Genomic DNA, 57671 nt, shown 5'->3' with positions numbered 1-57671 from the left:
ACTGGTGTGTTGCAAAATCCCTTTCTTCATGACACACTGCCACTATAGTATTTATAGCATCGGAAATATATTGCTCATGCTCCATTGTACGCTGAAATAAATCACGTACATTCTTAAAATCTACGGGAGGTGCATCAATTGCAGGAATAACAGCCTTCCCTCCTCTCTCATTAAGATAGCCAACAAACTTTAGCATATGAACGCGCTCTTCATCTGACTGAGCATACATCCATTGTGCTATTCCGGGGTAGCCATTGCATTCGGCCCAGGAAGCCATTGCCAAATACAAATTAGAAGAATACGCTTCTTTTCCTATCTGTTCAACTAAAATTTTTTCAACTTTTTCTTTTAACATATCTGATTATTTTTAGATTACAAGTGGTGTTTTTCAATTCTCAAATATAGTCAAAAAAGCCTGATGAAGCAATATAGCGCCTTTCTTAAGTCTTCAGGTTAAGTATTTTTAATATATTTATCAACTTATAACAAAACCTGAAAAATACTTAAAATCCGCACAAAATATAATAGACTAATAAATTGTCTGTCGTTTTAAAATCCATAATTTGTATCTTGAAACCGCAAATGAAATTGCCAACTTATTACATATTAATCATATTACTGCTGTTTAGTACTTCACTGAGTTCACAAACAGTTATTTCAGGTACCATAGTGGATACTAAACGTGAACCTGTTCCCTTTGCAAATATTGTGTTGAAAGGGTCAATGGAAGGGACAACATCAGATGAATACGGTAATTTCAGGATTACATCTAATAAAAGTCTGGATACTCTTTCAATTTCTGCCGTTGGTTATATAACCAGGACAATTCCGATTCGCCCATATACAGGACAGCACGTAAATATCCCCTTACAGGAAAATATATATTCATTAAATGAAGTCAGTGTATTGCCCGGTGAAAATCCGGCTCACCCCATATTAAGAAATATCATTAAAAACAAACAGAACAATGATCCAAACAATTTTCCGTCGTGGGAAAGCAGGGTGTACAATAAACTTGAGGTTGATCTGAAAAACCTTGGAAAGCCGAAAAAAAACAGAAAATTCTGGGAAGATATGGAATTTGTTTTTGAAAATCTGGATACACTTCCTGAAGACAGTGTGCCATATTTACCGGTATTTATTTCAGAGTCAGTCTCTGAATATTATCATTCACAAAAGGACAATACATCGAAAGAAGTTATTCTGGCGAATCGATTATCCGGAGTACGCACCAAGACGATTACCCAGTTTACCGGAAAATTTTATCAGGATTTTAACATTTATAAGAACTTTATCAATGTAGATAACATTGGGCTTATCTCTCCAATTAATGATCAGTGGAACCTTTTTTATCGCTATTACCTTGTTGACAGCCTAGAATCAGGGGGGCGGAAACTATATAAAATAGATTTCAAACCACGCATGGCACATGAAGCCGCATTTGAAGGGTCCATGTGGGTAATTGATTCAATTTTTGCAGTTTATAAAATTGATATGAGCATTTCACCGAAAGCTAACATCAACTTCTTAAATAAACTTGAGATTCGCAAATTGTATGTTTTAAAAGATACAACCTGCATCCCTGAAAAAGAAGAAATTCTGGCAGACTTTAACGTGGAAGGCAATAATAAAAACCGTACTGTGGGTATTATAGGGAGAAAAACTTCAATTTATCAGGATTTCAAATTTGCAGAACCTCCACCCGATCTAATGGCAAGTCCATTTCAAACCAAAGTTGAAAAGGATGCCCTGCATCACCCACCCGAGTACTGGGCTCAAGCCAGACCCGAACGGTTAAATATCCGCGAACAGGGTATTTACGACATGGTAGATTCTTTACAAAATGTACCTAAATTCAAGTCAATAACAGAAATTGTTGAAACCATCTTGTTTGGCTACAAGGATTTCGGAAAATTCGAGCTGGGACCATATTTTTATATGTACAGCTACAATCCTATTGAAGGAAACAGGATCAGACTTGGAGGTAGAACCACTAAAGATTTTAACGAAAAGCTACGGCTGGACGGATACATTGCTTACGGATTTAAGGATAATCACATGAAATACAGCCTCGGTGGATATTACTACTTTAATAAGCAGCCGATGAATGTTTTAAGCATGCATTTTGAACACGACAACCAACTCCTGGGTAAAAGTCAGAATGCATTTATGGAAGATAACTTTTTATCTTCTTTAATCAGCAGGAATCCCAACAATAAACTAACCCTCACAGATCAGCTTGATGTGCAATATCAGCATGAATGGTTTACAGGACTGACTACCACCGGCATCTTCAAATGGCAATATATCAGACCAGGACAAAATGTTCCATTTTACGAACCGGACAGTACCGAAGCAAAGGCATTATACAATAAAGAATTTGGAATCAATACACACATTGCAATTGGTGAAACATTTATTCCTGGTGATTTTCAGCGGATCAGTCTGGGAAGCAAACGTCCTGTATTTAATGTGTATACCGGAATCGGAAGTGTAAGGCTGAACAAGACTGATTACATTTATGGAAGGATTCATCTTGATATATTTGACAAGCTTCCCATCAATCCTATTGGATATACTCTCTATTATTTGCAGGCCGGGACGGTTTTGGGAAGTGTTCCATTTCCTTTATTAAAACTACATGAGGGCAACGAAACACTCACAAACGACCTTTATGCATTTAATCTGATGAATTATTACGAGTTTGCAAGTGACAAATATGCCAGTTTATTTATTGAGCATCACTTCCAGGGATTCTTTTTAAATAAGATCCCCTTATTCAGAGCATTAAAGTTACGTGAAGTTGGTGGGTTTAAAATATTGTATGGAGAATTAAGCGATACAAAACACAGGCAGATACTGTTTCCCGAAGGCTTATCCGGTATTGGCAAAGCGCCTTACATGGAAGCTTCAGCTGGCATTGAAAATATTTTTCAGCTGATTCGTATCGACTCCATCTGGCGACTGAATTACCTCCATCATGCAGAAAATATTGTGGACTGGGGTATCAGAGTTTCATTGCATATTCGGTTCTGAGCCGGATTTAATACACATCCTTTTGATATCTATTATCTGTAACTAGCTGGTTTAAGTATTGTTTTGCAGTGTTGATATCCATCTTACCTTCATTTCTTACAATATCAAGCAAGGCAAGATGAACATCAGTTGCCATCTTCTTTTTATCACCACACACATAGATGCTGGCTCCTTTTTGTAACCACGTCCAGACTTTGTCTGATTTCTGAAGCAAACGGTGCTGCACATAAATTTTTTCATCCTGGTCGCGACTAAAAGCAAGATCCAGTTTTTGCAGATAGCCTTCAGCCTTTAGGGTGTTCCATTCTTCACCGTATAAAAAATCAGTTTCTTCATGCTGATCCCCGAAAAACAACCACGTTCCCTTCTTTACACCGTCATGCTTTCTCTGCTGAACAAACGCACGGAACGGTGCAATGCCGGTTCCCGGGCCTATCATAATAATTGGGGTAGACTTATCCTCGGGCATTTTGAATTTCTTTTTATTCTGAACAAAAACCGGTATTCTGTCACCCTCTTTTACCCTGTCAACAACAAAGGTTGATATTGCCCCTTCACGAATCCGTTCATTTTTTTCAAACCGCACCGCCGCAACAGTAATATGAGCTTCACCGGGATGAGCATCAAAGCTGGATGCGATGGAATACTTTCTCGGGGGAAGTTTTCTCAAAACAGAAACGAGTTCCTGAGCATTTAGTTTTGCCGGAAAATCAGTCAGCAAATCAAGCACATCACTACCATATAAATAATCGGCCAGCGGTACCGGATCATTGATTAAACCGGTTAATTCTGCAGAACCGGCAAACTTGTTATATCGATCCAGTATCACCGGATTGATAACCGTTATCTCAAGATAATTCCTCAAGGCATGATAAAGCGTAAACATCTGTTTATCCAGCACAACCTCCTCATCCCTGCTGAAACTGAATTTATCCAGAATAGCTTCTACAAGCGAAGGTGGATTGTCCCCGACAATGCTCAATGTATCACCAGGCTGATATGTAAATCCGGAATCACGTATCGAGAGTTCAAAATGATAGACCTCTTTACCTGAACCATCACCATTTAATAGTTTCTTCTTCAGAATCTTTGCATAAAACGGATTATTCCGGTCATAAACGCGTTTAAATGAAGGTACTGTAAAACCAGCACTGGCCACTCCACCTAAAACAAGTCCTCCTTCGGGTGCTTTAACTTTCTCCGGCTTCAGCGCAACAGAATTCCCTGAAAAATGATTGATAATCTGATCCATCCATTTCTTTGCATCCGGCATGAATTCAGCATCGCATTTACGGATTGGCAAAATTGGCTTTGCCTTTAGCTTCTTTAAGGCCTTATGAAAATCGACTCCTGCCTGACTGAAATTGGCATAGGTTGAGTCTCCCAATCCCAGCACAGCATAATTCAGCTCCGGCATTTCAGGCGTATTTTTGTCTCTTAAGTAATCCAGAAATCCCATGGCGTTCGAAGGTGGTTCCCCTTCACCATGTGTACTGACAACAACAATAAGATTTTTTAATAATGGCGTATTTTTATACTCATATTTTTCCATGATGGATATCTGCATATCCAAACCATTGTTCTTTGCAAGCTGTAACAGCTGTTCCGAGATAACTTCACTGTTACCGGAGTGTGTGCCATACAGCACCTGAATATTGGGCATAACGGGTCTTTCTTTTGTTCCTGATTTATTATTGTTTTCACCTTTTCCTGCCAGGTAACCGCTTGTCCATAACAATTGTTCCTTTGTCATTCCTTCCACAAGCTGATTCAGCAGCGTCTGTTCATCTTCACTCAATAATCCAAACGTCTTCTTCATCCCAAAGTATTATTATGTCAACTAAACCGGACAAAGGACGCTTTGTTTAAAATGATTCAAAATAATTTTATAATATTCCGACCACAGCATCCGCTTTCATCCCATTCTTAAACACAATCAGGCATTCCACCACCGCATAACATCAGTCAACAGAGTTGCCCTGGTGCATTTCCTGTTGCTTTTAATAATTTAATTCTCTACTTTTAAAGGAACTAATGACCGAATGAAAAGTCACCTGGATAACAACCATAAAAACGTAATCGGCTCATTCAATTATTTCAAATTGAAATACATAAAAAAACACGTAATATAATTTATATTAAAGAGCCTGAATAATGACACTTAAGAATATAAAGAACAGATTTTCTAAATATACGCTGCTGTTGCTAATTCTACTGTTTACAGCAAACTTATATGGTCAAAAATACTGTATATACGAATTTGGAGATTCTGTTGTTAATTATGAAACAAATTTCAAAAACCTTTTTGAAAACTGGAAACCGAATCATATAACGAATGCCGATGACTATGCTTTACTGAGTTTTTCATATGTAGAGACTATATCAAGCCCCATAGTACTTCATTACTATCGCAATTATTTTTCAGGAGATCAACTCATTACAAGTTCTAAATTTAAGAAAAGTGTTTCAAATCAATTTGAAAATCATCATGAATTTTATATTCAACCCAGTTATCTTTCACAAAGTTTTGTAGATACAACGCGTATGTCGGTTGAATCGAAACGAATTTTCACCAGCGATTTTACTAAACAAATTAATCAACTGATGTCGGCAGAGATTAATATAGATTCCTCCAACATATACAAGTACAATTATGAATATACTAAGGTTGATACAATCATAACTTCTAACTCCCAAAAAAATAAAACTAGTAGTACCTTTTCACACATTATTTCCGAAAACAAATTATCTAATAGTTGTGGAGATTTCATGTCCGGTGAAAAAAGATTTTCAGAAATCAGTGATACAGAACAACAACAGTTGCTCCTAGCAGAGTTAAAAACCCAACGTTTAATTATGCAAAAAGCATTTAATGATATTGTGGAATTGGGTGATGTTGTTTATGTAGTTAATTTCAGGTACTTTGATAAGTTTTATTCGAACTATGTTGTTTGCAGCAAAAAAACAAAAGAAGTTATATTAGACTATTTCTTTATGGGTATAAATATTGAAGAAATTGAATAAAAAAATTATATAAGCTGACATATGGTCATAGTGCATACCGACAAATCAGAGCGACAGTTTATTGTAGAACCTTGCCACATAAAAACAGAATTCATACATACATGACCCCAACAGACTTTTTTCATACTTTACAGGTACTTTTTTCGTCCTTTAGTTACTTAGACATTGAAAAGCGATACTCTAAATTTGTTCTGTAAATTAATTTCGGACTAAAAACTTATCATCATGAAACAGAAGAAAATTTATTTGGTATTATTTTCAATCATAGCCTTTATGCTATTTGGAAAAGTGTCGATGGGACAAGTCGTAGTTGTTGATTCCGTTATTCCGGGTGACTTTCTTAAATCTGAAGGTTTAATAAAAGTCTCTAAAAACACTAAGCCGTACGAAATTGAAATTTTGATAGACGAAAAAACTACTGAATTAAAATTACAAATTAATGCTCAGGTTTCCTCTGGTTTTATCGCTTATGCATTTTATGACCCTGTCGGCAAAAAGCGGGATGACGTTTCCATAATCTGGAGTGAGAAAGGACAAAATATTTATAAAACAGAAGACTTACCCAAAGAAATATCCGGGATTAATAATGAATCGAAAAGGATTAGTGTAAGAGGTAATATTTTTGTTTCATATGAAAATCCTATCCCCGGGAAATGGTTAATTAAGGTATCTCCGCATAATGCGAATGGCACTTATAAGATCTATCAAATACGAACGAAATAATATTACTTCGATGAGATTACCACAAAAGGCAATATTGTTTTTAATCCTTTCTAAAATCTTCGTGTGTGCCAACTCCTATGCTTCCCAAGGCACCATCTCAGGTCAGTTGCAAATTGACAGCACATGGAATCCGGTTATTTATTTGTCTTACATACCAAATTTCCGTGAGATGAATAGCATATCCAACACAATGATAATCTCTGAAGCACTCTTAGACAGTAATGGACATTTTAATATTGAAATCGGCTTTTTACCTAAAGAAGACAATTTATTCCGCATCCATTTAGTAAAAAAAGGATATCCCCCAAACACATTGATAATCGGTGGAAAGGACGAAAATTCAATATTTTTTCTGGCAAACCGGGATGCTAAGATTTATATTAAAAATAATGACAAAAAGGGTTTATTCAAAGATGTTACATTTAGCGGCTATGCTAACAATACTGCGTTCCAGCTGATAACAGAAATTGTAGCTTCATCAGATAATGAAATTGTGTTAACGAATTCGATATCGAAAAAGGAACTCATTGAAAAAGCTACATCTGAGCAATTAAGAATTATAGCTGATACCTGCAAGAAGCCTTTAGTGTCACTTTATGCAATGTATGAAAGCGATTTTGAATCAAACTACTCATACAATTTATCTTTTTATAAATCATATCTGAAAAGGTGGAAAAACAACCATTCTACTTATTTTGAAACATTTAGGAACGATTTACCAATTACAAAAAATCGCACAGGAATAGATGTTCTTTTTGGAATTCTTTTATTGTTAAGTGCTTATATAATTTACACCCTTATAAACAAAAAGAATAATAACCAAATTAAGAAATTAAGCATCCAGGAACGAAAGATTCTTACGTTACTTCAGGCAGGATTAACAAACCAACAAATATCGGATGAGTGTAATATAGGATTAAGCACGGTAAAATCACATGTAAGTAGTATTTTTTCCAAACTGAATGTTAAATCAAGAAAAGATGTAATAGATTTGAAGAAATAAAGTATGTTGACACATTGGTATATTTCACTGAAAACAAGAATGCTGTTCTCATCCTTGAATGTGAAGACAAATATGTCGCGAAGCAACTTTTAGATAAATTACCGGAGGTAAAGAACGGAATAATCAGCTTTGAAATTATGGAACTAAGGCCATATACAGGTTTTTCCAGATTGATGGATTTAAAATAAAACGGCATATTACAGCGTTCTGATAAATGAGGGCAACACCATACAGCCGGAACATTGTGTAGAATTTATACTAACTTAAATAACCGCCAAAATGAAAAATTTTATTCTCGTATTTACCGTGTTAATTCTCTTGAGTTGTCATTCAAAAAATGAGTATACAATCTCAGGATCATTTACAAATGACCAATCCGAAGAGTGGATATACCTGCAAAAAGCTTTTTCTGAAGAACTAATTCTGGATTCAGCTAGAATTATTGAAGGGAATTTTCAATTTTCAGGAAAAATTGACCGTCCGGAAATATATGCACTAAGTTATCACTGGCAAAGATCAAAAGGTATTTGTTTTTTTATATTGGAACCCGGTCAGTTAAAAATTAAAATAGATCCTGCGAATTGGATCAATATGGGGGATGCCGTTTTAGGTGAGATGTATAATGATGAATTAAATGGTTATCTTAAAGAAAGCTATAGGATATCAAGATTAAATGATGATAAAGCCTTTGACAATTTCAAAATTGATTATATAATGGGCCATACAACCTCTCCTGTATCTGCATATATTTTATTGTGGACATACTATTACTTACCACTTGAAAAACAAAATGAATTGTTAGAAGCATTATCTCCTTTAAAAGAAATGGCAGTCTATAAAAAAATTAAAAAAGATTATGATAACCAACTTGCTCTAAAGGATAGAACACCTTTTGTGAATAATAATTCTAATCCAAGGTATAATGAATTAAATTTGAACGATAATTCTATAGTTCAAACTTTGGTAAAAAATAATCCCGGTAAAGTTTTATACATAGATTCCTGGGGCACAAGCTGTGGCCCTTGCATAAAAGAATTCCCAAAATCGAATGAATTACAAAAGAAATATGAAGGTAAAGTTGAATTTATATATCTGTGTGTTACCGCCAGAGATGAAAATGAGTGGAAAGACTATATAAAAAAATACAACCTTTCCGGTCAACATTATTATCTTAATAATACACTAACGGAAGTCTACTATGATGAAGTTGGTAGTGATTTTGCTTTTACACCTATGTATGTAATAATTAACAAGAAAGGAGAAATGGTATATAACAATGCCCCCAGACCCAGCATGAAAGAAACTGAACAGATTCTGGATAAATTAATCGAATAAAAACAACTCTGCTCAACACGCAGTCATAGCATAGTGCATGCGGTTATTATCATAATCATTTAAAGATGATAAGTCATTCCATCAGGAAAATTACCTGACGGAATGACTTTATTTTTACTCGATAACTATTTTATGGTTTGTTACAGAATTTCTGTTTTTCAAGATCAGGAAATAAACACCAGGATTCAGACCCGATATATCAATTCGGCTTAAGCCTAAACCTATACGGCTTGAAATATCAGCAATAACCTGTCCGTTCAAACCCACAATCTGGGCAACTTCCGGTAATTCATACGTATCATACGATATAAACAATTCATCTTTTGCAGGAACAGGATATATTGAAATTTTATTCCTTTCAACTTCTTCAACTGCTACATAGTTTTCAACTTTAACAATACAACTTACAGAAACTGTCGCTCCCCTGCTGTCCATTGCATTTATGGTAAGAATATTCCAACCTGCTCGTTTCGGGTAAACCAAAAGCAAATAGCCGTTCTGGACCGTCTCAAGTGATGTCTCAGAAGATGAAACCACATTAAAACTCAATTCGTCTCCATCCGGGTCCATAAAATACTGCTTCATATTTACTACCCAGGGTTCGCTATGCGTTTTTAATACAGTATCTCTGAGAGATTCAACAACCTCAGGTTTTTGATTATCCTTGACCAATACATCTACCTGGACATCTAAAGGCGATGAAATCTGATCAGAAGCAGTAACCACTAAATTGGTATATCCGATGCTTTGCGGATTAAAGTGAAGCATGGAATTGTTATCAATGGTCGGGAAAATGATGTTGTGGTCATTACTTTTTACACTATACGTTAAAACATCACCATCCGGATCAACAATATACTCATCCAAATCTACCGGGATATCCCCGTCGAGATAAGTTATCATATTGGGAAGTGACTGAGAAAGAACCGGTGACTGATTATTCACTACTTCAAGTGTCACAGGAATGTGTAGTACAGGCCATTTCGGATCATTACTTTTAACACGGATATAAGCGGTATAAGTATCATACGCTAACCCATTGGTATTAAATGCAACATCAGAATTATTGAAAGAACCTGGACTTATAGTCCCTGATGTTTCTGATGAATTAAATGATATCCATTGAGGTGCAGGATTTATGATGCTAATGAAGGTTGTCATTAATTCCGTAATTTGAGCATCTGTATATAATAATCCATTATTTCCGGTAAACAATAAATAATATATTCTGTGACACTGATTAAGGTTTGTGATCGTATGCAAATCACTATAATATGAGTTGGAATACGTTTGACTTACACCCGCAGTATATTCCATAATTATCAAATGATTTACTGAAGGAGTATAACTTTCTCCATACACTTTCTTTACAAATCCCTTATATGTTTTACCATTATAAGTGGTTGTAAGTTCGGAAGCAGATACAGAACCCGAATTCATTCCCAGACTACCGCTAATGCTAAAAGTACTTACATTGTTAAGGTTTGCCGCAAAAATAAATAAACCGTTTTGCTTAGAGGTAAAATACTCTTCTCCGTTAAGATAAGGAGATGTTGTAATAGTATTATTTGAATAATAAATCGAGGACCCACGATTTGTACCCAGGTAGTTACCACCGTCGTAGATATCGCTTCCACCGTCGCTGATATAATATCCCGAGATACCATCAGAGAAGGCATACGCATTTGGAATTTTTGCCGTTAAACGATCTGCCCCTGCCTGAATTCCTTTAAGTACTGATTCCAAGGTATTTTCAGAATCCGGGTTTTCACAATCACTACATTTAACAGCATCAATTGAAAAGTTTAATTCACCCAGACCTTCCTCATTGCTAATTTTCAGAACTTTGTGATGTATTTTATTTGTTTGTGATGTTAAATACAAACTTTCAGGAGTAACTGAAAGTACAGGTGGAGCTTCCGCAACACCATAAAGCCGCACTGAATCAACTGATCCGAGCATGGAATTTCCTTTTAAAATAAGCCAGGTAGAATCGGCCCCAGCGCTTTGAGGAAGATAGGCGAGATGCATCAATTTAACTGATCCGGGCTCAATTTTTAATTTAGACTCCGAGACTTTAAATACTGGATTATTCGTAGAAATATTATCAATAATTAGTGGTTCTGCACCAATGTTCATAAGGGTAATTGTGTCACTTCCACTGAATCCGGCATAAGCAAACATATCAACATGCATTTTATTCATTTCAAGTATTGCCATACCATTAACCTTCATGCTTACCGGAATTTTTACCGGATTCATTAATGGATCATTTGTTGGAATTACTATTTCTGCTTCCAGTATCGTATCTCCAAGTTCCTTTGCATCAAATCTGACACTGAGATGAGTCTTTTCTCCTTTGTTGACCACAGAATCAGGTTCCTCCACAATTTCAAGCCAGCTAACTTTATTACCAAGCCAGGCAACACCATTAAGAAGTAACTGCGTGTGCCCTTCTAAAGAGAGATTGGGGAAACAACCACCACCTGTTACAAGGACGCGTCCTTTCTCAAACTCATCAGCTGCTGCATAAATATGTTGATAGCCGTCATTTATTAATTCTATCCCCGGAAAATTCGCAATAACAGATCCACCGGCAGAATAGATATAAAACTTATCAATAGACTCTGTTACAGGATGATCCATAATGTTTGTTGTTGTAAGAGAAGTGCAGTTGACCGTTGACATCGTTAGATTGGATCCGTTTAACATGATGTTAAAATTGCTTATGTTACTTTCACCATCTATAAAAAGGCCACCTCCGTTTTTGGCCCAGCGATTAAAAAAGGTCGACTCCTGATTATAATAATAGTAATCATCTATAAGTATTACATCATAGTCCTTCATGGCCATAGTATCAGGAGAATTAGCAACAGTTACTTCAGCACCAAGATCCGTTAAAACTGTAGCAATATAGCTGTTATAGTAACTTATTGAGTATACTTTCAAACCTGTCAGATCAGTTTTCAAATCATTATCACCCGATGCTTTTATACGGGCTTTACTCAACAACAATTCACTACCACCATTTGTATTTGAAATATCAACAGTAGAAATTAAAGTATCATTGGTAAACAGTTGAACCTCCAATGAATCCGGATCAATATCTGCTACCGGAGGCAGGACAGCATTTCCAACTACATATATCTCATGTCCTTTAGGTGAACTTTCATTCGTATAGATAAATACCGTGTCATGATACACGTCTGACAAAGATGGTGAAAAAGTAATGGCAAGATTCGCCTTCTCATTCGGAGCCAACACATTATACAACATCCTACCACTAATATCAGTATCAGATGTTGTAATGCTGTCAATTCTCAAATCATCTGATCCTGTATTATTAATCATAACAGACAATGTTGAATCCTGGCCAACAAAAACCTTATTAAACAGCACTCCATCTGCATTTGTATCAAAAACAGGGGTTCCAACAATATCTATTATAACAGGTACCTGCAACGTATTAATTGCTGTATCATTACAGAAAATATTCAACATACTCAAATACTGTCCACCAAAATTATCTTTGGCATTAATTAAAACACCAATGCTATCAGATGTATGTGGAGGAATAATCAGTTGTTCCTTCTTTAAATTCACAATATCCAGCAAGCCTGTTTTAATAAAATTAATATAATTGGTAACCAGTTGTAAATGTCCATCCATGGTTATATTTCCATCATAAAATGACTCATCTGAAGTTGCAAGTACACTTCCTGAATTAATTTTTGCATAAGCAGCATAGCAAAGACCATTACCGGAAATTATCAGTTTTTCTGCTTCATCGGTTATTTCAAGGGATGCCTGACTACCTGAAGCAACATAATATGAACTAATACCAGTTGTTATCTTATGCTCCTGGACTGTTGCATAGCCTGAGGCTGAATAAACAGAGGTATAAGTTATACCACTTTCTGCCAGTATTAAATTATAATATGGCGTATTATTATCTGCATCAATAATTAGATTACCGCCATTGGAAATCCAGTTTCTTATATAATTTATTTGCATTGTTCCCAGACTACAATTGTCATCAATAACTACTACATCTATTGAATCCAGATATGCTTCGTTAATATAATACGCATCTGCAGCGTATACGTGTGCACCTGAAACTAAGAGATTGTTAACCAGGTAAGCATAACTGGAATATGCTGGCATAAATAGCACATTCATTCCTTCTAAATCACTATTTGCAGTTAGCCTGCTACTTATTTGCTTTTTAACGGTATCACCATCAAGCAATTGATCCACAGAAATAGATATGAACCCTGATTCAGATTCGAAAGATGAATTCTCCGGCAAATACATTGATTCAGGAAAATCAGGAACACGGTTTACATCATTTAATTTTATGGTATTTGAAAGCTCGGCATTAAGCATTAATTCACCATCACCTGCATTTTCAATTACAAGATAATCTGTAAGGGTATCACCATAGTTTAGGAAGTTTCTTAATGTATCCTTTTCAGTTTTTATTTCGGGAGCTTCCTGCACCGACACTATTTTAGTAATAGTATCTGCCCCCGAACAATTATCGACAATTAATTTTACATTATGATCTCCCGACTCAAAAAAACTATGTCCAGACTTTTCGTCAAACATATAATGCGCATCATCAATAATCCATTGCCAGTTTGCTATATTGCCGGTTGAGGTACTGAAGAAATTAACCGGTGATGCAAACGGCACATCATTGTCCGGTTCAAATGTAAAGTCTGCTGCAGGAACAGGTTCACCTGAAGTTTGGACCGTGCTCCACGAGGCACTGAATCCATCGTAATAACCTACAGCATCAGAAATAAATACCAATAACATTTTGCCGGATGAAGCAACGACTCCATTACCTGCAGGATAAGACGTGCCTGTTATTGAAGCCAATAAAACATCCTGTTCAGAATCACCATCGTATATGTATAGGTAATCATCGTAATAATCAATATTTAATTGAAAAAATGATAAAATTATCTTTTCAGCACAAGCGGGTGCAATAAGAAAACTGTATTTTTCATTGTTTTCATACATGCCATTCGGGCCACCCGAGTCGTGAATATTACCACTTGAGGCTGACGATCTGGACTGAAGCCCCATAACATTATCATTGGTAACATGTATATAACTGGTTTTAATTATGCTATCTGAACCAAAATTATTGCCCACTTTTAATTTAACCTGAAAATCTCCAGGACTCCTGTAACTGACGATGGGTTCCTTTTCTGTTGAATACTCAGGAATACCACCCTCAAAGGTCCACTCAAAAGATGAAGGTAAATTTTCTGATAAATTTGTAAACTGAACGCTTTGTCCAACTGCGGGCAATGAATCCAAAGTAGTAAACTCTGCAACAGGTATTGATTCATTTTGCTTTAGAACCACCCCATAATCCTCATACTGTCCAGCCATCGAATTGGTTGAACCATTAATAAGCAGATTGGAAGGTAAGTCGCTTGCTACACGTAATCTCAGAGCCTTATCATATACTTTACCATGGGGAATAATAAATTTCTCCCGTACCCTGTTTTTGCTGTTTTTCACATAAACCAGAAGTTCAGTTTTATCATCAAAAGCACCATCGTTATTCAGATCTAACCAAACATATGTAGATTCATCCCCTCGTGTCAGAATTTCTACATCGTAACACTTACCTTCCGTTAATGTAATCTGATGAGAACAACTGAAATCCTGATACCCTTCCATGGCATCTTCGGAACTATTAGCCAACGAATCGAGTTCAAAATAAAGAATCCCTCCTGAACCAGATCTGTAAGATATTGGTCTGAACACAGGATCTTTAACTTCAGGATTCTGATATATAAATAATGCATCTTCCAACATCAATGAATCTGATGTCCTGCAACCAACAGAACCACTAACGACAAGTTTGATGCTATTTTTCCCTGCCAGATTAAATTCAAGTAATGGGTTGGCGTCGGTGCTTTGCATTGTATCGTTAACGTACCATTTATATGATTCTGCAAATGTGCTCTGATCCTGCACCTGCTGAAATGTTGGCAAACTACATGATATCGATTCATCGATCAGAAACCCTGCAGTAACAGCATCACCATAAGGATCACCAACACCAACAGCATACCAGGCATTTGTAACATTGATGACTTCATTGGAACATTCCCCATATAAATCAATAGCAGCCTTTATGGAATAAAAGCGTGCATCAGCATAATCAGAAGTAGGTGTTAAATAAACAGTAAGAGTTCTGTACGCAATTTTAGCTGCATGGTTCATTCCAATAGACTGCACCGAATAAGACTTATCATTATCATTTATCCCTGAACCTCCTTCACAAAGTAAATAGAACCAGTAATTCTGAACGGAGGAATTATAATGAACACCCCCGTTGTCGGTTACACCGGTATACCAAAAATTACCCTTATAGGTATCAGGCATTGATTTGCTGTTTGGATCTTTCATGCTGCGGATAACACTGCCATCCGTTTTCACCTGTTCTCCCATTAAATAATTAGCTGTTTCCGGATTTGCTGCAAAATCTATCGCTGTACCGAAAATATCACTAAAGGATTCATTTAATGCACCTGACTCATTTAAATAGACCAGCGCTGCCGTGTGCTCAGTAAGCCCGTGTGTAATTTCATGAGCTACTATTTCGGTAGCCGTTAAAGGCGAATACAGAACACCATCACCATCACCATAGGTCATAAACTCACCGTTCCAAAATGCATTTGGGAAGTTTGTACTATAATGAACATAACTTATCAATGCACCTCCATTGCCATCGAATGAGTTTCTGTTAAAATTATCTTTAAAGTAATCGTAGGTTGCTTCTGTACTAAAGTGCACATCATATGCCGCGTTATCAAAGTTAGTTGTCGTATTCCAGATGTTGTCGAAATCAATAAATTCAATCGCAGAACTATAATTGGTTCCGCGCTGCATGTTATATGTACGTATTCCATCTCCTCTTCCCGATTCCTGCAATCGGTAATACCCACCATAATAATCCGTTGTAATGCTTTGTTCTCCTGAATACATGGTACTTGCTTTCCCTATGACATCGTTAATGTGTATTCTGTCTTCACGGGCAACAACGTTACCGGTAGCAACATCAACATAAATCCACTCTCTTCGTAACGGATCAACCGAAAAAACATCAAACTTATAGCATAACACAGGTATTTCATTTTTTATATAGTATACCTCTTTGCCTTGCTGATCTAAAGTTTTTGGTGAATAATGCTCTGAAGGTACTTCAGCAAGTGCAAGCTGAAGCGCATCTGACATTTGCATCTTAGTAATGCTCTGTTGCCTGGTGGTAACAGGTGTATAAATACCACTTGCCGATTTCAGAGAATTTAACCGGTGAACCGTATAATACATATGTTCAACAGGATATCCATTCAGATATTGTTGATATTTTATATGTGAATTGCCCATTTGATCACTAAATTCAGAGTAAGTTCTGAATGAATGTGTTTCATCCAAACCTAATGCACTTTTTAGTTTTTCACCATCCGCAGTTGCCTGGACTCCTTTTAAATTCGGATCGGAAAACCCGATATAAGAAATGATACCCTTTTGGTGATCCAGTTTTACGTAATTACTTCCGGGAACAATCCGGTTTGCATCTGCATTAAATAACTCTTGTGAAATTGACAGAATGGTAACGTGTACCAGCATGAAACAGGCTAGAATTTTTTTCATTAGGATCTTTTTTATAATACAATTTCTAAAACTTTCAGAAACAGCTTTATCTGATTCTTTACGTCAATCAGCTAAGCATTCAACTATTGATTCTGAAGTTTAAGATTTAGTTGACTGACAAATATAATATAATCCGAAGAACATTAATGGATGTTAAATATTATATCTGCGTTGTTTTCTGTGATACTATAATTTTAAACCAGGTTTTTAAAAATTTATACGTTCTAAAAGTCCTTTTAAAAAAGGTTACCAGAATTTTATTATTCGTAATTTAGATCAAAATCAAATTATCAATTTCCAGCGGAATTAATACGACTACATTCATTTACATCATAATAATTTGCATACTTTTGAAAATATAACGAACCTGTAAAATCAATTTGTTTGAATCCTTTTAAATCTAGTCCTTATGAAACCTGTTAGTATTTTTACCCTGTTTTTGACATTATGTTTATCAACACTTTCTGCACAGAATTATCAATCTGTTATATCCAACCGTATTGTATATTTTGAAGGGGATTACGGATATATCAGTTGCATAAAAATCGATTCAGTAAAATTTGATACTGATTCTTTTTTATATCCAATTAAAAGTATCCGGCAGCTGGATTACGATTGTTTTACACCATACGGTGACTCATGGATCGGAGAAAAAGTCATCGTTAAAGATAAAGGAATCAATTTATTCTTTAATAAAAATCATGATACCATCCGCATAGAAACCCGGGCCAAACTTAACGATGAATGGACAGCCTTTTATCTTACTGATTCCATAACTATAAAAGCTGCCATAACAAGACATGACACTTTGCGTTTTATGGGACTTGTTGACTCCGTAAAAACAATTGACTTTATCGCTTATGACAAAAACATGAATCCGGTAGAAATAAAAAAGAAGAGTAACCGGCAGATGAAAATCAGTAAAAACTATGGCCTTGTTCAAACATTTGATATGTATTATTTTACATTATCAGACGAGGAGTATAGTTATTTTCAGTCAGTTTCAGATTCATACAAATTAGCTGGACTTTCCAGCCCAAAAATTGGTGTTCAAAACCTATCCCGTTTTGATATCAATGATTTTGCTGTTGGTAATGAACTTCACATTTTGGATGAATCATATAATGATGGTTCGGGCCATAGTTTTAAAATAATATACAACTATCTTGACAAAAAAGTATCACCGGATTCCATTACATATTTAATTGACAGGCAGGAAAAGCTTTATTACAAAAATTACAATGGAGAAAACTACACTTACATTCATGATACAATAACACAAATTATAAAACCAGATTCCATTTTTGACCGGTATCTGCCCAATGAACCAATAATTGATGACTGGAGTGCTAATTCATACCGAATGATTTCTGATAGTGTAAAAATTGACAACTCTTTTGTACCTGAAATATATAAGACAGAGGACAGCTGCTGGTCCAACTGTTGCTGGGATGGGTGTAACCCAATTTATACCTATTACAAGGGACTGGGAGGACCATATTATTATTGTGATAATTTCTTTAGTATGGGATATGCACAGCGAAAACTGGTTTACTACAAAAAGGGAGATAAAGAATGGGGAACGCCATTGGTGATTACGGCAATTGATGAAAAACAAGCTGAAAATACGATTAATATCTATCCCAACCCGGCATCAGACGTCATTACCATTGAAAGGAATAATGCAGCTACTAAAATATTCTTTGAATTATCGGATTTAAACGGAAGACAAATACTTGAAGAAGAACTAAAATTAAAATCTGAAAAAATTGAACTATACGATCTTGAACCGGGTATATATATCTATACCATTCGCTGTTCAAATACCATTTACAAAACCGACAAACTGATTCTTGTAAAATAAAAATCATGACCTCTCCTTTTAACCTGTTAATACTCCTGTTAATTGTGCTATCAATATTGTTATGGGCATGGGCATTTTATGACATAAACAAATCAAAAATTCAACCGCTGCATATAAAAATGCTTTGGATGCTAATAATATTGGTTGCTCCTGTAATCGGATCAATTATTTATTTCCAAATCAGGCATAAAACTTCATCTGCATTTTAATACATCATCAATACCATCCCCAATCCAAACGAGGATGAGGCACTTTCAAAAATGAGTCTTGTATCTTATGTTTTGTGTCTTGGTTCTAATGCCTTACGTCTAATTCCCATCCACCAGGTAATTTCGTAGGTATTTGGATTGCGGTTTTTTGAGAATTTCCGGGCTACCGGTCTCAGTAATTTCACCATGGTACATAAACACCACGTGATCGGCTAAGCGGACTGCCTGACGCAATATGTGTGTTACGAGAATAATGGTATAATGTTTTTTAAGTGTACGGAACATATCTTCAATATTCTTACTGGATGCAGGATCAAGGGCAGACGTAGGTTCATCCGCTAATATAATGTATGGCTTTACCGCAAGTCCACGTGCCAGACATAGCCTCTGTTGCTGTCCAATAGATAGTTCTGAAGCCGGATTATTTAGCCTACCCTTTACCTCTTCCCACAAATTCACCTCCCGAAGCAGCTTTTCAACTACATGATCTACCAGTCTCCGGTCGCGAATTCCTTTCAGTTTCAGACCGTATGCCACATTTTTATAAATAGACATTGGTAACGGATATGGCCGTTGTGACAGCAATCCCATTTTCTGTCTCAATTCCGGAAGATTTTTCTTTGTATTCAGAATATCTTCATTTTCGATAAATATCTGCCCGGTAACATTCAACTCTTTATAGAGGTCTGTTAACCGGTTCATACTTTTTAAAAGGGTGGTTTTGCCGCAGCCCGAAGGCCCCAGCAAAACCGTTATCTTATTTTTAGGGATATTCAGGTTGATATTTTTCAGGATGAGCCTCTCCCCTGTTCCTACATTCAAATTTTTAATGATGAGTGCATCGTGAACAGCCGTTTTCACTAAAAGCTGCTCAACTTTCAAATCCAGTGTTTCTATATTATACATATCATTCATTTTAAATTTGTTTTCGAATATTTTCCGGATAAAATCCTGGCTGAAATACTAATCACTAAAATTATTATTGTCAGAATAGCAGCAGCGGCAAATGCCCTGTCCCTTACTGCCTGTATTGGTGAACTCAACTGAAAAAAAATAGAAAGTGGCAATGTGGCAGCCGGTTCGTTCAGATTTACAGGGATCATATCGGTATAACCTGCTGTAAACAAAACCGATGCAGCATCACCAATTCCCCGGCCAAAGGCCAGTAGTATGGCAGTGATAAAGCCTGGAAAACCTTGTTTAAAAAGTACCTTAAAGGCCGTTTCTGTTTTGGTTGATCCCAACGCATAGCTCGCTTCCTGTAAACCAAGAGGGATTGTACTAAGCACTTCATCAAACGTTCTGACCAGAATCGGTGTTATCAGGAGTGATACCGTAACAATTCCTGCTAACAACGATGCATTCATGCCCATATAAAGCATCAATGTAAAACCAAATGCGCCGTAAACAATGGAAGGAATTCCCCAGAGTGCATCGAGCAAATAGCGGATTGTATTTTGGGTCCGCTTAAACCGGATCAGATGAACATTTAAAAACAAAGCCGAAGGTAAACCAATAATAACGGCAAGCACAAGGGCTCCAAAAGCAAGATAAAAGGAACCGATAATCGCATTTAGTACACCACCCTCTCCACCGTAATAATATCCTCCTTTGGGCAGAGTAAACACCATTTTTAATGACAAAGAGCTGAATCCTTTAGCAAAGATCATGGCAATAATGAACAGCAGAACTACAACCAGCGAATAAGTTGCAGCGCGGCTCAAACCGCAAAAAATCTTTTCCTCTAAATATTTAAATTTATTCATGTCACACGGGTTTTATAGATGAAGTACCTGAAAACAAGATTAATAAGCAGGATGACTACCAGTAGAATCAGTGCAGCCAGCATTAGAGCCGAATCGTATTGTGGAACAGACAACATTTCCCCGTAGTTATTGGCGATCAAAGCCGGCAACGGATATCCCGGATCTAACGGATTCCATGTTAACTTTACCATATTTCCGACTACCATCATCACGGCAAGAGTTTCACCAAAAGCCTTGGCCAAACCAAGGCCGAAAGCAGAAATTATACCGGGCATTCCCTTTTTCAGATTCACATGTTTAATGGACTCCCATTGAGTGGCTCCCATGGAAAGCGATGCTTCCGTTAGCTCAACTGGAATGCCTTTAAAAACCTCTATCAGCATATTCAGCATGTACGGAATGCACATAACAGCCAGCACAACTCCTCCTGCCAGGATAGAATATCCTGAAGATGATGTATTAAATAACGGAGCAACTACCTTGCTGATAAACGGAACAATAATAAGGATTCCCCAAACACCGTAAATTACAGAAGGCAGGCCAGCCAGAATATCTATCACAGGATGCATGAATTTTATTAACCTTTGCGTAGCATATTGGGTCAGGTAAATAGCAGCCAACAACGTTACAGGTGCCGCAAATAAAAATGAAAGTACAGTCACATACAACGAACCGGTAATAAAAGGCCAGAATCCGAATTTTCCGTTAGCCGGAGCCCAGTCATTCGAAAACAGAAGGTCTGCCAATCTGATACTCTCAAGTATAGGCAATGACTTCAGATACAGAGCCACCGCAATGATTACCGGCAACAACAAAATAAGGATCAAAGCAACTATCATCCAGACATTTGTCAACCTGTCCGTTATTACGCGCTTTAAAATCATTCAATTCAGCTTTTCAAGATATTGGTTAATACTGTTTTGATCCAATGGCACATAACCTGATGCTTTTACATAAACCTGTCCCTTCGTCAACGTCCATTTCATAAAGTCGATTACCGATTCTTTCCCGGGCTTGCCATGTGCCACAAAATAGAGTTCCCTTGCCGGAGGCGACGGATAAATGCCCCTTGCAATAGCATTCAGAATGCTGTCAAATGATTCGTAAAAATTTTCATTTGCTTCAATTATTCCGTTTTCGTTAATATCTATCGGTATAATCTCAATACCGTCACGTTTCTTACCTGATTGAATGTCGTACGCAAAAATGGTATTGTTAAAAGCAATGCCGGCAGCATCTTTGCTCACGGCATCTGCCAGTCCCGGATCACCATAAATACCCACACCTTTAAGGTTTTCCTGTCTTCCTCCCAGATATTTTGCCCAGGTGCCCGCTGCTCCGCAGGCATCAGAACGGGTGTAAACCACAATATTCTCCCCATCTGTTGACCCCAACAGCTCTCCCCAGTTGGTGATGGAACCATCAATAAAAATGGCTTTAAATTCTTCACGGGTCAATCCGCGTTGTTTTAGAATTTCAAGATAAGGATGTTCTGCGCTTATGGTTGGAACAACGGCATCAATGGTAAGACCTACCCACCATACACCTTTTTCCTTCTCTTCCTGAGATATTTCCCGCGAGAACATGCCCAGATCAACCGCCCCAGCCAGAGCATCAGCCATTCCTTTTCCGGCACCTCCGCCCGAAATATTAAACCGAACTTCGGGGTTTTCTTTTTTATATTCTTCGGCCCATTGTATGACCAGGGGATAAAGTGCAAAAGCACCGGAAATACTAATGGTCTGATCTTTCTTTTTTTGAGATACACACGCACTTATCAGCAGTGAACCTATTATCAGCATGATTATACTATATGTCTTCATGGTTTTAATTATTTGCGATTATATTAATATTGTTAACTGCATGTATATAAACTGGCTAAATCTTGAATCCGTCACCCCGCGAATTGTATTAATTGTTTGTGTCGGAACATAAAACAGGTATCCGCCTTCTAACGTACCCCATTTCTGAAATTTACATTTCACAACCAAATCGTTCTCAAATCCAAGATTTTTATTATCCGGTGTTAGTTCGTTGGTTTGGGTCAACCTGAAATAGTGGCAGGTATTCAAAACAGTTACTTTCCCTATTGCTTTCAAATTCAGATAAGTATAGTAATCCGACAAACCGCCCTGAGCGGTATGGGATGTCAGATTTTTAAAATAATCCATATTTCCATAGAAGCGATGCCTTGCCCCATATAGAAAGTCAAAAATATGATCGGTAATTTGGCCACTTCCTTTATAGTGATTGCCGGAAATTATCGTTGCACCTATTCCGGGAGTAAAACCCAATAAATCATAACTCAAATCTGCACTGATTAAGTAAGCGCTCACTTTTGTTCCGGATGCATTCCTGCCATATTGGTAATATACATCTCCCTCAAAAATCAGGTTACCGTTTTTATAACTTGAATAAATTCCCGTTGTATGTCTGAAATTCAGAGTATTTGTGGTATCTGTTTCAGTATTGCCTGATGAAACGTGAAGCAACGACAGGTTCATCTCGTTGTCAAATTTACGGTTCACCCATAAAAAGTTTAGTGTTTTAATCCGGTTCGAAGGATAAAGATTATCTTCCAATGATTCATTCAGACTGTTCCAGGTTGACCCGATATGTATAGCGTAGTTTTTAGGGTTAAACTTTAATAGCAGCGCATCGTACGAAATTCCGTTATTGTTCCAGTTACGGGCTGCAAGAATCCGCTGATTATCATACACCAGTTGTTGCCGGCCGGCGGACAACCATCCAAGCTCTCCTAACTTTAGCTCAGCATATCCTTCAAACAGTTCCAGAGATGCTTCATCGCCAAACAAACCGGTTGAGCTACGCATGGTTTCGGATCCCCACAGGCGAACATCCTGAGGTGAAATTTTAATTTTAAGTACTTCGGAATCGTAAATAAATGACAAACGCGTACGCTGAAAGATCATAACTGACGGAACAGCATTCTTTTCTGAAGGAATAGTATAGCCATCTCTGATTTCAAACCGGTTTCTGAATTGGGCCTCAAATGTTATCTGTGCCTTTACATAGAACGAACACGTCATAAGGACCAGAATTATCAAGGATCTTAATCTGAGAAATTGCTTCATCAACTGAACTTTGAAAATGATAAAGCAAAATTAGAGCAGCTGAAAAATTCAGAAAACAGCTAAAAAGCGTAAATTTTAATACGTGTTTATACGTAGAAGCTAAATCTCTACAATTCCGTTTTTTATGGCAAATACCACCAATCCTGCAGTATTATTTGAACCAGATTTGGATAACAGGTTCTCGCGATGCTTGTCAACAGTACGTTTGCTGATTTTCAGTTTATCGGCGATTTCCTGGTTTGACAGTCCGTTGCAAATCAGGTGAAGTATTTCCTCTTCCCTTTCTGTTAGTGACAAAGGAGAAGCTTGTTCTTGTTTGGGTTTCAATTGTTTTAGGAGACAGTCAAGAATTTCCTGTGCAAAATATGTTTTCCCTTCACTTATATAGTCAATAGCCATTTTCACTTCCTGAATTCCTGAGTTCTTGAGTATAAACCCTTTTACACCGGCATCAATCATTTGGGTATAATAATTTTCATCGGAATACATGGAAAGTGCAATAATATTCAGCTCAGACTTAATGCGAAGTGCTTCTTTCGTCGCTTCAATTCCATTGAGCCCGGGCATTTCAATATCCATAAATACAATATCGGGCTGATTTCCGGATCTGAGGTAATCCAAAAATTCTCTGCCGTCCGAAGCCTCTTCCACAATTCCGGTATCAGGCAGGCTTTTCAACAAAAGTTTCAAACCTTCCCTGAATAACTGGTGATCATCAACTATAATAACCGACAAACTTTTCATGATTCCAGTATAATTTTACTTTTAACATGAACACCTTCCCCCGGCTCACTATAAATTCCGAAAGTTCCGTCAAGAGATTTAATCCTCGACCTGATATTTGATAAGCCCTGACCTGTTTTTTCCGTTTCTTCCAATAACGGATCAAACCCTTTTCCGTCGTCAATGTATTCAAGCGAAATTTCTGTTCCCTCTGCAAACAAATCAATATAAATATTTTTGGCATCGGCATGTTTTAAGGTATTGTTTATAAGCTCACAAATCACACGATACAATACCACCTCCACATTAAACGGGAAACGCTGCTCTTTAATATTATTTTTTAGATGGATATTCGGCTCATCAATAATTTTAAGTTTACCAATAAAAGAATTCAACGCTTTTAACAGGCCAAAATTAACCAGAATATGCGGACTAAGGTTATTGGATATATCTTTCAACGTAAAAATCGATTCATCAATCAGTTTTTCTGCGTTCTCAAGTAGTGTTGGATTTTGGTTATTCTGAAACCTGCAGGTTGAAATGGTCATTTTTACCGATGACAGCAGCGGCCCAAGGCCGTCGTGAAGTTCTTTTGATAAATGCTGCCTTTCTTTTTCCTCTGTTCTGACGATAGCTGACAAAACCCTCGATTCATTTTTTTGTCTCAGTTCATCAAACTGCTTCTGAATATTAAAAATACGTTTGATATAAATCAGGCTCAAAAGCATTATTACAGATATAAGCACTCCGGTCCAACTACCAAGAAATCCGGATATAAGTGCACTTTCTGAGTTATAAACCTGCATAATTTCAAAAACTCTTCTGAAAGCCATAAGCAAGAATCCGAGTGATATCAGCCACCAGGCTACATTGTTTCGGGTTCTTCTAATAAGCGTAATAGCAATAAAAGCTGCGGCAAACTGTAAAACCACAGAAATAATAAGGGCTATTTTGATGGGCATTTTTTTTTAAAAGTATAAAAAATTTGCGGAGTGTTTAAGGATCGTCCCATAATTAATAGCACATTATTCATTACGCAATCTTAACTTTTTTCTATTTTTGTGACCCTATTTAAATAAGAGACAAAAACATCAGAAAATGAGTATTGACAGCAAATACAATCCGTTAAACGTTGAAGACAAGTGGTACAGTTACTGGATGGAGCAGGGCTTTTTTAAATCTGAGCCGGATGAAAGAGAACCATACACTATTGTTATTCCACCGCCAAATGTAACCGGAGTGCTCCATATGGGGCATATGCTGAATAATACCATCCAGGATATTCTGATCCGGAGGGCCAGAATGCTGGGCAAAAATGCCTGCTGGGTTCCGGGCACCGACCATGCATCCATTGCCACAGAGGCCAAAGTTGTGGCTAAATTAAAATCGGAAGGGATCAAAAAAAACGATCTTACACGGGATGCATTTCTGGATCATGCATGGGAATGGACACATAAGCACGGCGGGATCATTCTGGAACAATTGAAAAAACTCGGTGCTTCGTGCGACTGGGACAGAACCTGCTTTACCATGGATGAAACACGAAGTAAAGCGGTGATCAAGGTTTTTGTGGATCTTTATAATAAAGGTCTTATTTACCGTGGCGTAAGAATGGTAAACTGGGATCCGGCTGCACAAACCGCTGTTTCTGATGAGGAAGTTATCTATAAGGAAGAAAAATCGAAACTTTATTATGTACGCTATAAAATTGAAGGAACTGTAGATGAATGGGTAACCGTAGCAACCACACGTCCTGAAACGATTCTGGGCGACACCGCTGTTTGTGTGAACCCGAATGACGAACGTTTTACGCATTTAAAAGGAAAACGCGTACTGGTTCCGCTTGTTAACCGTTCGGTCCCTATAATCATGGACGATTACGTGGATATGGAATTTGGTACAGGCTGTCTGAAAATTACACCGGCCCACGACGAAAACGACTACGAAATAGGTATGCGCCATAATCTTGAGATTATTGACACCTTTAACGATGATGGTACTTTAAGCGAAGCGGCACAATTATTTGTTGGCGAGGACCGCTTTGACGTACGCAAAAAGATTGTTCCTGAACTTGAAAAAGCAGGTAACCTGGTTAAAATTGAAGACTATAATAATAAGGTAGGTTTTTCGGAACGCACCAATGTTGCCATTGAACCGAAACTGTCTGCGCAGTGGTTCCTGAAAATGGAAGAACTGGCTAAACCAGCCCTGGAAGCCGTAGAAAATGACGATGTAGAATTTCATCCGAAAAAGTTCAAGAATCTGTATCGTCATTGGATGAGCAATGTAAAGGACTGGTGTATTTCACGGCAGTTGTGGTGGGGACACCGTATACCTGTGTATTATCTGGAAGATGGCCGTTTTGTTGTAGCAGAATCTGATGAATTGGCTCTGAAACTGGCAAAAGAAAAAACCGGAAATGAAGCACTGACTATGGCTGATTTGCGCCAGGAAGAAGATGTACTGGATACCTGGGCATCGAGCTGGTTATGGCCGATTTCCGTTTTCGATGGTTTTGATCCGGAAAATAATGAAATAGACTACTACTACCCGACAAACGATTTGGTAACGGGTCATGATATTATCTTTTTCTGGGTGGCCAGAATGATTATCGCAGGCTATGAATTCCGTGGTACTTTCCCATTTAAGAATGTGTATTTCACCGGGATGGTTCGAGACAAACAGGGCCGAAAGATGTCGAAACAACTTGGCAACTCGCCTGATCCTCTGGAACTGATCAAACAATTTGGTGCCGATGGTGTACGCGTAGGCATGCTGCTGTGCTCTCCTGCGGGTGGAGACCTGCTGTTTGACGAAAGTCTGACAGAACAGGGCCGTAACTTTGCCAATAAAATATGGAATGCGTTCCGTCTTGTTAAAAACTGGGAAGTAAGTGAAAACATAAACCAACCGGAAGCCTCTCGTGCGGCACTGAATTGGTTCAGCCATAAATTAAATGAAGTTTTGGCACAGGTTGACGACCATTTCAGTAAATTCAGAATTTCCGATGCACTGATGTCAACCTATACGTTGTTAAGGGATGACTTTTCAGGGTGGTTACTGGAAGCTGTTAAACCTGAATATCAAAAACCAATTGATGCAGCAACCTATAATGAAGTTATCGAATTATTTGAGAAATTACTGAAGCTATTACACCCTTTTATGCCATTCATCACTGAAGAATTGTACCAGGAGCTTAAGCCAAGAAGAGAAGGTGAAAGTATTATGGTTTCTTTGCTGACTGAAAAAGAAAAATGGAACTCAACTATTCTCGAAAAATTTGAAGAAGCCAAAGAAATTGTGGCTGCCATTCGTAATGTAAGAAAAGAAAAAAATATTGCTTTTAAGGATACTCTTAGTTTACAGATTGTAGCCGGCGAAGCAACTTATTTTTCAGACTTTATTCCGGTTATAAAGAAACTGACAAATATCGATTCAATTTCGTTTCTTGAAGTTGCGGACAGCACCGCGGCTTCATTTATGGTTAAAACAACGGAATATGCTATTCCGCTTGGTGAAATGATAAATGCTGAAGAGGAGATTGCAAAACTTGAAAAAGAACTGGAATATACCGAGGGATTTTTAACCAGCGTTAATAAAAAACTTAGTAATGAAAGGTTTGTAAACAATGCGCCGGAGAAAGTAATTGAAGTGGAACGTAAAAAGCAAACCGATGCTGAAATTAAAATAAAAAGTCTGCGTGAAAGCATTGAAAAATTAAAAAACTGACAACACAAATATTACCTCCAAAAAAAACCGGACTTTGCTCCGGTTTTTTTATCCTTATTTATAATGAATATTTATTATATATAAATTCAATTTCTTCCTTAAATTTAATGTCAAAAATTGCATATTTAATTAGCGTAGAACATACGCTATCCTCTTTTTAGTCCACGTACTGTATATTAGAAATAAAAGTCTAATTAAATGCAACTTATACTCAAAATAAACACAGATTTCTACCGCATTATATTATATATAATTATTTCAACACAGAAATAAGCGTAAAATTTACATTTATTATTTGGTGTCAAAATGTGCAAGCAATGTGCCAATTTATATATTGCGAATAAACCCGGAATAGTTTAATTTTAGTTAATTTTTGAAAACAACATTTAATACCACAACATTAAGATGTAAAAAATCCGCTGATAATCAATAATAGCGGACGATTTGCAACAAAGAACCAATACAGAAAAAAACGTTTTTCTGCACCATAAGGGTTGAATTGGAAAGTTTTTCTTTCGTAAACATATTTAAAATTTTAGATATGTTTAACCTATAACTAAAATTTGAGATCAGAAATACGACCTAACAAAATGTACTATTTTCATGAAATTTTCATTTCTATCTCACTACTGGTACAAGAAAGAGAGTTAATTTTCAACAGACCTGAAATTAATTTAAGGAAGAACATTAACTAAACAGTTAACTAAGTTACTGGAAAACTAATATTTATTATATGAAAACACATCTCAGAACTGAATTATCACACAGACAATTTCGTTGTGTCGAAACATTAATTACAAACGCGAACAGAGCATTCAAAATAATTTAAATTCATTTTTATGTTACTTAGAAGAAAGTTAAATATACTATCATGGTTTGGAATAATCATGGTTCTGGTTTTATCCTCCTGCAAGGACAGAATGGCAGAGCATTACGAAGATCCACCATGGTTAGTGGGAAGTGCAACTGATTATTTACAGAGTCAGGGAAACTACACCATTTTTCTGGATGCACTTGAAAAAACCGAGTATGGCAGCATCGTAAGTGGACGAGGACTGGTCACCGTTATGGCTCCGGATGACGAAGCCTTTACAGCTTATTTAAACAGTAAAGGTTATAGCTCCATCGATGATATGCCACAAGCAGAACTGAACACCCTGGTCGGATACCATTTGGTGGATTATAAATACAATAAGGAATTATTTGCCAATTTTCAGCCAGGTGGACGCGAAAGTTATAATCCGGCGGAGAAAGGATTGTTTTACAAACAACGAACCAAAGCAGCTAATCCCATAACAAAGGAACAGGGTTACGAGCCCAACGGAAGACCACGTGAATACTCGGTATTCCACAGAAACCTTTATTTACCGGTATTTTCAAGCTATATGTTTGATTCCAGGGAAATAGAAGCTAAGTATAACTATGAGTTTTTATATCCTAACAGCACCTGGACCGGAGACAACGGAGGCTTTAATATTTCTGAGGCTAGTGTTGATGAATATGAAATTGCAACAGATAATGGTTTTATCTATTTAGTTGACCGTGTTCTTGATCCAATGAAAACGATTTATGAGAGTCTTAAATCTGAAGGTAACTACTCTAACTTTCTGACACTATATGATCAGTTTTCATATTATGAATACGACGCGGATTTATCAGACGACTATGGCAATGGTGACTCATTATTTATACATATGCATACAGAATTGCCGGCAATTGCCTCAGAATGGCCTGTACAAAATGCTAATTCATGGTCCATATTAACACGTTTCGCTAATAGTGTTTTTGTGCCAAATAACAACGCCCTGGATGCATTTTTCCAGCAAACATGGGAACCATATTACGATTCTTTTGCAGATGTAAATCCACTTGCTGTTTTGTTTCTGCTTTATAACCATACTTTTTCAGGAGACCTTGCCTTTCCTGAAAATATTAAAAAAGACGAAGTAACAACCTTCTTCGGAACTCCGGTTTCATTCGATCCGGATGTTGATGTATCTAAAAGCCAGATTTGTACTAACGGTGTTTATTACGGTCTGAACACAGTACTGACACCCCCCATGTTCACAAGTATTACAGGTCCGGCTTTCAGAGATCCTAAATACAGAATGTTCCTGCATATGATAGCTTATAGCGATGTTGCTCTTCCATTAACAAGTACTGCTATAAATTATACGATGTTCCTTCCTTCTGATGAAAAAATTGTGAATGCAGGAGTTGATGGATTAGATATCAGATATTATGATCCAACACCGGGTAGATTCGGAGATGAAGCGGTTCAGGTAAATGACCAGACCTGGGGCAATATGTCATCTTCATACATGGCCTTTTATATTGACAGCCATGTAGCAACTGATGTTCTGACAAATATAGATGGTATTGATATATATAAAAGCAGAAACAGCTATTCTTACTTATTTGTGAAAGGCGATTCTGTTGCATCCAATAAAATGTACAACGAAGGCAGTAAATTTGCAGCTATACAACCCATAGAAGGTAACTGGACAAACGGATCCTGCTATAATGTAGACTCTGTTTTACTCACAGAAACAGGTGAATTTAAATATCTGATTGGTCTGGCAGATGAAATACCTTACCTATCGGCCTATAAAGAATTTGCCAATCAGCTTACACTGGCTGGGTTGCTACCAATTAATGCACCCTTGCCGGATATAAGAGATAAATACATGTTATTTGTTCCATCGGATGAAGCTATACTGAACGCGCCTGCTGGAACAATTCCATCAGATCCGGATTCCCTGGCTAATTTCCTGATGTACTATTTTATCCCAGTACCATACAATGAAATTTCGGATTATGCTTTTCCCGGAGCAGGTATAGAAGGTGATTTTGTTACTTATCAGGGGCTGATTAAAACAAGTCCGACAGACACCTTACCTGCATCAAGGGTAATTTTATCTGATTCGGGAAGTAGTTTGATGTTGACAACTCCTGATGGTCAGACAGCTAATGTTACAAGTAACATTCCAAAAGTATATGGAGATTGTGCCGTATACACAATCGATGCTTTAATTCAACCGTGATAATCAATTATAAATGGAAAATAAAAAAGCATACCAGGTAATTTTAAATTTGAATCATAGTATAAAGCTGAGAACCAGTCTGATTAACAAGGCAGGTCAAGAATATAAAATATTATTCTAATGAAAATAAAGTACAAAATATTGGCTGTTTTACTTTTCACCGTTACACTTATTCACGCACAGGATAAAGTGCTGACAGGAAAAGTAACTGATGCAAAAGGAGAACCACTTATGGGTTGTAATATCCATGTGGAAAACGAATTACACAGATCTTTATCGGGTACCATTGCAGATATGGATGGTAACTACCGTTTATCGGTTCCGGATAAACCAAACCTGTCAGTCGTTTTTTCTTTTATTGGTTTCGAAAGTAAAGTCATTCCATATACAGGACAGTCCGTTACCAATGTTATTCTGGGAGAATCAAATGTAGAACTGGAGGGTGTAACCATAACCTCTGAAAGGGTTGAACGCAACTCTCTGGGGCTTACTAACAGAGAACTGGTTACCTCAACTCAGACTATAAACATGGAAGAACTGGAATCTACTCCATCCGCCTCCATTGAAGACCAACTTCAGGGACGAATGGCAAATGTGGATATCATTACCAGCGGTGATCCAGGTGCAAGAAGTTCTATCCGAATCAGGGGTACATCTTCCCTGAATGCATCATCAGAACCATTAATCGTTATTGACGGTGTTCCCTACCCAACAACCATTAATGATGATTTTAACTTCGCAACAGCTAACGATGAAGATCTTGGTGCTTTGGTAAATATCTCACCCGCTGACATTGAGTCAATAGAAGTACTAAAAGATGCTGCTGCTACTGCCATCTGGGGCTCCAGAGGAGCAAATGGGGTTTTAATCTTCAAAACAAAGAAAGGGACTCGTGGTAAAACCAGATTTTCATTCAACTCTAAATTTGATATTAAAAAAGAACCCAACACTATTCCGATGTTGCGTTCCAAAAGATTTAACACACTGCTTAATGAAATGAATTGGAATACCTTCCTTGACGAAGGAGAAAGCAGAAGTGATGTTTTAACTAATTTAACTGATCGTAAAGAGATCAATAATGACCCAAACTGGATATATTACGAAGAATATAACCAGGAAACCGATTGGCTTAGTGAAGTAACCCGAACAGGTTACACCACAGATAACAGTTTTTCTATGAGTGGTGGTGGAGATAAGGCAACTTACCGCATCTCACTGGGGTACCTAAACGAAACCGGAACTACAATCGGAACCGGGCTGGAGCGTTTTAACACTCTGGTAGGATTGGACTATCGCTTTTCAGACAAATTCAGATTAACTGCCGATTTTTCATATTCACAGGCTGGCATTGACAGTTACTGGGGAGGTTCAAACCCGCGCTCTGAAGCAATGAAAAAGTTACCTAATATGAGCCCTTATATTATTGGAGATGATGGTCAACGTACGGATGAATATTTTACTCCTGTTGAAAACATTCAGGGCTCATGGACTTCAAATAGAATGTACAATCCGGTAGCTATGGTATACGAAGCAACCAACCATTCAACAAAGCGAAATGGCAGGGTTGTATTTGGAGCAATTTACAACATTACCAAAGGACTGGAATACAGGAGTATTTTGGGGATGGACATGAGAACCACCAAAAACAAACGGTTTCTTCCCAATATCGTAACCGGGGTTAACCTAACTAACTCTAACAGCAATGAAGGAAGCGATAATTTATCAGATAACATGTACATACAGACAGAGAATAAATTGATTTACCGTAAAACATTCTCTGAACAACATAAAATTATACTTACCGGAATTTTTCAGACTTATGAAGGTCGTTCGGCAGGATATTCCAGTGCAACCAGTGGTTCACCATCCATCTTCCTGGCTGATCCGACCTCAGGATCAAATGTTTCTGCAATGGGATCAGGGAATTCAGTGGTCAGAAACCTGGGCTTTATTTCAAATGCCCATTATACATTTAAAGATAAGTACATGATTTCTGCCGGATTCAGAAGAGAAGCCAACTCAAGCATGGGAGCAGAGAATCGATGGGGATCCTTTCCAACAGTCGGTCTGGCATGGCATTTTGGTGATGAGAATTTCATGCGTGCCATTGACTGGTTTAACATGGGTAAACTACGTCTTAGCTGGGGACAAAGTGGTAATGCTCCAAGCGGATCTTCACCATATATTGGAACATTCCGGGGTCTTAATGAACGTTATGTTAATATGACGGCTGTTGAGCCACAAAGACAACAGCTCGATAACCTGAAATGGGAAACAGTATCACAGACCAATATTGGTATGGATATTGAACTTATCCAGAACAGATTACGGATTACTACAGATTTTTACGACAAAATGACAACAGACCTGTTACAGCGAGACGTTAATATACCATCGTCCACAGGCTATTCTCAGGTTAAATGGTACAACTCCGGTGCAATGTCGAACAGAGGTTTCGAGTTAATCGTTGGATATGACATTATCAAAAATAAAAACTGGAGTTTTAATACAGATTTAAACTTTTCCAAAAACATCAACAAGGTAATCGACCTTCCGGATAACAAGGAATTCGAGAGTTTTGAGCTGGCAAACGGAAACTATGCCCATAAAATTATTGAAGGAAACCCGCTCGGATCATTTTACGGATTCCGCTGTCTGGGTGTTTACCAGAATGAAGATGAAACATTAGCGCGAGATCCGGAAGGAAATGTAATTTATGATATCAACGGAGACCCAGTTTATATGCAAAACGGACTAACAGAAAATTACAGAGTATATCCAGGTGATGCCAAATATGAGGATATTAATAGTGATGGTGTTATTGACAAATACGATATAGTATACCTGGGAAACGCCATGCCATTGTTTACTGGCGGTGCTTCATTCAGAGTGCGGTACAAAAACCTGACTTTATCTTCTTTTTTCCATGGACGTTTCAAATATAAAATAGTGAACCGCACGCAGATAAACCTTGAGAGTATGTACGATGCATATGACCAAAGCTCCGCTGTCATGAGCAGATGGAGTTCAGAAGGCAATGATACAAATATTCCAAGAGCATTATGGGGTAAAGGAAATAACTACCTGGGATCAGACAGGTTTGTGGAAGACGGAACCTTTGTACGTTTAAAAACACTCTCTCTGAAATACGCTTTCCCGAAAAAGCTTACCAGGGATATAGGTATTGACAGACTGGATTTATGGGTAACAGGATATGATCTGATTACCTGGACAAACTATACCGGACAGGATCCAGAAGTTGGATTATCAAACAATATCTATATGTTAAGCGAAGATAGATCCAATACACCGAAAGCACGCAGGTTTGCGGTTGGTATAACAATGAACTTTTAATCAATGATGAAAATGAAGACTAACATAAGAATATTACTGTTAACCGCTTTAATTGGTTTTAGCTCTTGTAACCAATGGCTGGATGTTGTTCCGGAGAATGAACAGGTAGCAGACGAATACTGGAAAAACAAAGAGCAGGTAGAAGCAATTATTGCAGCCATTTACATAAAATACAGAACTACGGTCAAGGATCAGATTGTATGGGGTGAAGACCGGGCAAACTCTATCTCCCCCAATATTGTTGGCGGAGATGAACTGGATATTATGAGATGGAATATCCTGCCTGATAATGAATATTGCAAATGGGGCAAATGGTACCAGATTATCAATCTCTGCAATATGGTGATCCGCTATGCACCAGGAGTTGCAGATCCTTCATTCCCTGAAGAAGCTAAAAATGCAACCATCGCTGAAGCAACATACCTCCGTGCTCTGGCTTACTTTTTCCTTGTGCGGAATTTCAGAGACGTGCCTCTCATTCTTGAACCTTACATGAATGATTCCCAGAATTATGAAATTCCAAAATCTCCGGAATCAGAAATATGGGCACAGATCAAAGCAGACTTATTGTTTGCAGAGCAGAACATAAAAGACTCTTATTCAGCCTCTGAACAATGGATGAACAAAGGACGGGCTACAAAGTTGGCGGTTAAAGCGACCCTGGCTGATGTCTATTTATGGACAGAAGAATACGATAAAGCCATCATAGCATGCAACGATGTTATAGGTTCAGGAAAAGTTGGGCTGATACAAGGACTGACTGGTGAAAACGAAAATAACTGGTTTACACTTTTCAATCCGGGAAACTCAAATGAGAGCATCTTTGAGTTGCAGTGGGATAATTTGCAGGGACAATCTAACAGCAACCTGTATAATATGTTTAATGGTACGTCATATGACTATCAGATATCCCTGACCTTATACATGAAATTTTTACAATCATACAATGATATCAGAGGTCTGAATGCAACATATACTATGATGCCGGCACTTAGGGTCTGGAAATATATAGGTTCAAATGCCGGGAATCATTTGCTGGCAACAGAAATTGGTGCGGAACGAACTTCTGGTGAGCAGGACCAGAACTGGATTATGTATCGTTTTGCCGATGTCTTGTTAATGAAGGCTGAAGCATTGATAATGAAAGAACCAGGAAATCAAACCAACTATGCCGAAGCTGTTGATATCGTAAATACTATTAAAGAAAGAGCTCAGGTCACTAATCTGATCACTGATATTCCACAGACTGAACTGGAAATGCTGGAAATGGTGATGGATGAAAGATCTCTGGAACTTGCCATTGAAGGTAAGCGCTGGTACGATTTACTCCGGGTGGGTAAACGCAATAATTATCAGTATCTTAACTATATGATAGATGAGGTATTAAAAAATATTAGCCCCGAAAAGGCGTTAATCGTTCAATCAATACTAAGGAACAAGGACAGTCATTACTTACCAATTCATTTCGATGAACTGACCAATAACAAAGAACTGGTTCAGAATCCTTACTATGAGAGTCTCAAATAAATAATTAAACGATTTGATTGCATCATGAAAATAGCTATAAAAAAAATAAACATGCAAAAATTATTAACCATATTCTTATTAGGCTTTGTTCTTTTCGCATGTAAAGATCCATACGAAGGAACCACATATGTTGCCTATGATGAATTACCCGTTGCCAGTTATTTGAACTCGCGCTCTGAGGATTTCTCATTATGGGTTGAACTACTTCGTTATACAGGACTATACAGTACGTTTAATCTGTATACCGATTACACGGCTTTTGTTCCTAATAATGCCGCCATGGAAAAATTTATGAAAGAACAAGGTTACAACTCGGTCACGGATATCGATAAGGAGTATGCTACTTTCCTTGTTAAGTATCATACTTTACATAATAAAGTGCTTAAACAGGAAGAGTTTTCAAGCGGTGTGATGAACTGGCCCACAGCAATTGACGAATATTTATCCATATCGTTTGGTGAAGGAGGATTAAATGCTATTTATATTAACAACACCAGTAAAATTGTTGAATTGAATATTGAGGTGACCAATGGCGTAGTTCATGTTCTGGATGAAGTTCTGATTCCTGTTGTTGAGACTATCTGGGACAGAATTGATTCTGATCGCTTCTCTATAATGAAAGAAGCTGTAACAGCAACCGGTTACAATGCGTTGCTGAATAAAGTGCAGGATACGGCACTTGACCTGAGTGGTAATGAAATTATTAAAAGGTATTATTTTACACTGTTTGCCATTCCCGACAGTATCTACAGCATTGACGGCATCCAGTCTCTTGATGATCTGAAAAGTAAAATTGGTGCAGGTCAGTCAGATTACACAAATCCTGATAATCTGCTCAACCAATACGTTGCTTATCATATTGTTTCTCAGAGACAATCGTATGATGTACTGGCCACTTTCCAGGATGGTGTGGAATCCAAAAATATCAATACATTGGCCAATAAGGAGCTGATAAACATTTCAAAATCTGATAACGGAATCTGGATCAACTATGATGAAATGGTTCAGACAGGAACCAAGTTTATTCCGTTCAGAAATGACATCACGTGTAAGAATGGGGTATTACACGAGGTTGATACATGGATGCCCGTGGCCACCCCTCCCACTACCATAATAGACTGGGATTTGTCCAATTATGCTGACCTGGCAGCCATCTGTGATTATTTCCAGAGTCCTAATGGCAGAGGCGGTAGCGGAACATACGAAAAAGTGGTTCCTGAAGATGAAGTTGCAGCTTACTACTGGGAAGCCATTCCACTGACAAAACCAGATGTGATTACGTATGTAAATAACCGAAACAATGATGGTGCTTACTATGACTGTAAGTTTTACGACCATCTTGAAATCTCTACCGGTGCCGGAGGATGGGTTGAGATTAAAACTCCTGTTATTGTGAAAGGCACCTATAAAATGACATTATATTACGTGAGCTATTTATCTGTAAACAGTGCAGGTGAAATGCAATGTTACATGGATGATGATACAAAACTGGGCTCGTCTTTCTTCGTGTCCAATGCAACTTCAACCAGATATTCAAACAAAGTTTTGGTTAATTCAATCACATTTGATGAAACAGATGAACATACGTTAAGAATTGTAGGAATTGATGGTAAAAAACTGGAACTTGATTATATCAAATTTGAGCCAATAAATTAAAAATAATAGTTATGAAACGTTTAACATATATTTTAGGACTGGCGATTCTGTTATTTGCTGCATGCCAGGATAACTGGAAAGAGCATTATGATGAAGGTAATTCCACCATTTCATCGCAAAGTGTGTTGGAGTATCTAAAATCCAATCATGACTATGACAAATTTGTTGCTGCTCTTGAAGCAACAGGCGTAGCAGAAGAACTTGAGAGGGATCAGAACTTAACGGTCTGGGCGGTGAATAATGAAGCAATGGATCAGTTAGCAGATCTTGAGAAATTGTTTACCGATACTTTTATCATGCAATATCAAATCAATAACCTGACATTTGGATATTCCAAATTATATGATGGGTTAAGGTTGCGTTCTCTGAACGGTAAATATATTTCTGTGTCCCTTGGCAGTGATGATGCATATGTCGCTGATGCAAAAATCCTTAAAACAGATCAGTTCTGTAAAAATGGTGTAGTACATGAAATTAATCACCTGATGGAACCGGTTATAGGTATCTATGATTATCTGCTGGCACTCGGTGATAATTATTCTACCATTATCGACACCATATTCAACTCAAATGACACCGTATTTGATGTAGAGAACAGTGTGCCGATTGGCGTTGACTTTACAGGAAATACGATATACGATTCTGTATTTATAATTGAAAATCCATTACTGGCACAGGCTGATTTCAAATCGGAATTTTCCCAGCTTACTATGTTTTTACCGGACAACTCCGTTATTGAAGACTGTCTGGAAAATTATAAAAACCAGCTGCTCTCTATTGGAAAGCCGTGTACCTTAAAAGATACAATTCTTGCATTCAACTGGATTAAAGGTGCACTTTTCTATAACGGTATTATGAGAAGTATTGATCCCAATACCGACCTGGTTTCTGCTGTAACAATGCCGGAACCGGATGGCAGAAATATTGTTTGGAGAACGTCGGTTCAGCAACTGGATATGAATCCTAAAATGATGAGTAACGGTATCATCTATAATGTGACCAAAATGAAGATCCCGAATAACATTTTCATTACCAGGATTAAATCATTGGTTCAGTATATCCAATATGTACCTGAAGAAGAAAAGCCAAATTTCATTGAATATTTCAATGCTTCAAGTCATACAATCGTGCAGGGGGATCACTATTCATTCCCTACAGTATATGGACAACCTGAAGGTTATTATTTCTATGTTGATGCAAAAGGAACGCATCCGAATCAGGATGACTCAGTGCATTTAGCGATTGAGTTTAAACCCTTAAAAATTGAAACTCTCCCGGATAATACAACATTAGCAACAGAAATGCTGATACCGGCGGGAGAGTATAAGTTTTATTTTGGCGTCAGAAGTAAAAACCATGCTTATGTCAATTTCTATTTCAACGGAGAACTGGTTGGCGAAGAGGTGAAAGTTAACCAGTCCAGTCCATGGAACTATGACCGTGTCACTGAAACTGTTCCAGGTTCAAAATATGATGGTCTGGGCGGTCTTGTGAACATTGTAAATGTGGCTGGCGAAGGTCTGCAACATGTAAAAATAAAAGTTGAATTCAACAGATTGGGAGGAGGAAGCACAGAAGAACTCCAGTTATATCACTGGGCACTCAAACCAACTGAAAACAACTATTAAAAAGCCATCTCTAATGAAGTTAAATTGTTTTCAAATTAATAAAAAGGCAGATCCCGTTTCCGGTAGGAAGCGTAAACCAATACATCTAAAAAATAATATCCTAATGAAACGATTCCAGTTTTTTCAGGACAAGTTCCCCGTCCGAGCCGGTTTGATCCTGTCGGGCATCCAAACAATAAAATATAATTTACGGATGAAAAAATGTATTAATCTCTTTCTTGTGATATGTATGCTCTTGACAACAGTATCCGCATCAGCACAAGAGCCGTTAAAAATTACAGGAAAAATATTTAGTCCATATAATAATGAACCGGTAAAGGGCGCTGTCATTACAAGTTCAGTTGCAACAGAGTCTGCCACAACCGACAGCCTTGGACAGTTCTCTCTGGAGGTAAGTTCACTTGACGGTACAATTGAAGTATGGGGCCAGGGCTATTTTCAGCAAAAGCTTCCAATTCTGGGTAAAAGTACTTTCGAAATAACCATGATCCCTTCCGATAAGTTTGACTATAACCAGGATAAGGTTTTACCATTTCACCCGTCAGATTATAATATTGTAACCGGTAATAGTCAGAATATAAATGAAAAAAACATTGACCCGGGTGCATCCACAGTAGATGATGCTCTTTTGGGTAATATTTCCGGATTGTATATGATCAACAAAAGTGGCATGCCGGGTGAAGGATCATATTTAAACCTTCGAGGTATACAATCGGTACTTGGGAATAACGCTCCACTGATCATTTTAAATGGTGTCCCCTACTTGCCTGACATGAATGAATCTCCTATTATTGGAGGATATTCAAAAGGTATTTTCAACGCTATCAGTGTAAATGATATTGAGAATATTACCTTACTTAAAGGACAGGAGGCATCACTTTACGGTTCGATAGGATCAAATGGTGTACTACTCATAGAAACTAAAAAAGCAACTGACCTTGAAACAGCAGTTGAATACTCGGGACAGTACGGCATGGCATTTAACAATTCCACGCTGCCGGTACTTAATGTTTCGGATTTTAAAGCGTACATAGGTGATGTCGGGATAACTCAATATGCTGATATGGGAGAATTTTTGACCGATTTTCCGTTTTTGAGAGATGATCCGGATTATTATTACCAGTTTTTATATAACAACAATACCAACTGGCAACAGGAGATTTACCGTCCTGCTTTTGTTACCGATAATAATATAAGGATTAAAGGAGGTGATGCAGTTGCCAAGTATGATTTGTCTGTCGGCTATTTTGATCAACAGGGAACCGTTGATAATTCAAGCCTGGCAAGATATAATACCAGATTAAATGCAAATATCAACTTAGGTCAGAACATTGATTTGTTTTCATCTGTTGGTTTTGCCTTTTTAACCAGTTCATTGTATGAACAGGGAATGCTGAGTGCAACTAACCCATTATTGACTGCACTGTATAAAGCACCTATCTTAAATCCTCACAGAAAAGATGCTTTTAACAATACTTTACCGGGATACGATGCCGTACGGCAGTTTGGCGTAAGTAATCCTTTGGCCGTGGTAAACCAACTGACAATTGGATCAGATGTTTACGATTTTAGTTTCAACACCGGCATAAACTACCGTGTAATACCGAAGCTGACATTTACAGGAACCTTCGGTCTGTATTATAACTACAGTAGGGAAAATGCTTTCATTTCAGGAAAGGACAACCTGGCCGTACTTCCGCTTCAGGATGGATTTGCACTTAATACTGCCCGCGCTGGCGTTGGGGAAGCAGTAAACTACTACTCCAATGTAAATGGTGTTTATAAAACCTTGATTGGTAAAAACCCGTTTAACTTATCTCTGGGCTTCCAGTCCCTGATAACACGCCACGAATATGATGCAGGAAAAGGAACAAATACAGCATCTGATTTTTACAGAACACTGGACTATGTAACTCAGGATAAAGACTTCTGGGGTTATATCGAAGAATGGAACTGGATGAACTTTTATGGTCATGCCGATTATACTCTGAATAATCTGCTCACCCTGTCAGCGAACGCATCTTACGATGCAGCATCTTCAACAGGTCAAGAGGCAACACGCTGGGGTATTTTCCCATCAGGTGGTGCTACACTATACCTGAAAAATACATCTTTTCTTACAGATGTTGATCCCATTAACAAACTTAATCTTAGAGGTGAATATGGCGTAAGTGGTAACAGCCGGTTCTCAACAAGAATCAGTAAATACTATTATTTGAGTACACCTTTCCGTAATTTATCAGGCATTGCACGTGGAAATATGCCAAACACCCTTTTGAAATGGGAAACAAGTAAAACATTTGATGCCGGATTGGATATGGGAATGTTTAAAAACCGTCTTCAGGCTGAGATAAGCTATTATAGTATCATAACGTCTGATGTCATCATGCCAAGTAAAACACAACCGGAATACGGAATTGAAGAAATCATATATAACCAGGGAGAAATAAGCAACAAGGGATTTGAATTGTCTCTGATGGTTGATGTGATCAGCAACAGAAATTTTGGTTTTACCTTAGGTGGTAACGCATGTCTGAATAAAAATGTGCTGGAAAGCTTAGGAAGTTCAAATGAAATTATTCATGAATTAAGTGATGGATCCGCTGTCATTTCACGTGTTGGTGAATCGGTATACAGCTTTTACGGGTATGAGACAGAGGGCGTTTTTGCCTCTCAACAGGATGCTGAAAATGCAGGATTAACAGATTACAAAGGTGATCCGTTCAATGCCGGTGATATTATCTTCAAAGATTCCTACGGGAATGATAATATTATTGACGCACGTGACAGAACGATAATCGGTAATGCCAATCCTGACGTATTTGGTGCATTATTTGCTAACTTCAGGTACAAACAACTGGATCTTTCTGCTTCATTTGGTTACAGCTATGGTAACGATATGTATAATGCTGTAAGAAGATCACTGGAGGCTGTTGACAGTTATAATAACCAATCGGCTGCTGTGGTGAGAAGATGGCAAACTGAAGGTCAGATAACGGATATTCCTAAAGTAACCTACAACGACCCGATGAAAAACAACCGTTTCTCTGACAGATGGATTGAGGATGCATCATATATTAAACTCAGAAGCATCACCTTATCTTATACACTGAAACCTGATACGTATGATTTTATAAAGAGTGGAATTGTATATGTTTCAGCTGAAAACCTGTATACACTTACAAATTATCTGGGATTGGATCCGGTAACGTCTTACTCTTACGATCCAATGATGCAGGGATTTGATTATGCCAAAACACCTGCCCCGGCTTCAGTTAAACTTGGTCTAAAACTACAATTCTAATGGAGGATACAATGATGAAGAAGATTAAATATGCAATAGTTTTAATATCAGGCTTGGTTCTTTTACAAAGCTGTTCAGATTTTTTCAATACTAACCCGGATGATTTGCTTTTAGGAGAAGATTACATTTCAAGTAACGATGAACTCTACTCCGGATACATGGGCGTTGCTGCTAAAGTAGCAGATGTTGCAGACAAGGCAGTGATCCTTTCTGAGCTTCGTGGCGACTTGCTTGAACCGACAGAAAATGCACCTCAGGGTTTATGGGAGATTTATAACTATACCAACGATAATAACAATGAATTCACCAATCCCAGCGATTTTTACGATGTGGTGGTGAATGCCAACGATTTTATCCGAAATGCGATTATTTACAAGAAAAATAATCCCAAAGCTGTTACGGATGATGTATTTGACGGTTTTATCAGTGCTACAATCCGGTATAAAGTATGGGCTTATCTTATGATAGGAAAACTCTACGGAAAAGCAATTTACTTTGATGACCCTATGGTGGAATATCAACCTGACCACAACTATCCTACTCTGGATTTTGATCAGTTAATTGATCAGTTAATTCTGTTAATGAGAGATGGAATAAGTATTACTAACGATACAATTGATTATAAGATTAACGGCATGGTTCCATTTCTTTTCTCTGATGTGATTTCGTCAGAAACAACAGATCAGTCATGGGATATTATCAATCCGTTCCCTGAGTGTCTGAACATTGAACTTGACCTGTGGGATGAGAATTATGACCAGGTAATTGATGAGGCGATATGGTTTCTGTATGCCGATGGATCAACAAAGAAATGGAAGATTACATTTGATGAACACGATTCTGAATGGTTTTCAGATATATTTACCACCATTAACAGTGGCCTCCTAACAGATGTGAGGATTAATTGTACTTTATATAACTACGATAATGGACAGAGTAATGATTTATTAAGGTATTTCTCCAATCAAGAACCTAACTTTTATTATCTGCGTCCTACTCAGGCAATTATGGACCGGTTTGATAATCAATATCAAAAAGATGGTATAACAAAAGGTGATAAGTACCGTGGTGATGGCAGATCATATGATGAGATTGATGGGGAATTGGTATACCGTAAACTGACTCATTATTTTGAAGATGATGCAAATCAGGTATATAAAACGGTTGACAATATTTATATGTACAGGGCTCCGGATATTCATTTTTTCCTCATGGAAGCTTTAAATCAAAAACATATGTTCAGGGAAGCAGAAGCCCTTTTAAACGGAGGTATGTTTAGTGATTACTATTCAAAATTTGAAGAATCAGAATGGCGTTATCCATTTACCGATCCTTTGATTTATGATGCGTTTACAAATAATAAATATCCGAATGCCGGAGTAAGAGACCGTGTTTCGCTTGCCTACGTATTTCCGTCTGCCGATTCCATAGCACAGCCGGACACCTACTGTTACCAGCTCGATTCCCTTATACTGGATGAAACCTGTATGGAAAGTAATGGTGAAGCCCGCTCCTATTTCGCGATGATCCGTATGGCAAAACGCTGGAACGATCCATCCATTTTGGCCTCAAGAGTCAGTGCAAAATATCCCGACGGGAAAAAAGAAGAAGTATATCAGTACCTTATGACACCTGAGAACTGGTACATAAAATTTGACTTATCGAATAATTAAAATGTTTACAGGAGAGCAGTAATAAACTTCTCTCCTGTTTTTTAAATATAAAATCCAATACAGACCACTGTTTCATAAATATTCATTTCAGAATCTGTATCATTAAATAATATAGACTATGAAAATATTCGCTACATTAATATCAGTTTTTATTTTTATATCAGTAAATGCACAACAACTCGCGTTTCCGGGTGCGGAAGGTTATGGGAAATATGCAGTAGGCGGAAGAACAGGAACTGTATATCATGTTACAAATCTTAACGATAGTGGCACCGGATCTTTTCGTGATGCAGTAAGTCAGCCAAACCGCATTGTTGTATTTGATGTTGCGGGCATCATACGACTTGAGAGTGTTGTGGTGGTTAGCCGCAATGTTACAGTTGCAGGGCAAACTGCTCCGGGCGATGGTATAACACTTTTCGGCAACAGACTGGCATTCAACAGTAATTCAGGAAATAACATCATAAGATATCTCAGGGTCCGTCTGGCACGGGCTGCCGGTAGCGGTGTGGATGCGATGTCCATTTCTGATAACGCCGACAACATGATGTTCGATCATGTGTCTGTGACATGGGGAGCTGACGGTACTTTTGATATTAATAGTGGAGATGCAGAAAATATCACCATTCAGGACTGTATCATTGGTCAGGGTGCTGACTGGCACGGGCATTCAACCGGAGGCCTGATTCAGTGCGGCCCGATTTCAATCATCCGAACACTCTGGATCGATAATAATACGCGTAATCCCAAAATAAGGTTTGAACACGAAATCATCAACAATGTATTATACAACTGGGGTTCACGCGGTTTAATTATGGGTGATACCGAAAATGCTGATTCACATTGCAACCTCATCGGTAATTACTTTATTGCCGGCCCATCCAGCAGTTCAGACAGTTATGTTTCCGGAACTACACCATACTATCATGTTTATCAGCAGGATAACTGGCTTGATGTCAACAAAAACAGTTCGTTGGACGGCACATTACTTGGTAGCGGAGATTACAAAACAGCTACTGTTGAATCAACACCGTACAATCATCCCGGAGTTAATACTGTACTCTCAGCGCAGGATGCCGTTGCACATATCATTGATAATGTTGGTCCCTCAATAGCCAGAGATGCCGTAGATAAGCTTCTTATCAATCAGTTGTCATCTTACGGAACATCCGGTGCAATTGTAATGGATGAAAACAGTAATGGTATACCCAATGGTGGTCTGGGTTATGTTTTTAATGGTCCTAAACCACTTGATTCAGATAATGATGGAATGCCTGATGACTGGGAAGATGCAAACAGCTTAAACAAAAACAGCAACGACGCAATGACAATTGCCGCCAATGGTTATGCGAATATTGAAAATTATATCAATTCAATCAACGGGCCGGTACAACCTTTCTTAAGATATCCTACCGGGGTTTACATTACAGGAAAAACAGAGAATTCCGTGTCATTAAAATGGACAAACAATGACGAAGCTGACAAGATATATATTCTATACGGTAAATCCATTGATAATTTAATCAGATCTGTTTACGTAACGGGTGATCAGACTACTGTTACTATCCCCAATCTGACAAGCAGCACAACATATTATTTCAGGTTGATGGCAGCCAGTGCAACAGCAAATTCTACCTATTCAGATGTTATTTCTGCTAAAACCGATGATGCTCCAATGCCACCTGTCGCCTGCTCTTCACCTTCTCCGGCCAACGGTTCTACACTGAATTTCACTGACAACATACATTTGACATGGGACAATACGACCAATACTCTTGGCGGAACATTATACTACACTGTCTATCTGGGCACCAGTCAGGAAAATATGAATTTAGTGGGCGAAAGCATCACAGATAAAACATATTCTGCCGGTTCACTGGAAGCAAACCAGACATATTACTGGAGAGTTAAAACAACCAACGATCTGGGCACAGATGATGGTGTAACATGGTCCTTTTCAACAGAAAGCAGCAGTTTAAATAAACTTTTGTACATCCCGTTTGATGAATCAAGCGGAACAATAGCAGCAAATGAAGCCGGATCACAAAATGCCGTTGCAAAAAATATTACGCCGGTGTGGATGGCCGGAAAAGTCAATAATTGTGTGTATCTGAATCCTACAACCACGCAAACAGGAATGGTGGTCCCATATTATTCGGATCTTTATATAAACAACACTTCTTTTACCATTACATTCTGGATGAAAGCCGATGTAAATGCGAATGGAGATGATGTGTATGTGTTTCATAAGGGAACACATAATACAGACAATGAAGGAACCGGAAAATGGATAGGCATTCAATTAAAAAAAGGTGATCGCTTAACTTTTGGAATTGACGATAATTCTACTAAAACAGTCATTGATCTAACCAGCGATCCGAATCAGTATTTTAATAATGAGTGGCATTTTGTTACTTGTATGCGTGATGTGGAACAGGATCAGTTACGGTTTTATATGGATGGAAACCTTGTAAAATCAACTACAGATAATACCGGAAATATTGGAGAAACAGGGGATCTAGCTATTGGAAATAACAATACGGCATACGATACACCGTACAAAGGTTCCATTGATGAGTTGACAATTTACGATGGCGCTTTAGCTCCTGCGGACATCCAATATTTGTTTAACTCATCGGTGAGTGCTATAAAAGGATTAAATCTTAAATCGCTGGAAATTTATCCAGTACCATTTACCGATAATCTGAATATTACGAATCCTGAACAAAATTCAGAAGCTGTTAATATTCAAATCTTTGATTTGTCTGGACAATTGGTGCACTCAGCTTTGGCTTCCGGTTCAGTATTACATATTAAAAATCTCAGCGGTTTAAATGCGGGCTTATACACATGTCAGATAAAAAGCAAACAAAATCTGTACATTCAGAAAATAATAAAACTTTGATCAACGTCAGTTCGATGTAAGGATATAATTTGACTATAACGGTTTTTATCTGGTAAAAAATCCCCCTGCTTCGCACCCCCTTTTTCAAAGGGGGACTTCAAAACCTGCAATTCGTTGTGTAAGTTTCCTCCTTGCCCGAAAGGAGGTGGATCCTGACCAAAGTGTCAGGAGACGGAGGATTTAAAACTATTGTTTTCTAAATTTATACCAAACTCACGTTAATTAAGCTGATCACTTACTATTTGACCCGGAAATTCTTTTCCGGGTCTTTTTTTAGCATCTTATTTCGATTGATTAAGAAGATCAAAAAACCTATTTTTGTACTAAGCAGGTTTTGGATATTATTCCCCTGCCCTGTTTTAACTTAAAACTTTGAAGCATGCCATTTCTGGTCACTGAAATCAATCCTGTTTTTTCCAATATCGTAGTGCTTTCAATGGTTATCATTGCGGCAGGATTCATTTTTAACCTGCTTAAACAACCATCTATCATATCGTATATCCTGGTAGGCATCCTGGTTGGGCCTCATGTGTTTGGCCTGATTACAAATGAAGCACTAATATCTGATTTCGGTTCATTAGGTCTGGTACTGCTTTTGTTTTTCCTTGGCATGGAACTCTCACTGGATTCACTGATAAAAAACTGGAAACTGGCAGTCATCGGCACACTATTTCAGGTTATTTTTAGCATAGCAGCCATTGCGGTTATCAGCTCCATATTCGACTGGACCTTTAATAAAATAATAATCTTTGGATTTCTTATCAGTTTAAGCAGTACAGCCGTCATTATTAAAGTTCTGGAAGGCAGGAAAGAGCTCGACACAAAAGTTGGACAACAGGTAATTGCCATTCTTCTGGCACAGGATATCTTAATCGTCCCCATGATGCTGAGCATTAATTACATGGGAGGTGATAAACCCGAAATGAAAGAAATCTTACTGCAAGCTATAGGTTCTGTGGCTATCATTGCCATATTGGCCTGGATTTTTTATAAAAAGCAGATTAAACTCCCGTTTGAAAAACTAATTCTCCGGGATCACGAATTACAGGTTTTTGTGGCTTTCTTTATCTGCTTTGGGTTTTCTTTACTGACGGCTATCTTTCATCTTTCGGCAGCACTGGGGGCATTCGTTGCAGGTATTATTGTGGCCTCTTCCCGATCTACAAACTGGGTACATTCTAGCCTGCATGCGTTTCACATCATCTTTGTAGCCATGTTTTTTGTTTCCATAGGTTTAATGCTGGATATTTCATTCTTTCTTGAAAATTATGTAAGGGTCATTATTCTGGTTGTTACGGTACTTGTTATCAATAACATCATAAACGGTGTGGTTTTTAAAATATTTAAAGCTCCGCTTTGTAACAGTATTTATGCCGGTTCTTTGCTGGCGCAGATCGGAGAATTCAGTTTCATTATAGGTGCAACTGCTCACCTGAACGGAATATTGAATACCGAGGAATACCAGATTGTTATCAGCGCCATAACGCTTTCCCTGGTACTCAGTCCTTTCTGGATTTCTCTTATTCACCGTTTATTCAGAAAGAAACTTAGTGCCTGCAACTTTTAAATTCTAAACAATTACTTCTGAATTTCATAAAACTGTAAACGTTTACATTTTTTTAAAAATTAATCCCACTATAACTTTAATGATCGGCTATTTTTTCATATTTTAGTGGTGATATTAGTATGTTTCACTTATTAAAATAATTATAGTATGAAGAGAATCTTTACAATTTTAATTGCTTTTACACTTTTAGTAGCCTTTGCAAATGCGCAAAAGAATGTAGTGTATTGTACAACTTTAAGATCTAATCCTGCTGCAAACATGTGGCCTGAGAATAATGATGTAATTATTCAAATGCTGAACGCAGATCCAAATTTCAATGTTACTGTAAAAGTTTTGGAAGCAGGAGGTATTGACCCGGACACACAAAGTCCTGTTGACCTTTCAGGTTATGATGTTATTATTTTACATGATGGTTTAGGTTCAAGTGATGAATTCTGGAAGCCTACTGGTGCTGCGGCTTTAGCAACATTACCAGCTCCTACTTTATATGATAAAATATATGCGTTTCAAGCGGGTAAAGCATTCACAACCAGCGATGGAGCTTCAGCAAATGCAGAAAATGTTTATAACCTGACAATTGTTGATGGCACAAGTGATTTATTTAAAGGGATAGATGTATCATCAGGTGTTATTACTGCAATGAAAGGTGGTGTATCAGATGATGGTAGTACAGGCGTTAGAGGTCTGCAGTATAATACAGGAAATGTAGTACCTGATAATACATTGCTTGCATATCCTGAAGGAGCTTCTGATGTGACCATATCTTTTTCCGATTTTGCTGCAGGCTCAACAATTGATGATGCAACACTTCAAAACCGTGTAATTGTATTGGGATATAATGTTGGTGTAACAAGAAACACTGACTATGCAGATAAATGTGCGATGACAGCAGAAGGATTGACAATTTGGAGAAATGCAATTTATATGTTAGCAGAGTTGGCTGTACCGGAAACGCTGGCTGATTTTAGCTTTTTAGCAACCAGTATTGAAAAAACTCAGATTGAGAGTGCTTCTGCTTATGCCGTAAGCGGCGGTATCAGAGTACCTGCAGAATCAAATGCAAGCATTTATTCCATTTCAGGAAAAGTAGTAGCTAAAGCTGTTACCAGTAGTTTTGTGGAATGTCCAAAAGGCATCTATATCGTAGAAATTGGTGGAACAACATCTAAAGTAATGGTGACTAAATAATTATAAAAGTCATAAATCAAAAAAGCGGTAGAATTCTCTACCGCTTTTTTTATGCTTGTTTTCCATCACCGGGATTAGTTAACCAATCCCCTGTCTTCATTTTATGTCCTTATATTAAATATCATAGTCAACATAAGTTCAGAATAAAAATCAGATCATAATAGTTCTAAATCCTCCGTCTTCAAACCTTTCGGTTTGAATCCACCTCCTTTCAGGCAAGGCGGATAGTTACCCACAAATTCAGGTGGAATTTTAACAAAAGTGGACTTTGCTACAAGCTTGGTGTCCTTCGTGGTAAAATTTAACCACAAAGAAACTGTTCCTAAACAAGAAACACCACCGAAAACGGCAGCGTTCCTTTACTATTTGTTCTTAACATTTACATTTTAAAATCCAAATACATCCTCCAGCGTCAGTGTTTTGACGGGGGCAATGGATTTGAGTTTATCGTTGGTTACAATATTCTGATCACCGATAATAACATATGTATATTTTTTATCTTTAATATGTTCATCAAAGAAATTCTGCACATCATCAAGCGTCATGGTCTGTGCAGCTTCATAATAATCCTTACGAATATCGTGATCTATGCCTTTTTTCTCATTAGCCAGCCAGGTCCAGAAGATCCGTTGTTTGGTGATTCTGTCCGTCTGAATATTCTTGATGATATTGTTACATGCAATATTAAAAGGATTCTCAGACATAACCATTGTTTCCAACAACCCATCCATGGCTGAAACAGCATCCAGCATTTTATCTGCCTGTGTATAAATTACGCCCTGAATAAAGAAATTATCATCCTTCTCCTTTGGTGTTATATAACCAGCCCAGGCCGAATATGCCAGCGCTTTTGCTTCCCTGATTTCCTGAAAGACGATAGAACTCATGTTTCCACCGTAATACTCATTAAAAATATGCGCATCTACCATAACCTTTTCATTATAAGGCACATCTTTGGATAAGTAAAGTACATCAACCTGTGTTTTGGGATAATTGAGGTACAGCACATTTTTAGCGGTAAAATCGTTAGTTGTAAATTTCTTCTCTGCCGGACAATCTGCGAGCTCTCCTTCCACCCTGTGATGCTTTTTAATAATATTTGCTACTTCAGGCGCCATTTGTGGTCCATAGTAAAATACCCTGTGTTTAAAACTATTGAATTCTGCAATGGCATCAGTCAGATCCTGTGGATTCATCGACCTCAAATCATCTTCAGATAATATATCTGTTATAGGTGAAACAGGACCGTATTTCGCATAATTCAGGATAGCTGTTCTGATGGCACCGGGGTTCTTCTTCTGATCGCTGCGACTTTTTAAGATTCTGTCCACAAGGCTCTCATAAGCTGCAGAATCAGGTTTGGCACTCGCCAGCAAATGTTCCACTAATTCCAGTCCCTGCAACATCTTTTCACTTAATCCGGAAATCTTAATGGTCGATTGAGTTCCCCCAACACTGGAATCAAATGTAATTCCCATTTTATAAAATTCCTTGCTTATTTCCTCAGCCGTATAATGATCTGTTCCAAGAAATTGGAGATAACTCATGGCCAAAGCCAGTTTTTTGTCGTTCCTGTCACCCATATCCCAAATAAAATCCATTTCAAAGAGATCGTTGGTAGTGTTTTTAATATAATCCAGCTCAAGGCCCGGCTCCAGTTCTTTCCGTTCAAGCATCTCATCGAAATTCACAAAAACGGGTTCTATAGAATCTGTTTTTTCACTCAGAAAATGCTTCAGATAGTCGGACTGAATATCACGGTTAATTTCCACTGAGGTGATTTGCGGTTTTTCAACTTTTACAACGTCGCCAGGCTCTCCGTTTCGCTTATAAACGACCACATAATTATCTTTATAATGTTCATTGGCAAACGCTACAAGTTCATCTTTAGTGATTTTTGCTACCTGATTATAGAAATCAAATAACTCTGCCAGATTCATGTTGTACACAAAAGCATCCAGTAACAAACTTACCCTGTTATTACTTTCAGTACGCTTTATCATATCAACTTTAAAATTATTATTGACAGCATCCATCAGCCAGTCCTCAAACTCACCTTTCTTAACTTTTTCTATTTCGCCCTGGATAAGATCTTTCACTTCCTCCAGTGTCTGGCCCTCTTTCGGAACACCGTAAAACATATGCATGCCGTAGTCGCTCTGAAAGCTCGGCCCACAGCCAGCATTCAATACTTTCTGTTTCTGTACCAGGTCCAGGTCAATTAAACCAGCCACACTGTTGTTCAGGATCATATCAATCATGTACACATATTTCCTGTCTTCTGATTTTTCACCGTTGAACCGGTAAGCAAACATCACATTCTCAGCTTCCGGACCGTATACTTCTTTCTCAATCACATGCGTAATGGGCTCTTCTTTCGTATGCTTAATTTCAGGCAATGGTTTTGATTTGAATTTTCCAAATGTTGAATCTACCAGCTGAATGGTTTTATCATAATCCAGGTCACCACTTAAAATCACAGCCATATTATTAGGCACATACCAGGTATGAAAAAATTCCATGATATTCTTCTGGGAAGGATTTTTCAGATCTTTGGGGTAACCAATTATATCACGGCCAAGCGGATTATTGGGAAACAGGTTCTCCATAAGAACAGATCTTTCCCTTGACATATCCCTGTCCTGACTCATATTGAACTCTTCATACACTGTTTCCAGCTCGGTGTGGAATAGCCTTAGTACAGGATCTGTAAAACGCTCCTGCTCCATCTCCAGCCAGCGTTTCAGTTCATTTGATGGAATTTCATTGACATATGTCGTTGTTTCGTACGACGTAAATGCATTGGTTCCGGTTGCACCGATAGCCGAGGTCATCCTGTCATATTCATTCGGGATGGCATATCTGGATGCAATTTGAGACAATCTGTCAATTTCCTTATAAATAGCTTTCTTCTCTTCTTCTGTTGCCGCATTCTTATGCTGTTCGAACAAATCAGAGATACTATCGAGATAGACCTTTTCCTTTTCCCAGTTCGAAGTACCAAACTTAGCCGTTCCCTTGAATAGCAAATGTTCAAAATAATGAGCCAGACCGGTTGTTTCTTCCGGATCATTTAATGAACCGGACCGTACCGAAATATAGGTCATAATACGTGGTTCATCCTTATTAACAGAAAGATAAACCTTCAATCCGTTATCAAGTGTATAAACGCGTGTATCAGTAGGGTCATTGGTTACTTTTTCATAGGAATAACCATTTTCGTCAACCATCTCGCGAACAACGTATTTATCCTTGTTACATGAATAGAAAATTAACGTTGTTAAAATGGCGGTTAATAGAATAAATCTTTTCATTATATACCTGTTTAAATGTGTAAATACAAAAATACTGAATTGTTTACATTGTTCTATAAACGCATGTTATTAGTACGCCAATTACCTCTTTTTATCGGTAAACAGCGAAAATAAGGGGTTAACCGACGTAGGGCTTACTCAACATTCAGTTCAAGCTCAGCTGCTTCTATTTCTTCCCTGCTTCCAAAATCAATAACTCCCAAAGCAGAATACTTACCCGCATTCAGCGTATCGGGCAAGGCAAAAAATACTTCACGTTCTGAATCAGGAAGCATGGTAAAAGCTTTCACTCCTATCCGGTCTACTTTACCAGTGCTATAGCTTGTAAGTTCAACATATGAGGCACAGTTCAGGATTGCTTCGCCCGTATTATCAACGGTCATCAATAAACCGTTTTCACCTTTGTCGTTTTTATTTTTTTCAAAACCGGTAATTTCAGCGCGTTTCAGGTTTACGGCCGGCGGCGTCTGAAATACATAAACAACCAGCTGGAACGTTTCCATAATACCGAAACCCATTTGATTACCATTTTCACCAGGCTGCCTCTCCCTTGCCAGTCTAACAACAACAGAACCCCATTTTACCTGGTTCGCCTCCGGTACATTTGCCAGATTTATGGCCACATTTATTTCCTGTGTCTCTCCGGGACCCAATTCAAAGAAATTAGGTGTGGCTGTAATATTACTTTTTAACGAATGAACCGATTCACCATGCTGCATCATTCTTGTTTTCCCTTTGTTTCCTTCCGGTTCAAAATCCGAAAAGCTTATGGTATATGCCTGATTCGATGATGTACTGTTTGTAACTCTAAGCGTCTGTGTTTCTGATGATCCGGGACTTGCATTGAAAAATAGTCTGGATGGTGCAACTGTGGCTCCCTGTCCATAAGTATTCAATACTATGATGGTAAAAAATAAAATTGAGGGTAATAACTTCTTACTTAATTTCATGGTTCTTAAAATTTCTTTATGTTCATTCTGCGTTCCTGTTCTGATATTAAGAAATTTACAAATACAGACTTGTTTTTATCGTTAATCTCCACCGGAATATCATTTTCCTGTACTGAGAATCCGGATCCAAAAACAGCACCATTGACGGCTACCGTATAACTTCCGCCCGGCACTTCTATTTTGAAAAATCCATTCTGATCCGTAAGCGTGGAATATTCATTTCCAAATGTATCTTTTGCAACAACTCTTACATTGGACATTTCTACATCTTTTTCAGAGAACCGGGTATATTTTGCCTTTTGAATTTGCAAGGTACCCATAATTTTTCCTCCTGAAGAGAAAGGTAAATATACAACTTCGTCTTTAAAAAGCTCTATTGATGTAATGCTATTGTTGTAAAAACCATCCCCCTGGGTGAGTTTTTCAACCAGCAGTGCGTAATTTCCCCTGGTTATATTTTCAAGAAATCCTTCACCATCATCACCTGTAAGAACCTTATATCCATCCATTGAATTAAATAAGCCTTCATCTTCTGCCGGAATGAGCGATACCAGTACGTTTGACAGACTTTTTTCGTTTTTATCCTTAATACCATTACCGTTTTCATCATAAAAGGCGATGCACTTTACATCGAAGAAACGCTTCCCCGAAACCGGGATTCCAAGTTCCTTGCGCACACCAAATCCCAACTCAAGGTTTGTAGATGAAGTTCTGACGTAAGTATCAGGTTGATTGATAAACTGCTGTTGTCTGCTGAAATAGGATATATTACTGTAAAAGCTGAACCTGAATCCGGTCTTTGAATACCAGAATAACTCCGGTCTGGAATTAAATATATGTTGCTTGCGAATCAACCTGTAGTTGTAGTTTCCACTAAACCGCGCCAGCAACCTGTTTTTTGCCATCCACAAATCGTAATATCCATTCAGGAAGATCGTTTGTGGATTTTCCCTGGACTGAGCATATTCACTGAATTCGTAATAATAAAATGGTCCGTAATGATATCTGAGGTTAAGCAGAAAGTTGCTCCTGTACCTGTAAGAGGTCTTTAAACGGGCGCTGAAAAAGGATCCGAAACCTGCTAACTCAGGAAACTGATTGACATCCGTATTTACCGAGGCAGATATGCGTGAATTATCTTCAAATCTGCGGTAATACGAAAGTCCTACTCCCTCGTTAACCATTTGCAGACTGTTATAAAAGCGCTCGCGCGCGTAGAATGAACCTGTAAATGTATTCATGCGTTCCGAAGCAGACAATTTGTATTCTGCCTGATTTGTCCTTGACCTCAACCCCTGCTGAACGAGATTTCCAAATACATCGTATATGTCAGGTCTTGAGGAAAAATGACTGACCAACAGCCGGGATTGCAAACCGTTATTATGGTAATATCCGGTTATCCCTGACAGCTGTGTAATACCCGGCGATGGTTCATATGTTGGTGTTCCGTATCGCCCGGTAGCAGAAAAAGTAACACGGTTAAACCTGCCGCCGTAACTTAACCGGGCTCCATAACCGTTTTTGGTAAAATTTCCCGGATTCTTATACAGATAGGTCCTCATGTTGTAGCCCAGCATCAGGCGCACCATGTGGTTTTTATTTATTCTCCACGAAGATTCAGGAATAACTGTAACATTTCGTTGGTTGTTATAGTTGTTTTCTTCATAAAATGAATAAACAGCTGAATTAAGATTACGGGGTGAATAATTATATTTATAATACAGGCTTCCACCCCATCTTTCAATGTCAAACATATTCGGACTGGCAACAATACCACCTCCTACTTCATGGCCTCCTGATCTGTATCCGCCCCGGACACCTTTACCCGAAACAGAGGCACCTTCATGGTTCAGAACAAGGTTACCCAGTTCGCCATAATATTTCGGAGCGTTGTAACCAACAAAAAAGTAATCACCCAGAAACGCATCAGCGTTCAGGACGTTAGTATTAAAATTGGTCTGGTAGAAATAATTTAATTCATTTACCTCATTTATGGTTTTATTTCCATAAGCCTGAAAACTCAGATAAGTGGATTGCTCCAGAATATTATAGGCATCAAGTTGCACTACCAAAGGCAAACTGACAGATCCGTACCGGTTTTCCTGGTAATAATCAGAAACCTTATTGAGTGTAATATTTTCCTTATCCACAGCATACAAATGATCATCGCCCTCATTATTGGCCTCTGCCCTGACGTTATAAATTTCGCGGTTAGGCTTTTTAATCAGCGTGTTATATGTATTCTCTCCCTCGAATGTCCTGTTGATGGCCGCATGAAAATTCAACACCGTATCTTTTCCACTTTCCAGACTAAAATTCTCGGGTTTAAAAATTCTGTAATTATCATCGTATAATACAAGTTTATCTCTGAAAGCATCCAGGTTAAAGGTCAGGTTTTCTGTCGCATTACCCTGATTAATCACATAAAAGCTTATATCTGCGGTATCCTTCCCCTGCAAAAAATAAATCTGATTTGATTCCGGTTGAATATGCCAGTTGCTCATTCTTTCGACGGTTAAAATCCAGTTGTCGTTGCTAACAAGAAAACCATCACTGAATAATTCAGCTCCCAGAACAGCATAATCACCTCCCTGTATGTTTTTATCCGGAATCATGTACACCGGAACATATATACTGTCATGAGGCGCAAGCATAAACGTCCGGCTCTGTATCCCCAATAGTTTCCACTTTTGAGGAACCTTAAAATTCAATAAAAAAGGATATGTATTATTTGTATTATTCAGGATCTTTATTCTGTTCCTTGCTATTTCGGAAACAGATTCAGATGAATTTTTTTCCAGAAACTGCATCACGATTCCCTGTTGGGCATACAATGCCTGAAAACCTACTATCCAGAGTAATATATACAGTAAATATTTTTTCATTTACAGGTCTTCACTTATTGTAAAAACAATTTCCAGCCGGTACAGGCCGGGCCTTAAATAATTAACAGGATCTATACCGGGTGTTATTCTGAAATCAACAAAAAACTCATAACATGAAGGTGTGGTCAGATAATTTCCTGCAACATTTGTTCCGGAATTGGGACAAGGGACATCAATATCCGTTACCGATGAACCGATTAAATACTGATCGTTATCGGTAACCGAAAAAAAATCAGAGATTAAAGGTGTTGATGATGCATTCCTGACACGTAATTCAAGCATATCCAGTGATGGAACGGTACCGTTCGATCCATAAGATTCCACCACAGACCAGTCTGCAGTGGTTGACTTTACACTCAGATCCCATCTCCTGTCGGTGGACACATTAAGTTTTAACGAATTAAACCTGGTAATTCCGGACTTGTAGTCAGCAATAGAGGAAAAAATAAAATCAACTTCAGGTGAAGTTTTTAATTCAAAGGACAC

32 protein-coding genes (1 of these 32 running past the window's edge) are annotated in these 57671 nt (G+C 37.9%); 18 read left to right on the top strand and 14 right to left on the bottom strand.

Annotated elements, in window-relative coordinates; genetic code table 11:
* A protein-coding gene (locus ACE1ET_RS06130) for a ferritin (RefSeq protein ID WP_375727485.1) crosses the window boundary here: on the bottom strand, positions 1–355 show its 5' portion. 152 nt of this gene lie to the left of the window's left edge; the window shows 355 of its 507 coding nt (coding positions 1–355); the start codon lies at positions 353–355; its stop codon lies off the left edge, out of view.
* Positions 356–582: 227 nt separating this feature from the next.
* On the opposite strand from ACE1ET_RS06130, the gene ACE1ET_RS06125 reads away from it, so the two are divergent.
* On the top strand, positions 583–3036 hold the full coding sequence (locus ACE1ET_RS06125) for a DUF5686 and carboxypeptidase-like regulatory domain-containing protein (RefSeq protein WP_375727484.1): 2454 nt from the start codon (positions 583–585) through the stop codon (positions 3034–3036).
* Positions 3037–3043: 7 nt separating this feature from the next.
* Here ACE1ET_RS06125 and ACE1ET_RS06120 read toward each other — a convergent pair whose 3' ends face one another.
* Positions 3044–4855: a diflavin oxidoreductase gene (locus tag ACE1ET_RS06120; protein WP_375727483.1), complete on the bottom strand. Its 1812-nt coding sequence runs from the start codon at positions 4853–4855 to the stop codon at positions 3044–3046.
* A gap of 335 nt (positions 4856–5190) precedes the next feature.
* On the opposite strand from ACE1ET_RS06120, the gene ACE1ET_RS06115 reads away from it, so the two are divergent.
* The 4 genes from ACE1ET_RS06115 (at position 5191) to ACE1ET_RS06100 (ending at position 9121) form a co-directional block, all read left to right on the top strand.
* Positions 5191–6060, top strand: a complete 870-nt coding sequence (locus tag ACE1ET_RS06115) for a hypothetical protein (protein ID WP_375727482.1) — start codon at positions 5191–5193, stop codon at positions 6058–6060.
* 225 nt (positions 6061–6285) lie between these two features.
* A complete protein-coding gene (locus tag ACE1ET_RS06110) occupies positions 6286–6783 on the top strand; it encodes a hypothetical protein (RefSeq protein ID WP_375727481.1) in 498 nt (165 codons plus the stop codon).
* Positions 6784–6952: 169 nt separating this feature from the next.
* Complete coding sequence (locus tag ACE1ET_RS06105) at positions 6953–7786, top strand: response regulator transcription factor (RefSeq protein WP_375727480.1); 834 nt, start codon at positions 6953–6955, stop codon at positions 7784–7786.
* 279 nt (positions 7787–8065) lie between these two features.
* Complete coding sequence (locus ACE1ET_RS06100; RefSeq protein WP_375727479.1) at positions 8066–9121, top strand: DUF4369 domain-containing protein; 1056 nt, start codon at positions 8066–8068, stop codon at positions 9119–9121.
* A 114-nt stretch (positions 9122–9235) separates the two neighbouring features.
* Here the strand turns inward: ACE1ET_RS06100 and ACE1ET_RS06095 are convergent, their stop codons facing one another.
* Entirely contained in the window at positions 9236–16804 is a 7569-nt protein-coding gene (locus ACE1ET_RS06095; protein WP_375727478.1) for a M4 family metallopeptidase, read from the bottom strand.
* Positions 16805–17213: 409 nt separating this feature from the next.
* On the opposite strand from ACE1ET_RS06095, the gene ACE1ET_RS06090 reads away from it, so the two are divergent.
* Together ACE1ET_RS06090 and ACE1ET_RS06085 are read left to right on the top strand one after the other, a co-directional pair.
* Positions 17214–18668: a T9SS type A sorting domain-containing protein gene (locus tag ACE1ET_RS06090; protein WP_375727477.1), complete on the top strand. Its 1455-nt coding sequence runs from the start codon at positions 17214–17216 to the stop codon at positions 18666–18668.
* Positions 18669–18673: 5 nt separating this feature from the next.
* Positions 18674–18877, top strand: a complete 204-nt coding sequence (locus ACE1ET_RS06085) for a PLDc N-terminal domain-containing protein (RefSeq protein ID WP_375727476.1) — start codon at positions 18674–18676, stop codon at positions 18875–18877.
* 99 nt (positions 18878–18976) lie between these two features.
* Here ACE1ET_RS06085 and ACE1ET_RS06080 read toward each other — a convergent pair whose 3' ends face one another.
* The 7 genes from ACE1ET_RS06080 to ACE1ET_RS06050 all read right to left on the bottom strand — a co-directional run bounded on the left by ACE1ET_RS06080 (position 18977) and on the right by ACE1ET_RS06050 (position 25423).
* Positions 18977–19783, bottom strand: a complete 807-nt coding sequence (locus ACE1ET_RS06080; RefSeq protein WP_375727475.1) for a phosphate ABC transporter ATP-binding protein — start codon at positions 19781–19783, stop codon at positions 18977–18979.
* A 5-nt stretch (positions 19784–19788) separates the two neighbouring features.
* The gene (pstA, locus tag ACE1ET_RS06075; RefSeq protein ID WP_375727474.1) at positions 19789–20643 is read right to left on the bottom strand and encodes a phosphate ABC transporter permease PstA; all 855 of its coding nucleotides are present in this window, start codon (positions 20641–20643) and stop codon (positions 19789–19791) included.
* On the bottom strand, positions 20640–21527 hold the full coding sequence (pstC, locus tag ACE1ET_RS06070; RefSeq protein WP_375727473.1) for a phosphate ABC transporter permease subunit PstC: 888 nt from the start codon (positions 21525–21527) through the stop codon (positions 20640–20642). The genes pstA and pstC overlap by 4 nt, the downstream gene beginning before the upstream one ends.
* Complete coding sequence (locus tag ACE1ET_RS06065; protein ID WP_375727472.1) at positions 21528–22466, bottom strand: PstS family phosphate ABC transporter substrate-binding protein; 939 nt, start codon at positions 22464–22466, stop codon at positions 21528–21530.
* An 18-nt stretch (positions 22467–22484) separates the two neighbouring features.
* On the bottom strand, positions 22485–23738 hold the full coding sequence (locus ACE1ET_RS06060) for an alginate export family protein (protein WP_375727471.1): 1254 nt from the start codon (positions 23736–23738) through the stop codon (positions 22485–22487).
* Positions 23739–23837: 99 nt separating this feature from the next.
* The gene (locus tag ACE1ET_RS06055) at positions 23838–24482 is read right to left on the bottom strand and encodes a response regulator (RefSeq protein WP_375727470.1); all 645 of its coding nucleotides are present in this window, start codon (positions 24480–24482) and stop codon (positions 23838–23840) included.
* The gene (locus tag ACE1ET_RS06050; RefSeq protein WP_375727469.1) at positions 24479–25423 is read right to left on the bottom strand and encodes a sensor histidine kinase; all 945 of its coding nucleotides are present in this window, start codon (positions 25421–25423) and stop codon (positions 24479–24481) included. Before ACE1ET_RS06050 ends, ACE1ET_RS06055 begins: the two co-directional genes overlap by 4 nt.
* A gap of 136 nt (positions 25424–25559) precedes the next feature.
* Between ACE1ET_RS06050 and ACE1ET_RS06045 the strand changes: the two genes are divergently transcribed.
* From ACE1ET_RS06045 to ACE1ET_RS05995, 11 genes are all read left to right on the top strand, one after another.
* Positions 25560–28190, top strand: coding sequence for a valine--tRNA ligase (locus ACE1ET_RS06045; protein ID WP_375727468.1), 2631 nt, complete (start codon positions 25560–25562; stop codon positions 28188–28190).
* Between the two features lie 839 nt (positions 28191–29029).
* Positions 29030–31234 (top strand): fasciclin domain-containing protein, encoded by a 2205-nt coding sequence (locus ACE1ET_RS06040; protein ID WP_375727467.1) that lies wholly within the window; start codon positions 29030–29032, stop codon positions 31232–31234.
* 120 nt (positions 31235–31354) lie between these two features.
* On the top strand, positions 31355–34588 hold the full coding sequence (locus ACE1ET_RS06035; RefSeq protein ID WP_375727466.1) for a SusC/RagA family TonB-linked outer membrane protein: 3234 nt from the start codon (positions 31355–31357) through the stop codon (positions 34586–34588).
* Between the two features lie 12 nt (positions 34589–34600).
* Positions 34601–36115, top strand: coding sequence for a RagB/SusD family nutrient uptake outer membrane protein (locus tag ACE1ET_RS06030; protein ID WP_375727465.1), 1515 nt, complete (start codon positions 34601–34603; stop codon positions 36113–36115).
* 51 nt (positions 36116–36166) lie between these two features.
* Positions 36167–37771 carry a fasciclin domain-containing protein gene (locus ACE1ET_RS06025; protein ID WP_375727464.1) on the top strand — a complete coding sequence of 535 codons (1605 nt, stop codon included), beginning with the start codon at positions 36167–36169 and terminating at the stop codon, positions 37769–37771.
* Positions 37772–37782: 11 nt separating this feature from the next.
* Positions 37783–39399 (top strand): fasciclin domain-containing protein, encoded by a 1617-nt coding sequence (locus ACE1ET_RS06020; RefSeq protein ID WP_375727463.1) that lies wholly within the window; start codon positions 37783–37785, stop codon positions 39397–39399.
* A 193-nt stretch (positions 39400–39592) separates the two neighbouring features.
* Positions 39593–42703, top strand: coding sequence for a SusC/RagA family TonB-linked outer membrane protein (locus ACE1ET_RS06015; protein ID WP_375727462.1), 3111 nt, complete (start codon positions 39593–39595; stop codon positions 42701–42703).
* Positions 42704–42714: 11 nt separating this feature from the next.
* Positions 42715–44376 carry a hypothetical protein gene (locus ACE1ET_RS06010; RefSeq protein ID WP_375727461.1) on the top strand — a complete coding sequence of 554 codons (1662 nt, stop codon included), beginning with the start codon at positions 42715–42717 and terminating at the stop codon, positions 44374–44376.
* A gap of 118 nt (positions 44377–44494) precedes the next feature.
* Entirely contained in the window at positions 44495–47281 is a 2787-nt protein-coding gene (locus tag ACE1ET_RS06005; RefSeq protein ID WP_375727460.1) for a LamG-like jellyroll fold domain-containing protein, read from the top strand.
* 379 nt (positions 47282–47660) lie between these two features.
* On the top strand, positions 47661–48848 hold the full coding sequence (locus ACE1ET_RS06000; protein ID WP_375727459.1) for a cation:proton antiporter domain-containing protein: 1188 nt from the start codon (positions 47661–47663) through the stop codon (positions 48846–48848).
* Between the two features lie 147 nt (positions 48849–48995).
* The gene (locus ACE1ET_RS05995) at positions 48996–50036 is read left to right on the top strand and encodes a hypothetical protein (RefSeq protein ID WP_375727458.1); all 1041 of its coding nucleotides are present in this window, start codon (positions 48996–48998) and stop codon (positions 50034–50036) included.
* Between the two features lie 386 nt (positions 50037–50422).
* On the opposite strand, the gene ACE1ET_RS05990 is transcribed toward ACE1ET_RS05995, so the two are convergent.
* The 4 genes from ACE1ET_RS05990 to ACE1ET_RS05975 all read right to left on the bottom strand — a co-directional run bounded on the left by ACE1ET_RS05990 (position 50423) and on the right by ACE1ET_RS05975 (position 57671).
* On the bottom strand, positions 50423–53350 hold the full coding sequence (locus tag ACE1ET_RS05990) for a M16 family metallopeptidase (RefSeq protein WP_375727457.1): 2928 nt from the start codon (positions 53348–53350) through the stop codon (positions 50423–50425).
* A gap of 134 nt (positions 53351–53484) precedes the next feature.
* Complete coding sequence (locus tag ACE1ET_RS05985; protein WP_375727456.1) at positions 53485–54300, bottom strand: fimbrial biogenesis chaperone; 816 nt, start codon at positions 54298–54300, stop codon at positions 53485–53487.
* 5 nt (positions 54301–54305) lie between these two features.
* Positions 54306–57185 (bottom strand): hypothetical protein, encoded by a 2880-nt coding sequence (locus ACE1ET_RS05980; protein WP_375727455.1) that lies wholly within the window; start codon positions 57183–57185, stop codon positions 54306–54308.
* On the bottom strand, positions 57186–57671 hold the full coding sequence (locus ACE1ET_RS05975) for a hypothetical protein (protein ID WP_375727454.1): 486 nt from the start codon (positions 57669–57671) through the stop codon (positions 57186–57188). It abuts the gene before it with no gap.

It is taken from the genome of Quyinboa mangrovi, from assembly GCF_042219825.1.
Classification (GTDB): domain Bacteria; phylum Bacteroidota; class Bacteroidia; order Bacteroidales; family UBA5342; genus JBHJHP01.
This window is presented reverse-complemented; position numbering and strand designations above follow the sequence as displayed.

What these genes read in the sequence shown, in the direction of transcription:
- ACE1ET_RS06125 (WP_375727484.1), top strand. Translation starts at nt 583, where the DNA reads ATGAAATTGCCAACTTATTACATATTAATCATATTACTGCTGTTTAGT.
- ACE1ET_RS06120 (WP_375727483.1), bottom strand. Translation starts at nt 4,855, where the DNA reads ATGAAGAAGACGTTTGGATTATTGAGTGAAGATGAACAGACGCTGCTG.
- ACE1ET_RS06115 (WP_375727482.1), top strand. Translation starts at nt 5,191, where the DNA reads ATGACACTTAAGAATATAAAGAACAGATTTTCTAAATATACGCTGCTG.
- ACE1ET_RS06110 (WP_375727481.1), top strand. Translation starts at nt 6,286, where the DNA reads ATGAAACAGAAGAAAATTTATTTGGTATTATTTTCAATCATAGCCTTT.
- ACE1ET_RS06105 (WP_375727480.1), top strand. Translation starts at nt 6,953, where the DNA reads ATGAATAGCATATCCAACACAATGATAATCTCTGAAGCACTCTTAGAC.
- ACE1ET_RS06100 (WP_375727479.1), top strand. Translation starts at nt 8,066, where the DNA reads ATGAAAAATTTTATTCTCGTATTTACCGTGTTAATTCTCTTGAGTTGT.
- ACE1ET_RS06095 (WP_375727478.1), bottom strand. Translation starts at nt 16,804, where the DNA reads ATGAAAAAAATTCTAGCCTGTTTCATGCTGGTACACGTTACCATTCTG.
- ACE1ET_RS06090 (WP_375727477.1), top strand. Translation starts at nt 17,214, where the DNA reads ATGAAACCTGTTAGTATTTTTACCCTGTTTTTGACATTATGTTTATCA.
- ACE1ET_RS06085 (WP_375727476.1), top strand. Translation starts at nt 18,674, where the DNA reads ATGACCTCTCCTTTTAACCTGTTAATACTCCTGTTAATTGTGCTATCA.
- ACE1ET_RS06080 (WP_375727475.1), bottom strand. Translation starts at nt 19,783, where the DNA reads ATGTATAATATAGAAACACTGGATTTGAAAGTTGAGCAGCTTTTAGTG.
- pstA (WP_375727474.1), bottom strand. Translation starts at nt 20,643, where the DNA reads ATGAATAAATTTAAATATTTAGAGGAAAAGATTTTTTGCGGTTTGAGC.
- pstC (WP_375727473.1), bottom strand. Translation starts at nt 21,527, where the DNA reads ATGATTTTAAAGCGCGTAATAACGGACAGGTTGACAAATGTCTGGATG.
- ACE1ET_RS06065 (WP_375727472.1), bottom strand. Translation starts at nt 22,466, where the DNA reads ATGAAGACATATAGTATAATCATGCTGATAATAGGTTCACTGCTGATA.
- ACE1ET_RS06060 (WP_375727471.1), bottom strand. Translation starts at nt 23,738, where the DNA reads ATGAAGCAATTTCTCAGATTAAGATCCTTGATAATTCTGGTCCTTATG.
- ACE1ET_RS06055 (WP_375727470.1), bottom strand. Translation starts at nt 24,482, where the DNA reads ATGAAAAGTTTGTCGGTTATTATAGTTGATGATCACCAGTTATTCAGG.
- ACE1ET_RS06050 (WP_375727469.1), bottom strand. Translation starts at nt 25,423, where the DNA reads ATGCCCATCAAAATAGCCCTTATTATTTCTGTGGTTTTACAGTTTGCC.
- ACE1ET_RS06045 (WP_375727468.1), top strand. Translation starts at nt 25,560, where the DNA reads ATGAGTATTGACAGCAAATACAATCCGTTAAACGTTGAAGACAAGTGG.
- ACE1ET_RS06040 (WP_375727467.1), top strand. Translation starts at nt 29,030, where the DNA reads ATGTTACTTAGAAGAAAGTTAAATATACTATCATGGTTTGGAATAATC.
- ACE1ET_RS06035 (WP_375727466.1), top strand. Translation starts at nt 31,355, where the DNA reads ATGAAAATAAAGTACAAAATATTGGCTGTTTTACTTTTCACCGTTACA.
- ACE1ET_RS06030 (WP_375727465.1), top strand. Translation starts at nt 34,601, where the DNA reads ATGAAGACTAACATAAGAATATTACTGTTAACCGCTTTAATTGGTTTT.
- ACE1ET_RS06025 (WP_375727464.1), top strand. Translation starts at nt 36,167, where the DNA reads ATGCAAAAATTATTAACCATATTCTTATTAGGCTTTGTTCTTTTCGCA.
- ACE1ET_RS06020 (WP_375727463.1), top strand. Translation starts at nt 37,783, where the DNA reads ATGAAACGTTTAACATATATTTTAGGACTGGCGATTCTGTTATTTGCT.
- ACE1ET_RS06015 (WP_375727462.1), top strand. Translation starts at nt 39,593, where the DNA reads ATGAAAAAATGTATTAATCTCTTTCTTGTGATATGTATGCTCTTGACA.
- ACE1ET_RS06010 (WP_375727461.1), top strand. Translation starts at nt 42,715, where the DNA reads ATGATGAAGAAGATTAAATATGCAATAGTTTTAATATCAGGCTTGGTT.
- ACE1ET_RS06005 (WP_375727460.1), top strand. Translation starts at nt 44,495, where the DNA reads ATGAAAATATTCGCTACATTAATATCAGTTTTTATTTTTATATCAGTA.
- ACE1ET_RS06000 (WP_375727459.1), top strand. Translation starts at nt 47,661, where the DNA reads ATGCCATTTCTGGTCACTGAAATCAATCCTGTTTTTTCCAATATCGTA.
- ACE1ET_RS05995 (WP_375727458.1), top strand. Translation starts at nt 48,996, where the DNA reads ATGAAGAGAATCTTTACAATTTTAATTGCTTTTACACTTTTAGTAGCC.
- ACE1ET_RS05990 (WP_375727457.1), bottom strand. Translation starts at nt 53,350, where the DNA reads ATGAAAAGATTTATTCTATTAACCGCCATTTTAACAACGTTAATTTTC.
- ACE1ET_RS05985 (WP_375727456.1), bottom strand. Translation starts at nt 54,300, where the DNA reads ATGAAATTAAGTAAGAAGTTATTACCCTCAATTTTATTTTTTACCATC.
- ACE1ET_RS05980 (WP_375727455.1), bottom strand. Translation starts at nt 57,185, where the DNA reads ATGAAAAAATATTTACTGTATATATTACTCTGGATAGTAGGTTTTCAG.